Origin of the sequence: Streptomyces sp. NPDC059850 (assembly GCF_042731515.1) — a bacterium.
GTDB lineage: Bacteria > Actinomycetota > Actinomycetes > Streptomycetales > Streptomycetaceae > Streptomyces.
Genome location: NZ_JBHWJI010000058.1, coordinates 6259 through 59711, shown reverse-complemented (window position 1 = coordinate 59711; position 53453 = coordinate 6259). Strand labels below are relative to the sequence as shown.

Genomic DNA, 53453 nt, shown 5'->3' with positions numbered 1-53453 from the left:
ATGTGGGGTGAGGACGCGGCGGCGTTGGAGCGTACGGAGTTCACTCAGCCCGCGATCTTCGCGCTGGAGGTGGCGTTGTATCGGCTGGTGGAGTCGTGGGGGCTGCGGCCGGACTTCGTGGCCGGTCACTCCATCGGGGAGCTGGCCGCCGCCCATGTCGGGGGAGTGCTGAGCCTGGAGGACGCCGCGCGGCTGATCACGGCGCGGGGGCGGCTGATGGGGGCGTTGCCGCCTGGCGGGGCGATGGTGGCGATTCAGGCCACCGAGGAGGAAGTGGCGCCGCTGCTGGAGGGTGAGGTGGGGATCGCGGCGGTCAACGGCCCGTCGTCGGTGGTGGTGTCCGGTGCTGAGGGCACGGTGGCGGTGGTGGTCGAGCGTTTCAAGGACCGTAAGACGCGCCGTCTGTCGGTCTCGCATGCGTTCCATTCACCCTTGATGGATCCGATGGTGGAGGAGTTCCGCAAGGTCGCGGAGAGTGTGGAGTACCGCGAGCCGGTGGTCCGTTTCGTCAAGGATGTGGCGTCGGCGGAGTACTGGGTGCGGCATGTGCGGGAGGCGGTGCGGTTCGCCGATGACGTAAGGGTGCTGCGCGACGAAGGGGTTACGCGGTTCCTGGAGGTCGGGCCGGACGGAGTGCTGACGGCGATGGCGCAGCAGACTGTCGAGGGCACGATGGCGGCCACGCTGCGGCGCGATCGTCCCGAGGTGGAGAGCGTGTTCGCCGGGGTCGGGCAGCTGCATGCGGCGGGTGTGGCTGTGGACTGGGGTGCGGTGTTCGCGGGGCGTGGCGCCCGGCGCGTCGAGTTGCCCACGTATCCGTTCCAGCGCAAGCGGTACTGGCTGGTCGAGCGGCCGACCGCCCTCGCCGGGGCCGATGCGGTCGACCATCCACTCCTGACCTCGATGGTGGAGCTGCCCGAGGACGGAGGGGCCGTGTTCACCGGGCGGTTGTCCCTCGACTCCCACCCCTGGCTCGCCGACCACGACGCCTTCGGCGCGGTGGTGGTGCCCGGGCAGGTGTTCCTGGAACTGGCGCTGTTCGCAGCCGAGCGGACGGGCCGTGGCCGGGTCGAGGAGCTTGATCTCCACGCACCCCTGGTCGTGACCGACACCGAGGACGCCATGACGCTGCGCGTCCTGGTCGGCGAGGCGGGATCCGTCAGTGTGTACGCGCGGCGTGACGGCCGGACTGCCTGGGTGAAGCACGCCACGGGTGTTCTGGCCTCCGGGCCCGACGGACCCTCCTGGACCCGCGACGAGACCACGTACGCCGCCATGCTCGACGCCGCCGCAGAGGCCGCCGGGGTGCACACCGATGGCGAAGCGACCCTCGCCCACGCGTGGCGCGGGGCCTCCGTGCGTATCGATGAGGAAGGACGTCCGGACCTGTCGGTGGAGTCGGCCGGGACACGCGCCCTGTCCGCGGAGGAGGTGCGGGCCCACACCGGAGGACGGGAATCGCTCTTCCACGTGGAGTGGATCGCGCCCCCGACGCCACCCGCAGACCTTGAAACCGGCGCTCACGTGGTCTACGCGTGCCCGCCCGCAGCGGACACCACTCCGGAGGGCTTCCGCGCGCTGACCCATCAGGTGCTGTCCGTCGTCCAGAAGTGGCTGACCGATGATGCGCAGGCGGCGCCCGCGCGGCTCGTGGTCGTCACCCGTGGCGCCACCGATGGCACCGACCTGGGGCATGCGGCGGTGTGGGGGCTGGTGCGCGCGGCGGAAGGGGAGCACCCGGGCCGGTTCGTTCTGGTCGACCTGGATGGAGACGCTGAACTGCCCGAGGAGGCGTTACGCCTCGATGAGCCCGAGATGGCCGTTCGCGGTGGCGAGATCTTGGTGCCCAGGCTGGCTCGTGTCCCCGCGCTGGACGGCGCCCCCTCGTGGAACCCGGACGGCACGGTCCTGATCACCGGTGGTACGAGCGGGCTCGGCGCCCTCACCGCCCGCCACCTGGCCGGTGCGCACGGCGTACGGAGCCTGCTGCTGACCAGCCGCCGGGGCATGGACACGCCGGGCGCGGCCGAACTCGTCGAAGAACTCACCGAGTTGGGCGCGACGGTGGAAGTGGCCGCCTGTGATGTCGCCGACCGGGACGCCGTGGCCACGTTGCTGTCCGGGCGATCCCTGACGGGCGTCGTGCACTCGGCCGGTGTCGTGGACGACGTACTGATCGGGGCGCTGACACCCGAGCGGCTGGACGCGGTGATGCGGCCGAAGGTGGACGCCGCCTGGCATCTGCACGAACTCACCCGCGACCACGGCCTCTCGGCGTTCGTCATCTTCTCGTCCATCGCGGGCACGCTCGGTGGCGCCGGACAGGGCAACTACAGCGCCGCGAACGCCTGGCTGGACGCGCTCGCCCGGTATCGCACCGCCCAGGGGCTGCCCGCGCTGTCCCTGGGCTGGGGGCCGTGGACCCAGGTCGGTGGCATGGCCGACCGGATGGACGAGGCCGAGTTGCAGCGGCTCCGGCGCACCGGAATGCCACCGCTGCTCCCCGAAGAGGGGCTGGCGCTGCTGGACGCGGCGACCGTGCCCGGGCGGCCACCCGTGACACTTCCGGTCCGGTTCGACCTGGCGGTGATGCGCTCACAGGCCGGGACGGGCGCCCTTCCCGCCCTGTTCAGCGGGCTCGTACGCGCCCCGGCCCGCCGCGCGTCGTCCGGCCGGGAGGCGCTGGAGCGGCGGCTGAACGGACTGACCGGAGCGGACCGCGAACAACTCCTGCTGGAGCTGGTACGCGGCCACGTCGCGCGCGTCCTGGGACACGACGGCGTCGATGACGTACCGCCGGACCGCGCGGTGAACGAGCTGGGCCTCACCTCGCTGGGTGCGGTGGAACTCCGTAACGCGCTCAACGCCGAGACCGGTCTCGCGCTGCCGCCGACCCTGGTCTTCGACCACCCGACCCCTCTCGCCGTCGCCGGTCTCCTGCACGACGGACTGCGCCCGGCCGAGGCCGACCGCGCCGCGCCGCTGCTGGCCGAACTGAGCCGACTGGAGGCCGCCCTGACCGCGCTCGCCTCGGACGACGACGCGGCCCACGCCAAGGTCACGGCCCGGCTGGAGGCGGCGTCGCGGCGGGCCCGGGACGCCCGGAGCGGCGTGGTGGTGGATACCGGGCCGGACGGCGCCTCGGCGCCCGCCTCCGACGCTTCCGACGACGAGCTGTTCGAGGCGCTGAACAAGGAACTGGGACTGTCCTGACGGACACCGCGTCTGCTTGTGGACTTTCACGGATGGGTTGATGACGATGTCGAAGGGCTCCAACGAAGACCGGCTGCGGGAGTATCTGCGGCTCGCCACCGGTGAGTTGCAGCAGACCCGGCGCCGTCTGCACGAGGTGGAGGACCGGGAGCGGGAGCCGGTCGCGATCGTGGGGATGGCCTGCCGTTTCCCCGGTGGCGCGGCCACGCCGGAGGGGCTGTGGGAGCTGGTCGCCGACGGCCGTGACGCGGTGGGCGATTTCCCCACCGACCGGGGCTGGAACCTGGACGCGCTGTACGCCCCGGACGGGTCGGGCGAGAACACCAGCTATGTCGACCAGGGCAGTTTCCTCGACGGCGCGGGCGACTTCGACCCGGAGTTCTTCGGGATCAGCCCGCTGGAAGCGCTGGCGATGGACCCGCAGCAGCGGTTGCTGCTGGAGACCTCCTGGGAGGCGGTGGAGCGGGCCGGGATCGATCCGCTGTCGCTGAAGGGCAGCGCGACCGGGGTGTTCGCCGGGCTGGTGTACCACGACTATCCGGCCAGCAGTGTGACGGGCGCGCTGGTGTCCGGCCGGGTGGCCTACACCCTCGGTCTTGAGGGCCCGGCGGTGACGGTCGACACCGCGTGTTCGTCGTCGCTGGTCGCGCTCGACATGGCGGTCAGGGCGCTGCGCGGCGGTGAATGCTCGCTGGCGCTGGCCGGTGGGGTGACGGTCATGTCGACACCGGTCACCTTCGTGGAGTTCAGCCGCCAGCGTGGCCTGTCGGTGGACGGCCGGTGCAAGGCGTTCGCCGCGGCGGCCGACGGCACCGGGTGGGGCGAGGGCGTCGGCGTGCTGGTGCTGGAGCGGCTGTCGGAGGCGCGCCGCAACGGCCACCGGGTGCTGGCGGTCGTACGGGGCAGCGCCGTCAACCAGGACGGCGCCAGCAACGGCCTGACCGCGCCGAACGGCCCGTCCCAGCGCCGGGTCATCCAGCAGGCGCTGACGAACGCGGGCCTGTCGGCGGCCGATGTGGACGCGGTGGAGGCACACGGCACCGGGACGACGCTGGGCGATCCGATCGAGGCGCAGGCGCTGCTCGCCACGTACGGACTGGAGCGTCCGGACGACCGGCCGCTGTGGCTGGGTTCCGTCAAGTCGAACGTCGGACACACGCAGGCGGCAGCGGGCGTGGCCGGTGTGATCAAGATGGTGCAGGCGATGCGGCACGGGGTGTTGCCGAAGACACTGCACGTGGACGAGCCGACGCCGCAGGTGGACTGGTCGGCGGGGAACGTCCGGCTGCTGACCGAGGGCCGCGCGTGGCCGGAGGGCGACGGCCCGCGCCGCGCCGCCGTGTCGTCGTTCGGCGCCAGCGGGACGAACGCCCACGTGGTCCTGGAAGAGGCCCCACCCATCACGACCCCGCCCATCGAAGACATGCCGGAGCCGCAGGAGCCCCCGGTGGCGGTGCCCTGGGTGATCTCGGGTAAGTCCGAGGCCGCCGTGCGCGCGTACGCCGGGCGACTGCGGGACGCGACCGGCGGCCTGCGCCCCACGGATGTGGGGTGGTCGCTGGCGACGTGGCGCGCCCCCTTCGCGTACCGGGCCGCCGTGGTGGGCGCCCGGGCGGAGGAGATCGCGCAAGGCCTCGACGCCGTGGCGCGGGGGCAGGCCCCGGTGGTGGCGGCCCGCTCCGCCACCGGCCCGGTGATGGTGTTCCCGGGGCAGGGGTCGCAGTGGGTGGGGATGGCCACCGAACTGATCGCGGCGTCCGAGGTGTTCGCGGAGCACATGGCCGCGTGTGAAGAGGCCCTGGCGCCCTTCGTGGACTGGTCGCTCCGCGACGCGCTGGGCGACGAGGCCATGCTGCGACGGGTCGATGTGGTCCAGCCCGTGCTGTGGGCGGTGATGGTGTCGCTCGCGGCGCTGTGGCGGCACTACGGCGTGGAGCCCGTCGCCGTGGTGGGCCACTCCCAGGGGGAGATCGCCGCCGCCACCGTGGCCGGAGCGCTGTCGTTGGCGGACGGGGCCCGGGTGGTGGCGCTGCGCAGCAGGGCGCTGCCCGCGCTGTCCGGCCAGGGCGGCATGGTGTCCGTCGCGCTGCCCCGGGAGGAGGTGGAACGGCGCCTCGCGCGCTGGGGCGACCGTACGTCCGTCGCGGCGGTGAACGGCGGCGCCTCCACCGTGGTCTCGGGCGAGGTGGACGCCCTGGAGGAACTGCTCGCCGCGTGTGAGGCGGAGGAGGTGCGGGCGCGGCGGATCCCGGTGGACTACGCCTCGCACTCGGCCCAGGTGGAGCGGATCGAGCAGGAACTGCTGGAGGTGCTGGCGCCGGTCCGGCCCCGCGCCGCGCACATCCCCTTCTACTCCACCGTGACCGGCGACCTCATGGACACCACGGGTCTTGACGCGGGCTACTGGTACCGGAACCTGCGGCAGACCGTGGAGTTCGACCGGGTGATCGGCCTGCTCACCGAGCGGGGCATGGACGTGTTCATCGAGGCCAGCCCGCACCCGGTGCTGGCACCCAGTATGGAACACACCGCGATCGGCACCCTGCGCCGCGACGACGGTGGCCTGGACCGCTTCCTGACCGTCCTGGCCCAGGCCCACACCCACGGCGTGGCCGTCGGCTGGGAGAAGGTGTTCGCCGGATCCGGCGCCCGGCAGGTGGAGTTGCCGACGTACCCCTTCCAGCACCGCCGCTACTGGCTCACCGACCAGGTGGCGGGCGCCGACGCGGCCTCGATGGGACTGGGGCCGCTCGGCCACCCGCTGCTGGGCGCGATGGTCACGCTCGCGGACTCGGACGAGGTGGTGCTCACCGGGCGGCTGTCGACCGGGACCCAGCCCTGGCTGGCCGACCACGTCATCGACGGCTCGGTCCTCTTCCCCGGCACCGGGTTCGTGGAGCTGGCGGTGCGCGCGGGCGACGAGGTCGGCTGCGGCCGGATCGAGGAACTGACCCTCCACGAACCGCTGGTCCTCACCGAGCGCGGCGGAGTGGCCGTACAGGTCGTCTTCGGCACACCGGACGAGGCGGGCCGCCGCGCGGTCACGGTGTACTCCCGTGGCCAGGACGCCATCGACCTGCCCTGGAACCGCCATGCCACCGGTCTGCTGACCGCGGCCACCCCGGCCGGTGGCAGCGGCCTGACCGCCTGGCCGCCACCCGGCGCCGAGCCGCTGGACCTCGATGTCACCACCCTGTACGGGGAGTTGGTCGGCATGGGCCTGGCGTACGGGCCGACCTTCCAGGGACTACGGGCGGCCTGGCGGGCCGGGGACGAGGTGTTCGCCGAGATCGCCCTGCCGGACGACGCCGAGCCGGATGGCTTCGGACTGCACCCGGCCCTGCTCGACGCGGGCCTGCACGCGATCGGCCTCTCCCCGGCGGGCACCGGCGACGCGGCCCTGCTGCCGTTCGCCTGGTCGGGCGTGGAACTGCACGCCTCCGGCGCGGGTGCGCTACGGGTACGTGTCACCCCGCGCCAGCACGGCGTCGTGGCCCTGACGATCGCCGACGCGACCGGCGAACCCGTCGCCACCATCGACTCCCTGGTGCTGCGCCCGCTCACCGCCGTACGGGCCCGTCCCCGCACCGAATCGCTCTACCACGTCGCCCTGGCACCGCTTCCCAGTGGCGGGGACACCTCCACAGAGACCGCCGACCTGGAGGTGCTGCGCGTCGCCGCCGGAGCCGATGTGCGTACGGCGGTCAACCAGGCGCTGGAGGCCCTGCAATCCGCCACCTCCCGTCTGGTGGTGGTCACGCGGGGCGCGGTGCCGGTGACCGGCGAGGACGCCCCCGATCTGGCCGGGGCGGCGGTCTGGGGCCTGGTCCGCAGCGCCCAGACCGAGGACCCCGGCCGGTTCGTCCTGGTCGACCTGGACGAACCGGTGGACGGGGCGGACGACGCCGTCATCGCGTCGGCGTGGGCGACTGGAGAGCCCCGGATCGTGGCACGTGGCAACACCCTCTACGCGCCCCGGCTCGCCCGGCTGACGGACGTGGCAGACACGGACGGCCAGGCGCCGGTGTTCGGCGACGCGGTGCTCATCACCGGCGGGGTAGGGGTGCTGGGCGCACTGGTGGCCCGGCATCTCGTCACCGAGTACGGCGTGCGGCGGCTGCTGCTGACCGGCCGCCGGGGCGCGGACACGCCCGGCGCTGCCGAGCTGGTGGCGGAGCTGACCGGACTCGGGGCCGAGGTGGAGGTCGCCGCGTGTGATGTCGCCGACCGGGCGGCCGTGGCCGCGCTGCTGGCGGGCCGCAAGCTGTCGGGTGTGGTGCACGCGGCGGGTGTGCTGGATGACGGTGTGATCACCTCGCTGACGCCCGAGCGGGTGGACCGGGTGATGCGTCCGAAGGTGGACGCGGCGCTGCATCTGCACGAGCTGACGCGCGACATGGACCTGAGCGCGTTCGTGCTGTTCTCCTCGGCCGCCGGGGTGATCGGCTCGCCGGGCCAGGGCAACTACGCGGCGGCCAACGCGTTCCTGGACGCCCTGGCCGCACACCGCCGCGCCCAGGGCCTGCCCGCCCAGTCCCTGGCGTGGGGCGTGTGGCAGACCAGCTCCGGAATGGCCGGAAGCCTGGGCGACACCGACCGGTCCCGTATGGCCCGCGGTGGCATCCTCCCGCTGTCCCACCGCGAGGGCCTGGCACTTTTCGACGCGGCGGTACGGGCACACTCGGCGCGGGAGGACGCACCCGCCGCGCTCGTCCCCGTGAAACTCGACCTCGCGGCGGTCCGCGCCAGCGGCTCGGTGCCGGAGCTGCTGCGCGGTCTTGTGCCCGTCGTCACCCGGGGCACCGCCCGGACCCGGGCCGACGCGGACGGGCTCCGCCAGCGGCTGGTGGGCCTGACCGAGGACCAGCGGCTGGACACGCTGCAGACCCTGGTCCGTGCCCAGGCCGCCATGACGCTCGGCTACGCCGGACCGCAGGACGTCGACCCGGAGCGGGCGTTCCGCGACCTGGGCGTCGACTCGCTGGCCGCGATGGAACTGCGCAACGCGCTGGGCCAGACCACGGGCCTGCGCCTTCCGGTCACGTTGGTGTTCGACTACCCGACCCCCGCCGTGCTCGCGCGCCATCTGCTGGACGAGTTGTCGGGGACCGTGCACGAGGGCCACGTCACGCCGGTCGCACCCCCGGGCGACGGTGACGATCCGATCGCCATCATCGGCATGGCCTGCCGCTATCCCGGCGGGGTGGCCTCGCCGGAGGACCTGTGGCGGCTGGTGGACGACGGGACGGACGCCATCTCGGCCTTCCCCGACAACCGGGGCTGGAACCTGGAGCGGATCTACGACCCCACGGCCACCCGGCCCCGGACCACCTACGTCGACCAGGGCGGATTCCTGTACGGCGCGGCCGAGTTCGACCCCGCCTTCTTCGGGATCGCGCCGAACGAGGCGATGGTCATGGACCCGCAGCAGCGGTTGCTGCTGGAGACGTCCTGGGAGGTGCTGGAGCGCGCCGGGATCGATCCGACGACGCTCAAGGGCAGCCCGACCGGCGTGTTCGCCGGGATGATGTACCACGATTACAGCCAGAACAGCAGCACGGGCGCCATCGTCTCCGGCCGCGTCGCCTACACCCTCGGCCTGGAGGGCCCGGCCGTCACCGTCGACACCGCGTGCTCGTCCTCCCTGGTCGCGCTGCACCTCGCCGCCCAGGCGCTGCGGTCGGGCGAATGCACCCTCGCCCTCGCGGGCGGTGTCACCGTGATGGCCACGCCGGACAACTTCATCGAGTTCAGCGAGCAGCGCGGCCTGTCCCGGGACGGCCGGTGCCGGTCCTTCGCCGCCGCCGCCGAAGGCTCCGGCTGGGGTGAGGGCGTGGGGATGCTGCTGGTCGAGCGGCTGTCGGACGCCCGCCGCAACGGCCACCCGGTGCTGGCGGTCGTACGGGGCACCGCGACCAACCAGGACGGCGCGAGCAACGGCCTCACCGCCCCCAACGGCCCCTCCCAGCAGCGGGTGATCCGCCAGGCGCTGGCCAACGCGGGCCTGTCGGCGGCCGAGGTGGACGCCGTCGAGGCACATGGCACGGCCACCACGCTGGGCGATCCGATCGAGGCGCAGGCGCTGCTCGCCACGTACGGCCAGGGCCGCGCGGAACCGCTGTGGCTGGGGTCGATCAAGTCGAACATCGGCCACACCCAGGCGGCGGCCGGGGTGGCTGGCGTCATCAAGATGGTGCAGGCGATGCGGCACGGAACCCTGCCGAGGACCCTGCACGTGGACGAGCCGACACCGCAGGTGGACTGGGCGGCGGGCGAGGTCCGGCTGCTGACCGAGGCGCGGGAGTGGCCGCGTGGCGAGCGTCCGCGCCGCGCGGGCGTGTCGTCCTTCGGTATCAGCGGGACGAACGCCCACGCCATCATCGAAGAAGCCCCGGATATCGAGGCCCCGTATATCGCTGAAACGCCGGCGGAGCGGCGGGAGTTGCCGGTCGTCCCGCTGGTGGTGTCGGCCCGGACCCGGGCGGCGCTGGACACCCAGCTCGACCGGATGGCCTCCGTCGGGCAGGACGCGCTGGACGTGGCGTACTCGGCCGCGACGGGCCGGGCCGTGCTGGAGCACCGCGCGGTGCGGATCGGTGCGTCCGAGACCGTCATCGGCTCGGTCACCGAAGGCAGGCTGGCGTTCCTGTTCACCGGGCAGGGCAGTCAGCGGGCGGGGATGGGCCGGGAGCTGTACGACACGTTCCCGGTGTTCGCGGCCGCGTTCGACGAGCTGTGCGACGCGCTCGACATGCCGTTGCGCGAGGTGATGTGGGGCGACGAAGTCGCCCTGCGCCGCACGGAGTTCACCCAGCCCGCCGTCTTCGCACTCGAAGTGGCGCTGTTCCGGCTGCTGGAGTCGTGGGGGATGACACCGGATGTGCTGGCCGGGCATTCCATCGGAGAGGTGGCGGCGGCCCATGTGGCCGGGGTGTTCGATCTCGCGGACGCGGCCCAGCTCATCACGGCGCGCGGACGGCTGATGCAGGCGCTGCCGCCCGGTGGCGCCATGGTGGCCATCGAGGCCACCGAGGAGGAGATCACCCCGCTCCTCGGGGAACAGGTGGCGCTCGCGGCGGTCAACGGCCCGGCCTCCCTGGTCGTCTCCGGTGCCGAGGACGCCGTGACCGCGCTCGCCGAGCGGTTCGGTGACCGCAGGACGACCCGGCTGAAGGTGTCGCACGCGTTCCACTCGCCGCTGATGGACCCGATGCTGGAGGACTTCCGGGAGGTCGCCGAGAGCGTCACCTACCGTGAGCCGGTCATCCGGCTGACGAAGGACATGGCGTCGGCGGAGTACTGGGTGCGCCATGTGCGGGACACCGTGCGGTTCGCCGACGATGTGCGCGTCCTGCGGGACGCAGGGGTGACCCGGTTCCTGGAGGTCGGGCCGGATGCCGTGCTGACGGCGATGGTGCGGCAGAGTGCCGAGGGCACGATGGCGGCGGTGCTGCGCCGCGGCCGCCCCGAGGCGGAAAGCCTGTTCACCGCGGTCGGGCGGCTGTTCACCGCCGGAGTCCGGGTCGACTGGTCGGCCGTCCTCGGCGGGCGCGGGGCGCGCCGCGTCGACCTGCCCACCTACCCCTTCCAGCGGCAGTCGTACTGGCTGGAGTCGGGGCGCGGCCCGGAGGCCTCCGACCACCCGTTGCTGGACGCGGCGGTCGCGCTGGCGGGCACGGACCAGACCGTGCTGACCGGGCGGCTGTCGGCCGGGACACAGCCCTGGCTCGCCGAACACGTCGTCGGCGGCGGGCTGCTCTTCCCCGGTACGGGCTTCGTCGAGCTGGCGGTCCGCGCGGGCGATGAGGTGGGTTGCGGCCGGATCGAGGAACTGACGATCGAGGCGCCACTGGTCCTCGCCGAACGCGGCGCTGTAGCCCTCCAAGTGCTGGTCGGGGCGGATGACGGCTCGGGGCGTCGACCGGTCGAGGTGTACTCACGCGGCGAGGACGAGATCCACCAGCCCTGGGCCCGCCACGCCGCCGGGACTCTTGCACAGGCCACCGGCGAGGGTGCGAAGACCGGGGAGCAGTGGCCGCCGCCCGGGGCGGAGCCCATGGAAGTGGCGGGCCTGTACGAGGCGCTGGCGGACGCGGGAGTGGCGTACGGGCCGGTCTTCCAGGGGCTGAAGGCCGCCTGGCGGCGTGGCGACGAAGTGTTCGCCGAGGTCGTACTGCCCGGCGCGGCGGACCGGTTCGGGCTGCACCCGGCGCTGCTGGACGCGGCCCTGCACACGATCCCGCTGGTGTCGGCCGACGACCGCGTCGTGCTTCCCTTCTCCTGGACGGGCGTGGAACTGCACGCCTCCGGCGCCGATGTGCTCCGCGTACGGGTGACGTCAGCGGGCCAGGACCAGGTCACGCTGGAGGCCGTGGACGGCACGGGACGACCGGTCATCTCCGTGGACTCCCTGACCCTGCGCCCGATGGCGGCACCGTCGCTCGCCCGCGTCGACTCGCTGTTCCAGGTGGAATGGACACCCGTGGCGGCGGCCGTACAGGGTCATGGCGACATCACGGTGTGGCGGCCCGAGGGCGACGATGTCCGGTCCACGCTGCGGTCCGCACTGACCGCGCTCCAATCCTCCGAGACCGGCACCCTGGCGGTCGTCACCCGGGGTGCGGTGTCCGTGGCCGGTGAGGACATCACCGATCTGGCCGGTGCGGCGGTGTGGGGTCTGGTGCGCAGCGCCCAGTCGGAGGACCCGGGGCGGTTCGTCCTGGTCGACGTGGCCGGGGCCGGTGCGGTGGACGACGCGGACATCGCGCTGGCGTTGGCGGCGGGGGAGCCGCAGGTGGCGGTCCGGGACGGCAAGGTCTCCACACCACGGCTGCGCGCCGCCTCGGTGACGGAGTCCGAACCGTCGTCCGTCTTCGGCGACACGGTGCTGATCACGGGCGCGTCGGGCGCGCTGGGCGGGCTGGTGGCGCGCCATCTGGTCACCGGACACGGGGTCCGGCGGCTGCTGCTGACCAGCCGCCGTGGCGTGGCCGCACCGGGCGCGGCGGAGCTGGTGGCGGAGCTGACGGGGCTGGGCGCCGAGGTGGAAGTGGCGGCGTGCGACGTCGCCGACCGTGAGGCGCTGGCCGCGCTGCTGGCCGGGCGTACGCTCACCGGCGTCGTCCACGCGGCGGGTGTGCTGGACGACGGGGTGATCGCGTCGCTCACGCCCGAGCGGGTGGACCGGGTGCTGCGTCCGAAGGTGGACGCGGCGCTGCATCTGCACGAGCTGACGCGCGAGATGGACCTGAGCGCGTTCGTGCTGTTCTCCTCGGCGGCGGGCGCGGTCGGCGCGCCCGGGCAGGGCAACTACGCGGCGGCCAACGCGTTCCTGGACGCCCTGGCCGTACACCGCCGCGCCCAGGGCCTGCCCGCCCAGTCCCTGGCCTGGGGCCTGTGGGCAACGGACGCCGGGATGGCCGGGGAGCTGGCGGACCACGACCGGCAGCGCATCGGCCGTACGGGCCTGCTGGGGCTGTCGCCCGCCGAAGGGCTCAAGCTCTTCGACACGGCCTGCGCACTCGCCGCCCCCGCCCTGGTCCCCGTGAGCCTGGACTCCAAGGCGCTGACCGCGACCGAGGTACCCCCGATGCTGCGCGGCCTGGTACGCGGCTCAGCGCGGCGGGCCGTGTCGGCGCGGCACGACGAGGGAAGGTCGGCCGAACTGCGGCAGCGGCTGGCCGCACTGCCCGCCGACGAACGGTACGACGCACTGCTCACCCTCGTCCGTACCCATGCGGCCGCCGTTCTGGGACACGCGGGCCCGGAGGCCATCGAACCCGAGCGGGCCTTCGGCGACCTCGGATTCGACTCGCTGGGGGCGGTGGAATTCCGCAACGCCGTCAACGCCGCCACCGGGCTGCGGCTGCCACCCACCCTGATCTTCGACTACCCCAACGCCCGGGTGCTGGCCGAACACCTCACCACGGAACTGGCGTCCGACGACGCAGACGGTGGCGCGGGCGCCGACGAGGAGGAGAGGGTCCGCCGTCTGCTCGCCTCGATCCCGCTCACCCGGCTGCACGACGCGGGCCTGATGGACACCCTGCTCGAACTCGCCGGTGCCGCCCCCGCCACGGCCACTCCGGTGGCGGAGCAGACGGACGCGATCGACGCGATGGACACCGAAACCCTCATCAGCATGGCGCTGCAGGACACCGCCCTGGACGACGCGACGCGAGAAGCCTGAGGACACGATGGCCGACACCGACCACCAACTCGTGGCGGCGCTGCGCGCGTCGCTCAAGGAGACCGAGAGCCTGCGCGCCCGCAACCGCGCCCTGCAGGCCGCCTCCCGCGAACCCGTCGCGATCGTGGCGATGAGCTGCCGCTACCCCGGCGCGGCCTCGCCCGAGGAGCTGTGGCGGCTGGTCGCGGACGGGACCGACGCCGTGTCGCGCTTCCCCACCGACCGTGGCTGGGACGAGCAGGGCATCTACGATCCCGAGCCCGGCCGCCCCGGCAAGACGTACAGCCGGGAAGGGGCGTTCCTGTACGACGCGGCCGAGTTCGACGCCGAGTTCTTCGGGATCGCGCCGAACGAGGCGATGGTCATGGACCCGCAGCAGCGGTTGCTGCTGGAGGCGTCCTGGGAGGTGCTGGAGCGGGCGGGCATCGATCCGACGACGCTCAGGGGCAGCCCGACCGGTGTGTTCGCCGGGATGATGTACCACGACTACACCTACAACAGCAGTACGGGCGCGATCGCCTCCGGCCGCGTCGCGTACGCCCTCGGTCTGGAGGGCCCGGCCGTCACCGTGGACACCGCCTGCTCGTCCTCCCTGGTGGCCCTGCACTGGGCGGTCCAGGCGCTGCGGTCGGGGGAGTGCTCGCTCGCGCTCGCGGGCGGCGTCACGGTGATGGCGACGCCCGAGACGTTCATCGAGTTCAGCCACCAGCGCGGGCTGGCGCCCGATGGCCGCTGCAAGTCGTACGCGGCGGCCGCCGATGGCACCGGCTGGGGCGAGGGCGTGGGCATGCTGCTGGTCGAGCGGCTGTCGGACGCGCGCCGCAACGGCCACCCGGTGCTGGCCGTCGTACGGGGGAGCGCCCTCAACCAGGACGGCGCCAGCAACGGTCTGACCGCCCCCAACGGCCCGGCCCAGCAACGTGTGATCAAGCAGGCCCTGGCCCACGCCCGGGTCTCCGCCGATCAGGTCGATCTCATCGAGGGGCACGGCACGGGCACGACGCTCGGCGACCCCATCGAGGCGCAGGCCCTGCTCGCCACGTACGGCCAGGAGCGGGACCGCCCGCTGTGGCTCGGCTCGATCAAGTCGAACATCGGCCACACCCAGGCGGCGGCGGGCGTGGCGGGCATCATCAAGGTCGTCCAGGCGATGCGGCACGGCGTCATGCCGAGGACGCTGCACGTGGACGAGCCGACACCGCAGGTGGACTGGGCGGGCGGCGAGGTCCGGCTGCTGTCCGAGGCGCGGGAGTGGCCGGACGAGGGGCGCCCGCGCCGCGCGGGCGTGTCGTCCTTCGGTATCAGCGGGACGAACGCCCACGTCATCATCGAGGAGGCGCCGCCGTCCGCTGAAGAGGACGCCCCGCCGGTCGTGGGGAGCGCCGGACCCGTCCTGTGGATCCTGTCGGCCAGGAGCCCGGAGGCGCTGCGGGCCCAGGCCGAACACCTCCACTCCCACCTGGGGGAACGCCCGGAACTGGCCCCCACGGACGTGGCCTTCTCGCTGGCAACCGGCCGCGCGGCCCTCGAATACCGCGCGGCGATCGTCGCCGACGACCGTACGACCCTCCTCGCGGGCCTCACCACGCTGGCCCGGGCCACCCCGTCGCCGTCCGTGGTCACCGGCAGGGCCCGCGAGGGCAAGGTGGCGTTCCTGTTCACCGGGCAGGGGAGTCAACGCCTGGGAATGGGGCGGGAGTTGTATGAGGCGTTTCCGGTGTTCGCAGCGGCGTTCGACGCGGTGTGTGAGGTGTCGGGGCTGTCGTTGCGGGAGGTGATGTGGGGTGAGGACGCGGCGGCGTTGGAGCGTACGGAGTTCACTCAGCCCGCGATCTTCGCGCTGGAGGTGGCGTTGTATCGGCTGGTGGAGTCCTGGGGGCTGCGGCCGGACTTCCTGGCCGGTCACTCCATCGGGGAGCTGGCCGCCGCCCATGTCGGGGGCGTGCTGAGACTGGAGGACGCCACGCGGCTGATCACGGCGCGGGGGCGGCTGATGGGGGCGCTGCCGTCGGGCGGGGCCATGGTGGCGATCCAGGCCATGGAGGAGGAAGTGGCGCCGCTGCTGGAGGGTGAGGTGGGGATTGCGGCGGTCAACGGTCCTTCCTCGGTGGTGATTTCGGGCGCCGAGGACGCGGTGGCGGTGGTGTCCGAGCGATTCAAGGACCGTAAGACGCGCCGTCTGTCCGTCTCGCACGCGTTCCATTCACCCCTGATGGATCCGATGGTGGAGGAGTTCCGCAAGGTCGCGGAGGCTGTGGAGTATCGCGAGCCGGTGGTCCGTTTCGTCAAGGATGTGGCGTCGGCGGAGTACTGGGTGCGGCATGTGCGGGAAGCGGTGCGGTTCGCCGATGACGTACGGCAACTGCACGCCGACGGCGTGACCCGGTTCCTGGAGATCGGGCCGGACGGCATCCTCACCGCCATGGCCCGGCAGACCGCGCCGGACGCCACCACGGCCGCCGCTCTGCGCCGCGACCGCTCCGAGGCCGCGACGCTGCTCACGGCGGTCGCGCAGCTGCACACCACGGGCGCCTCCCCTGATTGGACCGCCCTCTTCGCGGGGCGGGGGGCGCACCGCGTCGATCTGCCCACCTATGCCTTTCAGCGAAGCCGGTACTGGCTGTCGGAGCCGGTGGCCGGGACGGTCAGGCGAGACGCGGTGTCCATGGGTCTCAGCGCGCTCGATCACCCGCTGCTGAGCGCCGAAGTGGCGGTGCCGGGCTCCGAGACCGTGGTGTTCACGGGGCGGCTGTCGACGGACACCCAGCCCTGGCTGGCCGACCACGCTGTGCTCGGCACCACGCTGCTGCCCGGGACCGCGTACGTCGAACTGGCACTCCGCGCGGGCGACCAGGTCGGTTGCCGCGTCCTCGAGGAACTGACGCTGCACGCGCCGCTGGCCCTGCCCGAGAGCGGCGGTGTGCGGCTGCGGCTGACGGTCGGCGAACCGGACGGCGCCACCGGCCGCCGCCCCCTCACTCTGCACGCGCAGACCGAGGACACCGAGGCGGAGGCGGACTGGACCCTGCACGCCGAGGGTATGCTGACGCCCGAGGACACCGCCGCCGCGCCGCCGCTCTCCGATCACCTGACGCAGTGGCCACCACCCGAGGCCACGAGGATCGCCACCGACGACGCGTACGAGCGCTTCCGGGACATCGGATTCGTGTACGGCCCGGCGTTCCAGGGACTCAAGGCGGCCTGGCGCCTCGGCGACGAGACCTTCGCCGAAGTGGCGCTCGACGACGCGGCCGGTGCCGGGCGTTTCGTGCTGCATCCGGCGCTGCTCGACTCCGCGCTGCACGCGGTGCTGCTCGGCTCGGGTGACGACGACGCGACGATGCTGCCGTTCGCCTGGAAGGGTGTCCGACTGTACGCCTCCGGCGCCACGGCCGCGCGTGTCCGGCTCACGCCCAAGGGCGAGGGCGCGACGGAACTGCGGATCGCCGACGCCCAGGGGCGGCCGGTGGCGTCCGTGGATTCGCTGATCGCGCGGGAGGTCTCGGCCGAAAGTCTGGCATCAGCGTCCCCGAAGCCTGCCGACTCCCTCTTCCACGTGGCATGGACGCCCGTTCCTGCCATGGCCACCGTCGAAGCCGATGACTGGACGATGGTCGCCGACCTGGCGGAACTCGCCGACTCGGTGCCCGCCACGGTGGCATTGACGCTCCCCGGCGGCACGGGCGACCTCGCCGACGACGTCAGAACGGTCACCGGCGCGGCGCTAGAGGCCCTGCAGACCTGGCTCGCGGACGAACGGTTCGCCGACCGCAGGCTCATGGTGGTCACCCGTGGCGGTGACCTCGCCCACGCGGCCGTGAAGGGCCTGGTCCGTGCCGCCCACGCGGAGGATCCGGAGCGTTTCGCGCTGCTCGACACGGATGGCCACGGCGACCCGGAGGCGATCGGCCGCGCCATCGCCTCCGGCGAACCGGAACTGTGGATCCAGGGCGACGCCATCCTCGTACCCCGCCTGGCCCGCACCCCCGCCGACCCGGAACACACCACCCACTGGGGCCAGTTGGGGACCGTGCTGATCACCGGCGGCACGGGCGGTCTCGGCGCCCTCGTCGCCCGCCATCTGGTCGCCGAGCACGGCGTCCGTGACCTGCTGCTGACCAGCCGTCGCGGCATGGCCGCCGAGGGCGCGGTCGAACTGCGGCAGGAGCTGACCGGCCTCGGTGCGACGGTCGAGATCGCGGCCTGCGACGTGGCGGACCGTGAGGCCCTGAGGGCGCTGCTCGCCGATCGCCCGCTCGGCGCCGTCGTGCACACGGCCGGGGTGCTGGCGGACGGCCTGATCGCCAACCTGACGACGGACAGCCTCGACCAGGTGCTACGTCCCAAGGTGGACGGCGCGCTCAACCTCCACGACCTCACCCGCGACCATGACCTGGGCGCCTTCGTGCTGTTCTCGTCGTCGGCGGGGGTGCTCGGCGCACCCGGCCAGGGCAACTACGCCGCCGCCAACACATTCCTCGACGCGCTCGCCGCACACCGCCACGCCGAGGGGCTGCCCGCGCAGTCCCTCGCCTGGGGTCTGTGGGCGGACACCGGTGGCATGGCGGGCGGTGGCGGCATGGCGAGCGGCCTGAGCGAGGCCGACCTTCGGCGGCTGCGCCGCCAGGGCATGCCCGCGCTGTCGTCGGCCGATGGCCTCGCGCTGTTCGACGCCGCGTCCGCCCGTACCGAACCGGTGCTGGTGCCGATGGGGCTGAACCTGAGGACGCTGCGGAGCGGGACCGGCGGCGAACTCCCCGTGCTGCTGCGCGGCTTGGTCCCGGCCACCTCACGACGTACGGCGGCGGTGGCCGATCCGGCGGCGCTGCGGCGCGAGCTGGTGGCGATGCCCGCCGAGCGGCGGGAGGGAGCGCTGCGCGATCTGGTGCTGAGCCTGGCCGCCGCGGTGCTCGGGCACAGTGGCCCCGAGGCGGTCGATCCCGAGCGTGACTTCCTGGAGTCCGGGTTCGACTCGCTCACCGCGATGGAGCTGCGGACCGCGCTGAACGCCGCCACCGGGCTGAAGCTGCCCGCGATGGCGGTGTTCGACAGCAAGAACCCGGCCCGGCTGGCCCGTCTCGTCGCCGATGAGCTGGCAGGACTCCCCGCCACCGAGCCGCAGCCGCAAGCAGAGACAGAGACAGCGCCGGAGAAAGAGCCGGACGAGACCGCCACCGGCATGTTCCGGCGGGCCGTCCACGCCGGTGACACCTCCGGCGCGCTGGCGCTGATGTCGGCCGTCGCGGCGCTGCGGCCCCGGTTCGCCGCGCCCGGCGACCTCGACCGCGTACCGCAGGCGGTGCGGCTGGCCGACGGTCCGCGCCGTACCCGGCTGATCTGCCTGGCCACGCCCATGGCGGCCGGTGGGGTGCACCAACACGCCCGGCTGGGTGCGGAGTTCCGGGACATCCGCCAGGTATCGGCGCTCCCGCTGCCCGGATTCGTACGGGACGAGCCGCTGCCCGCCTCCGCCGAGGCGCTGTCGCGGGTGCTGGCCGACGCCGTCCTGGCGGTGGCCGAGGGTGAGCCGTTCGCGCTGCTCGGCTACTCCTCCGGCGGCATCATCGGCCACGTTCTCGCCCGGCATCTGGAGGAGGTGGTGGGGGTCCCGCCCGCCGGGCTGATCCTGATCGACACCTTCCGCGTCGACGACGACGCGATGAAGGTCGGGTTCGACCAGCTCATGCTGAACGTGCTGGCGATGGAGTCGGCCTTCGGCCCGTACGACGCGGCGCGGCTGTCGGCGATGCCGCACTACTTCGGGGTGCTGGGGGATTTCGACCCCGTACCGCTGGCCGCGCCGACCCTGTTCGTCCAGGCCACCGAGCCGTTCGTCAAACCGCCCGAGGGCGGCGACCCGGCACAGCTGCGGGCCCGGCCCTGGGACCCGGAGCACACGCTGCGCACCGTGCCGGGCGACCACTTCTCACTCGGGCAGAAACACGCCCCGACGACCGCCCGGGCCATCGACGAGTGGCTGACGACGCTCGACTGACCCGCGACCGACGTACACGCGACCGCTGCTGAGCAGGACCCGAACCGAGGTGGTTTGAGACATGGCGCCCACGCCCACGGCCAAAGGAACCGTCCCCTTCCGGCAGTACCGCACCTGGTACCGCGTCACCGGACAGCCGGGATCGGGCCGCCCGGCGCTCGTCGTCGTCCACGGCGGCCCCGGGTCCACACACGACTATCTGATCCGGCTGGCCTCCTTCGCCGAACACGGCTGGCCCGTGGTGCACTACGACCAGATCGGCAACGGCGGCTCCACTCATCTGCCGGACGCCGACCCCGGTTTCTGGACCCCTCAGCTCTTCCGCGACGAGCTGGACAACCTGCTGCACCGGCTCGGCATCGCCGACAACTACATCCTGTTCGGGCAGTCATGGGGCGGAATGCTGGCCGCCTGGCACGCCTCCACCCGCCCCGCCGGGCTGCGCGGCCTCGTCGTCGCCAACGCCCCCGCCTCCTACCCGCTGTGGCTGTCGGAGATGGACGTGCTGCGCGCCCAGCTGCCGCCCGGTGTGGACGAGACACTGCGGCGCCACGAGGCCGCTGGCACCACCGACAGCGATGAGTACCTGGAGGCCATGCTCGTCTTCTACAGCCGCCACGTGTGCCGCCTCGACCCGTGGCCGGGCGAACTCATGGCCTCGTACCTGGAGGCCGTCACCGACCCGACGGTGTACCGCACCATGAACGGGCCCAACGAGTTCCACGTCATCGGCAGCCTGCGCGACTGGTCGGTGATCGACCACCTGCCCCGCGTCGACGTGCCCACCCTCGTCATCTCGGGCCGCCACGACGAGGCCACCCCGGTCACCGTGCGCCCCTTCCACGACCTCATTCCGAACGCCCGCTGGGAGATCTTCGAACACTCCAGCCACGCCCCGCACCTCGAAGAACCGGAACACTTCACCAAGGTGCTCGGCACATTCCTGGACACGGTCGGCGCGCCCGGCGCGCGGACCACGACGCTGAGCGGAGGCTGAGACGACGGTGGATGCCAAGGTCGAGGAGATCGTCGAGGCGCTGCGCGGCTCGCTCGTCGAGAACGAGCGGCTGCGGCGGGACAACGAGAGCTTGCGCGCCACCGCGCACGCCGCCGCGGAACCCGTCGCGATCATCGGCATGGCCTGCCGTTTCCCCGGCGGTGTCGGCTCCCCGGAGGAGCTGTGGGAGCTGGTCGCCGAGGGCCGCGACGCCATCGGCCCGTTCCCCGCCGACCGTGGCTGGGACGTGAGCGCCCTGTACGACCCGGAGCCCGGAAAGCCCGGCAAGAGCTACGTCCGCCACGGCGGTTTCCTGTACGACGCCGCCGACTTCGACCCCGAGTTCTTCGGCATCAGCCCGCGCGAAGCCCTCACCATGGACCCGCAGCAACGCCTGCTGCTGGAGATCACCTGGGAGGCGCTGGAACGGGCGGGCCTCGACCCGGTGGCGCTGCGCGGCAGCCGCACCGGTGTCTTCGCCGGTGCGATGTACCACGACTACGGCATCACCAGCAGCGACGGCAGCCTGGTGTCCGGACGGGTCGCCTACAGCCTGGGCTTCGAGGGACCGGCGGTCACCGTCGACACCGCCTGCTCGTCGTCGCTGGTGGCATTGCAGTGGGCGGCGCAGGCGCTGCGTACGGGGGAGTGCACACTCGCGCTGGCCGGTGGTGTCAGCGTGATGGCCACGCCCGAGACGTTCATCGAGTTCAGCGAGCAGCGCGGGCTCTCCCCTGATGGCCGCTGCCGCTCGTTCGCCGCCTCCGCCGACGGCACCGGCTGGGGCGAGGGCGCGGGCGTCCTGCTGCTGGAGAAGCTGTCCGACGCCCGCCGCCACGGCCATCCCGTGCTGGCCGTGGTACGCGGCTCGGCGGTCAACCAGGACGGCGCGTCCAACGGCTTCAGCGCCCCCAACGGCCCCTCCCAGCGCCGTGTCATCAAGCAGGCGCTCACGGCGGCCGGGCTGACCCCCGCCGACGTCGACGCCATGGAGGGGCACGGCACCGGGACCGCGCTCGGCGACCCGATCGAGGCGCAGGCGCTGCTCGCCACGTACGGCCAGGACCGCGCGGAACCCCTGTGGCTGGGGTCCATCAAGTCGAACATCGGCCACTCGCAGGCCGCCGCTGGTGTCGCGGGCGTCATCAAGATGGTCGAGGCCATCCGGCACGGCACCCTGCCGAAGACACTGCACATCGACGCGGCGACACCGCAGGTGGACTGGGACGCCGGACACGTACGCCTCCTCACCGAGGCCCGCGCGTGGCCCGACACCGGCCGCCCGCGCCGCGCCGCCGTCTCCTCGTTCGGCGTCAGCGGCACCAACGCCCACGTCATCATCGAGCAGGCGGACACCGACACCCCCGAACCCGCCGAGCGGCCTTCCGCCTCCGGTGTTCCCGTGCCCCTTCCGCTGTCCGCCCGCACTACGGCCGCCCTGCGCGCCCAGGCCCGGCAACTGGCCGACCAGCTGCGGAACAGGCTCGGGCTGGACCCCGTGGACGTGGGATTCTCCCTCGCCACCGGCCGTGCCGCACTCACCCGCCGCGCCGTCCTCATCGGCCACGACCGCGACGAACTCCTCGCCGAACTGACCGCGCTGGCGGACGCCCCCGACGATACGCACCTGGGCGGCGTCGCCCGGCCGACCGGGCTGACCGCCTTCCTGTTCACCGGACAGGGCAGCCAGCGCCTCGGCATGGGCCGGGAGCTGCACACGGCGTTCCCCGTCTTCGCGCGCGCCTTCGACGAGGTGTGCGCCGCGCTGGATCCAGCGGTGCGCGAGGCCATGTGGGGCGACGAGGAGGCGCTGCACCGCACCGAGTTCACCCAGCCCGCCATCTTCGCGCTCGAAGTGGCGCTGTTCCGGCTGCTGGACTCCTGGGGCGTACGGCCCGACTTCGTCACCGGCCACTCGATCGGCGAGCTGTCCGCCGCCCATGTGGCCGGGGTGTTCTCCCTCGCCGACGCGGCCCGGCTCATCACCGCGCGGGCCCGGCTGATGGGCGCGCTGCCGCCCGGTGGCGCGATGGTGGCCGTCGAAGCCACGCCGGACGAGGTGGCCCCGCTGCTCGGGGCGGGTGTCGGCATCGCAGCCGTCAACGGCCCTACGTCGGTGGTCCTTTCCGGTACGGAAGACGCGGTGGTGGCGGCAATCGAACGGCTCGGCGCCCGCAGGACCAACCGTCTCACCGTCTCGCACGCCTTCCACTCGCCGCTGATGGACCCGATGCTGGCTGAGTTCCGCCGCGTCGCCGAGTCCGTCACCTACGCCGAGCCACGCGTCCCCGTCATGGCGGACGGCGAGGTCACCACCGCCGACCACTGGGTGCGGCACGTCCGGGACACGGTCCGGTTCGCCGACGCGGTGGCCCGGCTGGAGGCCGAAGGCGTGACCCGGTACGTGGAGTTGGGGCCCGACGGGGTGCTCACCGCCATGGCCCGGCAGTGCCTCACCACCACCGCCGACACCGCCGTACTCGTCCCGGCGCTGCGCCGCCGCGACCCCGAGCCTGTCGCCGCCCTGACCGCCCTCGGCCAGCTGCACACGGCGGGCCTGCGCGTCGACTGGGCGGGCGTGTTCGGCGGACGGGGCGCCCGGCGCGTCGACCTGCCCACGTACCCCTTCCAGCGCGCCCGCTACTGGCTCGACAAGAGCGGCCACGGCGGTGATGTCACCTCCGCTGGCCTCGAGAGGCCCGACCATCCGCTGCTCGGCGCGATGGTGCGGCTGCCCGGCTCGGACGGTGTGGTGTTCACCGGACGGCTGGCCACCGGAGCCCACCCCTGGCTGTCCGACCACACCGTGCTCGGCTCCGTGCTGCTGCCCGGCACCGCGTACGTGGAACTGGCCGTACGCGCCGGTGACCAGGTGGGATGCGGTCGCGTCGAGGAACTCACCCTCGGCGCGCCGCTGATCCTGCCCGAACACGGCGGCGTCCATCTCCAGGTCGCCGTCGACGCCCCCGACGCGTCCGGCCGCCGCCCGGTGACGGTGTACTCCCGCGCCGACGACGCCCCGCTCGACCGCGAATGGGTGCAGCACGCCGAAGGGATCCTGGCACCGGACGCGGGTGAACCGGCCACCGACCTCGCCGCATGGCCACCGCGCGACGCCGAACCCCTCGCGGTCGAAGGGCTCTACGAACGGCTCGACTACGGGCCCGCGTTCCGTGGGCTGCGTACGGCGTGGCGGCGCGGCGACGATGTGTTCGCCGAGGTCGCCCTCCCGGCGGGTGTCGACGCCGGACGCTTCGGCCTCCATCCCGCCCTGCTCGACTCGGCGTTGCACGCGCTCGACCTGGCGGACGAGGCCGCGACCGTCCTGCCGTTCTCCTGGTCGGACGTCACCCTGCACACCGAAGGCGCCACGGCCGCACGGGCCCGGCTGCGCCTCCGGGGCGAGGACACGGTGTCGCTGGAGCTGGCCGACGCCATGGGACGGCCCGTGGCCTCGGTCGGCGCGCTGACGCTGCGGCCCGTCACGGCGGACGGTCTCGCCCTGGCCTCGGCCCAGGTCACGGACGCTCTCTTCTGCGTCGAGTGGGTCCCGGCCACCGGTGGGCGGTCGTCCGCCGATGATGCCGATGACGCCGAAGTGGTCGTCCACCACTGCCCGCCGACAACCGGCGACACGCCGTCCGCAGTGCGCGCGGCGGTGGGCGGCGCGCTGGAAGCCGTACAGGCGGCGGCCGAACGCGACGCCACGCTCATCGTCGTCACCCACGGCGCGATCGACGGCTCCGACCTCGGCCACGCCGCCGTCCGGGGGCTGGTGCGCGCCGCCGCGAGCGAGAACCCCGGCCGCGTCGTCCTCGTCGACACGGACACCGACATCGATATCCGCGCCCTCCTGGAGACCGGTGAGCCCGAACTGAGCTTCCGTGGCGGCGAGATGCGGGTACCGCGCCTGGCCAGGGTGGCGCACAGCGCGGACGCCCCCACCTGGGACACGGAACGCACCGTCCTGATCACCGGCGGGACCGGCGCCCTCGGCGCCTCCGTAGCCCGCCGCCTCGTCACCCGGCACGGGGTGCGGCGCCTGCTGCTGACCAGCCGTCGTGGACCGGAGGCGCCGGGCGCCGCCGAGCTGGCCGAGGAACTGACCGCACTGGGCGCCGAGGCCGAGGTGGCGGCGTGCGATGTGGCCGATCGCGACGCCCTGGCCACGCTGCTCGACGGCCGTTCCATCGGCGGGGTCGTCCACGCGGCCGGTGTACTGGACGACGGTGTGATCCCCTCGCTGACACCCGGCCGCGTCGACCACGTACTGCGCCCGAAGGCGGACGCGGCATGGCATCTCCACGAACTCACCCGCGACCTGGACCTGACCGCGTTCGTGCTCTTCTCCTCCGTCGCGGGCGTCCTCGGCGCCCCCGGACAGGGCAACTACGCGGCCGCCAACACATTCCTCGACGCCCTCGCACACCACCGCCACGCCCACGGACTTCCCGCGCTGTCACTGGCCTGGGGCCCATGGGCCGGGGACGGCATGGCGGACGGTCTCGCCCAGGCCGGGCTGCGCACCCTGGCGCCGGAAGAGGCTCTGGCACTGCTCGACGCCGCCGCAGCCGGTGGCCCGGACCCCGCGCTGGTGCCCGCCCGGTTCGACCTGGCCGCCTTCGACACGCCCCCGCCCCTGCTGAACGGCCTCGTTCGCGGCGGCCGGTCGCGCCGCGTCGCCGACACCACCGCCTCCGCCACCATCGTGCTGCGGCAGCGCCTGGCCACACTCACCGAGGACGAACGCGCCGACGAACTCCTCGGCCTCGTCCGCTCCCAGGCCGCCACCGTCCTCCGCAGCGCCGGAGCCGAGGCCGTCGACCCCGAACGGGCCTTCCGCGACCTCGGTTTCGACTCCCTCACCGCGATCGAACTGCGCAACCTCCTGGGCGCCGCCACCGGACTCCGGCTGCCCGCCACCCTCGTCTTCGACTACCCGACACCGCGCGAGCTGGCCCGGCACCTGCTGGACGAGCTGTCCGGTGTGGTGGAGGAGGTTTCCGCCGCACAGGTCGTGACGTCGGCGGACGACGAGCCGATCGCCATCGTCGCGATGGCGTGCCGCTATCCGGGCGGGGTGGATTCGCCCGAGGGGCTGTGGCGGCTGGTCGACGGTGGTGTGGACGCGATCTCGGAGTTTCCGGCCGACCGTGGCTGGGGCGTCGAGGACATCTACGACCCCGAGCCCGGCAAACCCGGCAAGACCTATGTGCGCGACGGCGGCTTCCTGCACGACGCGGCGGAGTTCGACGCGGACTTCTTCGGCATCAGCCCCCGCGAGGCCCGCGACATGGACCCGCAGCAGCGGCTGCTGCTCGAAGTGTCGTGGGAGGCGCTGGAGCGCGCCGGGATCGACCCGGGCACGCTGAAGGGCACCCCGACCGGGGTGTTCGCCGGGGTCATGTACCACGACTACTCCGGCGGTACCGGCGGCGGCAGCCTCGTCTCCGGCCGGGTCGCCTACACCCTCGGCCTCGAAGGCCCCGCGGTGACCGTGGACACGGCGTGCTCGTCTTCGCTGGTGGCCCTGCACTGGGCGGCGCAGGCGCTGCGTACCGGCGAATGCACGCTCGCCCTCGTCGGGGGCGCGACCGTCATGGGAACGCCGCAGTCTTTCATCGACTTCAGCGAACAACGCGGTCTGGCCGCCGACGGCCGCTGCAAGTCCTTCTCGTCCTCCACGGACGGCACCGGGTGGGGCGAGGGCGTGGGCATGCTGCTGGTCGAGCGGCTGTCGGACGCCCGCCGCCACGGCCACCCGGTGCTGGCGGTCGTACGGGGCAGCGCCCTCAACCAGGACGGCGCCAGCAACGGCATCTCGGCCCCGAACGGGCCGTCACAACAGCGCGTCATCCGGCAGGCGTTGGCGAACGCGGGCCTGTCGGCCGCCGAAGTGGACGCGGTGGAGGCGCATGGTACGGGTACGAAGCTGGGCGATCCGATCGAGGCGCAGGCGCTGCTGGCGACGTACGGCCAGGACCGCGCTGAGCCGCTGTGGCTGGGGTCGATCAAGTCCAACATGGGCCACACCCAGGCCGCCGCCGGGGTGGCGGGCATCATCAAGATGGTGCAGGCGCTGCGGCACGGTGTACTGCCGAGAACGCTGCACGTCGAGGAGCCGACGCCGCAGGTGGACTGGGCGGCGGGCAACGTCCGGCTGCTGACCGAGGCGCGGGCGTGGCCGCGCGGCGAGCGCCCACGCCGCGCGGGTATCTCGTCCTTCGGCATCAGCGGGACGAACGCCCATGTGATCGTCGAGGAAGCCCCGACGGTCAAGGACCGGCCCGAGGAACGCCGCGAACTCCCGGTGGCGCCCCTCGTCGTCTCGGCGAAGACGTCTGCCGCACTCCACGCCCAGGTGGCGCGGATGCGTGCGTTCGCCGTGGACCGCGATGCGCTGGATGTGGCGTTCTCGGCGGCGACGGGGCGGGCCGCGCTGGAGCACCGTGCGGTGCTGGTCGGGTCGTCGGAGCCGATCAGCGATGTGGCGGCTGGTGGGAGCGGTGGTGGCAAGGTGGCGTTCCTGTTCACCGGGCAGGGGAGTCAGCGCCTCGGCATGGGACGGGAGTTGTATGAGACCTTCCCGGTGTTCACGGCGGCGTTCGACGCGGTGTGTGACGCGTCGGGGCTGCCGCTGAAGGAGGTGATGTGGGGTGACGACGAGGCGGCGTTGCACCGCACGGAGTTCACCCAGCCCGCCATCTTCGCCCTCGAAGTGGCGCTGTATCGGCTCCTTGAGTCCTGGGGGACGCGCCCGGACTTCCTCGTCGGCCATTCGATCGGGGAGCTGGCGGCAGCCCATGTCGGGGGAGTGCTGAGCCTGGAGGACGCCGCGCGGCTGATCACGGCGCGGGGACAGCTGATGGGGGCGCTGCCGCCCGGTGGGGCCATGGTGGCGATCCAGGCCACCGAGGGGGAAGTGGCGCCGCTGCTGAACGGTGAGGTGGGGATCGCGGCCGTCAACGGCCCGTCGTCGGTAGTGATTTCGGGAGCCCAGGACGCGGTGGCGGCGGTGGCCGAGCGCTTCAAGGACCGTAAGACACACCGCTTGTCCGTCTCCCACGCCTTCCACTCACCCTTGATGGACCCGATGCTGGAGGAGTTCCGCAAGGTCGCGGAGAGTGTGGAGTACCGGGCACCCGCCATTCGCCTGACGAAGGACATGGGCTCGGCGGAGTACTGGGTGCGGCATGTGCGGGAGGCGGTGCGGTTCGCCGATGACGTACGGGTGCTGCGCGACGAAGGGGTCACGCGGTTCCTGGAGGTGGGGCCGGACGGTGTGCTGACGGCGATGGCGCAGCAGACCGTCGAGGGCACGATGGCGGCCACGCTGCGCCGCGATCGTCCCGAGGTGGAGAGCGTGTTCGCCGGGGTCGGGCAGCTGTATGCCGCAGGCGTGGCGGTGGACTGGGGTGCGGTGTTCGCGGGGCGCGGTGCCCGGCGCGTCGAGCTGCCCACGTATCCGTTCCAGCGCAAGCGGTACTGGCTGGTCGAGCGGCCGACCGCCCTCGCCGGGGCCGATACGGTCGACCACCCGCTACTGGGCGCGCGGATCGTGCTGCCGGACACCGGAGGGGCCGTGTTCACCGGGCGGTTGTCCCTCGACTCCCACCCCTGGCTCGCCGACCACGATGTGCTGGGCACCCTGCTGCTGCCCGGCACCGGGCTGGTCGAGCTGGCGTTGCAGGCCGCCCAGCAGATGGGGTGCGAGGCCATCGACGAACTGACCCTCGAAGCGCCCCTCGTCGTGCCCGAGAAGGGCGGGGTCTCGGTGCGGGTCGTGGTCTGTGGCCCGGACGCCTCCGACGCGGCGCGCACCATCGAGATCTACTCGTCCCTCGATGACGAGACCTGGACCCGCAATGCCACCGGTGGCATCGTCCCGACCGCTGCCACACCCCCGTCGTCCGATCTGACCGTGTGGCCGCCGGTCGACGCGACGCCGCTCGCGGTGGACGGCGCCTATGAGCGGCTGCTCGCCCGTGGGTACGACTACGGTCCGGCCTTCCAGGGGCTCAAGGCGGCCTGGCGGCGCGGCGACGACGAGGTGTTCGCCGAGGTCGCGCTTCCGGAAGGGGCGGATGCGGCCCGGTTCGGTGTGCATCCGGCGCTGCTGGACGCGGCGATGCACGTCGGCCTGATCGAAGGTGAGGACGTGGCCGGAGGCGAGGAGGCGAGGGCGCCGGAGCTGCCGTTCTCCTGGGGCGGCGTCGCACTCCACCGGGCCGGTGTCCCGGCGCTGCGCGTCCGGCTGTCGCACCGGGACGGGGACGACGGTACGGAGGTGCTGGTCGCCGACGAGACCGGGGCGCCCGTGCTCTCCGTGGCCGCCCTCGTGTCGCGGCCCGTCTCGGCCGGGCAGCTGCGCACGGGCGGTGACCACCGCGAGTCGCTGTTCGCCCTCACCTGGACCAAGGCCACCGCCCGCCCCGCGCCGGACACCCCCGTCGAGGTGTACGAGGTCCCGCGTACGGCGGGGGACACGCCCGAGGCCGTACGCGCCGTCCTGGGCAAGGTGCTGGCGCGGCTCCAGGAGTGGCTGGCCGACCATGGCAAGGACGAGGGCAAGCTCGCGGTCGTCACCCGTCGTGCGGTGCCGGTGGAGGGCGAGGGCATCGACGTGGGCCAGGCGCCCGTCTGGGGTCTGGTCCGGGCGGCCGTGGCGGAGAATCCCGGCCGGTTCCTGCTGCTCGACCTCGATGATGCCGCCACCGTGCCCTCCCCTATCGAGGTGGACGCACCCGAGATGGCCATCCGGGGCGGTGAGCTGCTGGTCCCCGAGTTCGTCCGCGTTCCGGCCGGGGCGGTGGACCAGACACACCGCCCGTGGGATCAGGCGTCCACGGTGCTCATCACGGGCGGGACCAGTGGCCTCGGCGCCCTGGCCGCCCGCCATCTGGTGACCACACACGGCGTCCGGCGGCTCGTCCTGACCAGCCGCCGGGGCGAGAGCGCACCGGGTGCGGCGGAACTGCGCGCCGAATTAACAGCGCTCGGCGCACAGGTGGCGGTCGAGGCGTGCGATGTGGCCGATCGTGCCGCGCTCGCCGGAGTGCTGGACCGGCATCCGGTCGACGCGGTCGTCCACGCGGCCGGTGTCGTGGACAACGGCCTGGTCCGGGACATGACGCCGGAGCGTCTGCACACGGTCCTGCGACCCAAGGTGGACGGGGCCTGGAACCTGCACGAGCTGACGGCCGACCGCGACCTGACGGCGTTCGTCCTGTTCTCCTCGCTCGCCGGGCTCGTGCTGGCCGCAGGGCAGGGAAACTACGCCTCGGCGAACGTGTTCCTGGACGCGCTCGCCCGCCACCGCCACCACGCCGGACTGCCGGTGACCTCGCTGGCGTACGGGCTGTGGGAGGCCGACACCGGCCTCGGCGAGCTGGCCGAGGCAGACCGGAAACGCATGCTGCGCATGGGCCTGCCCGCCCTGCCGCAGGACGAGGGACTGGCGCTGCTGGACGACGCGTTGCGTACGCGGGAGCCCGCGCTCGCGCCGTTCCGCCTGGACATGGCCGCCCTGCGGGCCCGCCCCGCCGACCGGCTTCCGGGGATGCTGCGCGGCCTGGTGCCCACCCCGCGCCACCGCGCCGGGGGCCCGGGCGTGGCGGGCGGCGGGGACGGCGGCGCGGGGCTGCGGCGGAGGCTGGCGGCCCTGACCGACGACGCCGAACGCGAGGGCCTGCTGCTGGAGCTGGTGCGGACGCAGGTGGCGGCCGTGCTCGGCCACGACGGGGCCGACGCCATACGGGCCGACCGGGCGTTCAAGGACCTGGGCTTCGACTCGCTCACCGCCGTGGAGCTGCGCAACGGTCTGCGCGCGGCGACCGGGCTGAAGCTGCCCGCCACCCTCGTCTTCGACCACCCGACACCCGCCGAGGTCGCCGACGAGCTGCGCGAACAGCTCAGCGGCGGCCAAGATCCCGTCGAGACGCCACTTGAGGCCGAACTGACCCGACTGGAGGCCGCGTTGGCGTCAGCGCGTCCGGACGGGGAGGCCTACGGTCGCGTCGCCGACCGGCTGCGCGCGCTGACGGCCGGATGGCTGGAGGCCCACCGGCCGGACGAGGGCGAGGAAACCGACCTCGCCTCGCTCTCGGCCGACGAGCTGTTCGACGTCCTCGATGACGAGCTGGACACGAGGTCCCCGTCGTAGCCGCGCACCAGACCACACCGATGCACCACACCCACGCACCACACCGAAGCGTCACACCGAGCCACACCACCACGCACCACACCGAGGAGAACGCCCCACATGACCACCGAAGCGACCCCGACCGCCCAGCAGGCCGACGAAGCGCTGATCGCGCTCATCTCGCCGCCCTTCCCCGCCGACCCCTTCCCTCTCTACGAGACGCTGCAGTCGGTGAACCGGGTCCACAACGCCGCCGCGCTGGGCGTGTGGGTGATGTCCGGGTACGAGGAGGTCACCGAGTTCCTGCGGCTGCCCGACGTCCAGAGCGGCGCCCGCGCCGCCACCCAGATGCGCGAGGACTGGGCCGACCACCTCTCCCTGCGCATGTACCTGAACTCGATGGTCACCCTCAATCAGCCCGACCACGGCCGTATCCGCGGCCTGGCCGCTCGCGTCTTCACCCCCAACAAGATCAAGAAGATGCAGCCCGCGGTGGAGCGGCTGACCGCCGGGCTCATCGACGGACTCATCGAGCGGTCCGACGGCGGCGAGCCGGTCGACCTCGTCGACCTGCTGGCGGTGCCGTTCCCGGTCGCGGTCATCAGCGACATGCTCGGCCTCCCGTTCGAGGACGGCAAACACCTCTGGAAGCTGGCCGACGACTGGTCACATGTGTTCTCCGGTCTCTACACCGATGAGGACCTGGTGCGGGCCGACGCCTCGGCCGAGGAGCTGGCCGGGTACTTCCGTGAGGTGATCAAGAGCCGCCGCACCAACCCGCGCGAGGATCTGATGTCCTCCCTCGTCCAGGAGGCCACCAACGGCCGCCTCGACGAGGACGAGCTGATGGCGCTCATCCTGTTCCTGTTCACCGCGGGCTTCGCGGCCACCACCAACCTCGTCGCGACCGGAGTGCTCGCGCTCCTCGATCACCCCGATGAGCTGAACCGGTGGCGCGCGGACAAGAGCATCACGCCGTCGGCCGTGGAGGAATTACTGCGCCACACCACCCACACCACCGCGGCGAGCCGGGTCACCACCCGGCCGGTCACCATCGCCGGCGAGAGCATCCCTGAGGGGGTGCTGGTCCTGACCCTGCTCGCCGCCGCCAACCGCGACCCGCGCCGGTTCCCCGACCCGCACCGCCTGGACCTGACCCGCGACAACGGCCCCCACCTGAGCTTCAGCGCCGGGGCCCACTACTGCTTCGGCGGCAGCCTCGCCCGCATCGAGGGCGCCGAACTCTTCCCGAAGCTGATCGACACGTTCCCGAAGATCGAGCAGGCCGGTACGCCCGAACGCCGCGCCGTCATGGGCCTGACCGGCTACACCACGCTCCCGGTGACCCTCGGCCGCTGACGGCCCCTTGGGCCACGTACGTACGGAGTCCCTGCCGCGACCGTCGCCGCAGGGACTCCGTACGTACGCCAGCCCCCTACTCCGGGCTGGACGCGGGCGTGGGCTCGGCCTTGGCAGAAGGCCCGGCCGCCGCCGCACCGGCCGTGGGGATCGCGACGTGGCGCATCAGCAGTACGGCGCCCACGGCACCCACCAGCATCACGGCCCCGGCCACCACGGCGCCGACGTTCATACCGCGCGTGAACGCCTCCCCGGCGACCTGGAGAAGCGGCTCGCTCGCGTCGTCGGGCAGGTGCTTGGCCACCTCCGCCGCGCCGCCGAGCGAGCCCTGCGCGGCGTCGGCGGCCTCGTGCGGAAGGCCGGACGTCGCGTCGGCGACATCGCGGGTGTAGATGGCGGAACCGATGCTGCCCAGGAGCGCCACTCCGAGCGCCCCGCCGAGCTGGTTGCTGGTCTCCGGCAGCGCCGAGGCCGCGCCCACCCGCTCCGGTGGCGCGGCCGAGACGATGAGGTCGGCGGTCAGGGGGATCGCCATGCCCACCCCGGCCGAGATGATCGTCGCGCCCGCCACCGCGAGAGCCAGGCTCGAATCGGCGCGCAGCTGCGTCATGACGGCGAATCCGATCGTGGCGATGACCATGCCGATGCCGATGATGTACCCGGGGCGGATCGACTTGGCCAGCACGGCGGCCACCGATGTCGTCACCGCCACCGCCAACGGCGCGGGCAGTGTCCATAGCCCGGCCTTCAACGGGCTCAGCCCGTAGACCAGTTGGATCCACTGAGTGGAGAACAGCAGAAAGCCGACCATGGCGAACAGGGCCACCAGGTTGACGCCGATGGACGCGCTGAATCCCCGGTCGCGGAAGAGGCTCAGGTCGATCAGCGGATTGGCGGCCGAGCGCTGGCGGAGGAAGAACAGCACACCGATCACGACCCCGGCGGCCGTGATGGCCGCGTACGTCCACGCGAAGCCGTCGTCGGCGAGCTCCTTGATGCCGTAGATGACCGGGAGCACGGTGCCCAGCGACAGCGCGGCGCCGAGCAGGTCGAAGCGGCCGGGGCGCGGGGCACGGTACTCCGGCAGCAGCAGCGGGCCCAGCACCAGGATCACGGCCATGACCGGGATGTTGATGAGGAAGACGGAGCCCCACCAGAACTTCTCCAGCAGCAGCCCCGACACGATCGGCCCCAGCGCGGCGCCGCCGGACAGCCCTGCCGTCCAGATGGCGATGGCGGTACGGCGCTCGGTGGGATCGTGGAAAATGTTGCGGATCAGCGCCAGGGTGGACGGCGCGAGCACGGCCCCGGCGACGCCCAGGACGGCCCGCGCGGCGATCAGCAGCTCGGCGCTGCCCGCGTAGGCGGCGGCCAGGGACGCCGCGCCGAACACCACGGCACCCATCATGAGCAGCAACCGGCGGCCGATGTGGTCGCCGAGGGTGCCCATGGTGATGAGCAGCCCGGCGAGCATGAACGCGTAGATGTCCACGATCCATAACTGCTGCGTGGCGCTCGGTTCCAGGGACGCGCTCAGGAACGGCAGCGCGAAGTACAGGACGGTCATGTCCATCGACATCAGAACGACCGGGACGACGAGGACGGCAAGGCCGATCCAGTCTTTCCGGCTTGCCCGTTGGGGACTCATGGCCTCACTCATGGCCGTGACTATAGATTTGTATAAGTGAAGTGTCTAGGACGCTTGTCCAAGACAGATCTCAGGGCGGTGCGATTAGACTTCTCCGCATGGGACACCGAGAAGACCTGCTGGTCGGGGCGAAGCGCTGCCTGTACGAGAAGGGGTACGCCCGTACCACCGCGCGGGACATCGTCGAGGCGTCCGGCACCAACCTGGCCTCGATCGGCTACCACTACGGCACCAAGGAAGCCCTGCTCAACGCCGCCATCATGGAGGCGCTGGAGGAGTGGGCCCAGGAGCTGAAGCGGGCCGTGGCCGATGTGGGGGACCTGCCCGACGATCCGATCGGGCGGTTCGAGCGGGCCTGGACGCGGGTGATCGAGCTGTTCGAGCGGCACCGCCCGGTGTGGGCCGCCCAGTTCGAGGCGATCTCCCAGATCGAGCATGTGCCCGAGGTCCGCAGCTTCATCGTCGACGCGCAGCAGCAGGCCCAGAAGGGGCTGGTCGAACTCCTCCTGGGCGGTGAGCAGTTGCCCCCGCACACCGAGGCCGCGGTCGGGCAGTTCTACCACGCGCTGCTCAGCGGCGTGATGATGCAGTGGGTCATCGACCCGGAGCACGCCTCGACGGGCGCGTCGCTCGCCGAGGCGCTGCGTACGGTCGTGGAGGACGCCCGCCGCTCAGGAATGACTCTCCCTCAGGAATGACTCTCCCTCAGGGGTGACTCTCGCTCAGGGGTGACACCGCGGCCGCCTCGCGGGCCAGCCGCCCCCGGTCCACCTTGTGGTTGGCGTTCAGCGGGAACTCCGCCACGTGCCGGAACACCTTGGGCACCATCGGCTCCGGCAGCTGCGCGGCCAGTTCGCGGCGCAGTGTCACCGGTGGCACGCGGTCGCCCGTGTAGTAGAGGACGAGTTCCAGGCCGCCGCCGGGCGCCGGGCGGGTCACGGTGGCGGCGTTCTGTACGCCCGCACACCGCCGGACGGCATGGTCGACCTCGGCCAGCTCGACCCGGAAGCCCTGGATCTGCACCTGGGTGTCCAGGCGGCCGAGGTATATCAGCTCGCCGTCGTCCAGCCGCCGCACCCGGTCACCCGTCCGGTACCAGCGGCGGCCGTCGCGCTCCAGGAACCGGCCCTCGTTGTCCTCGGGGTCCAGATAGCCGGGGGTCATCTGCGGCCCGGTGATACATAGTTCGCCCTCCACCGCCGACTCGGTGTCCCCGTCGAGCAGCAGATGGTCATGGCCGGGGTGCACCGTGCCGATCGGCACGACACCGTTCACCGCCCGGTCCGGTGAGGTCTCCGGCGACCAGCGGTGGCCGGTGATGGTGACGGTCAGCTCGGTGGGCCCGTACAGGTTCTCGATCCGCGCGTTCGGCGCGGCGGTCTGCCAGGCGGCGGCGTCCTCGCACAGCAGCGCCTCGCCCGCGAAGAAGGTCCACCGCAGCGTGGGCATCGACCCGGGGGTCAGCCCGCCCATCCGCCGGATGAACGATGTGCCGCTCGGGGTGGAGAACCATACGGTCATCCGCCGCTCGGCGAGGAACGCGGGCAGGTCCCGGTGGGCCGCTGGGGGAATGGCGTGCACCGGCGCCCCACGGCCCCAGGCGCAGAACAGCTCGAACATCGCGCAGTCGAAGTTGAGCCCCACGTTCTGGCAGAACACATCGCCGGGGCCGAAGTCATAGCGCCGGTCCAGCAGGCTGAAGTAGTGGTCGTTGGCCCCGTGGGTCATCGGTACCCCCTTGGGGCGGCCCGTCGACCCCGAGGTGAACAGGATGTACGCGATGTCGGACGGCCGTACCGTCACGGGCGCGTCCAGTGGGGGAGTGGCCTCGTCCTCGTCCAGGACGGGCAGCTCCAGCTCGGTTTCGGCGAGCGCGGCCCGGCCGACCGGATCGGCGATGACCGTCGACACCCCCGCAGCGGTGAGCATGCGGCGGGTGCGCTCGGCGGGGAACCGTGGATGGAGCGGTACGAGGGTGGCGCCCGCGTACAGCGCGGCCAGCATCCCCACGTACGCGGTCAGGCTCTTGTCCGCCAGGACGGCGACGGCGTGCGGCCCCTGCGGGGCCCGGGCCAGCAGCGCCCCCGCCCGGCGCAGCGCCAGTTCGTGCATCGCCTCGTACGTCAGCGTCTCGTCGTCCACGCGGATCGCGGCCCGGCCGGGCGACAGCGCCAAGCCGCGCAGAAATCGTTCGTGCAGACCATGTCCGGGGGCGGGTGTCTCGATCATTGTCCTTCCTCCGGGAGAGAAAAGGGGTGGATAGGGGTGCCGACCCGCGCGCGGCAGGCCTTAAGTTGGCCGTAAAGGCCGGGAATAAATAGGGGAGCGCGCATGTGGGACGAGTCTTTCGGGCAACTGCTCCGCAAAAACCTTCCTTTGCTGGAATCGGGTGATGAACTCACCGCCGATCTGAGCCTGCGTGACTTCGGCCTCGATTCCATGGGAATGGTCGCGCTGCTGTCCTCGCTGGAGGACATGTACGGTGTCCGTTTCGTCGACGACGCGCTCAACGACGACAACTTCGCCACCCCCGCCACGCTGTGGAAGACCGTGGAGGCCATGCGCTGACGCGATCCCCGCCGCTCATGCGATCGCGCTGCGTCGGCGCGGTCGCATGGCCGTCTCCGGCCGCACCGCCACCACCTCGAACGCCTCGGTCATGACGTCCACCCGGCCCCACAGCCCGTCCTGCCCGGTGACATGCACCCGCTCGACGCCCAGCCCCTTGAGCGTGTCGACGACGGACGGCCAGCGCACCGTCCGGGTCACCGCGTCCAGCAGCAGCGTCCGCACCCCCTCGCCCGTCCGCACCAGCGACCCGTCATGGTCGGAGACGACCGGGATCCCGGGGTCGCGGAACGGGACGTTCACGGCGACCTCCGCCTCGATCCGCGCCCGCAGCGCGCCGAAGACGGCCGAGTGCATCGGCGGCCGCATGACGTACAGCGGCAGGCCGCCGACCGCCTTGAGCCGTCGCTGCAGCCAGTCCACCAGCTCCTCGCGCACCGACAGCATGTGGAAGTCGTGGTCGACGTGGCAGGCCACCTCGTTCCACTCGCCGCGCGCGTCCAGCTCGGCCCGGATCTCGTCCAGCTGCTCCGGCGGGACGCGGGCGAACGACTGGGCGACCAGGTCGCCGTGCTCGCGCGCGAAGTACGCGTCCACCACGCGGCCCTGCTCGGCGGTCATCGCCACGGCCTCGGCGAACGGCAGCGCCCCGGCGAACACGGCCGCCGCCGTACCGCCGAAGCTGGCACCGGCGCACGCGACCGGCGCCACGTCGTGCTCGGCGACCGTCCATTCGGCCAGCGCCAGGCAGGAGACCAGGAAGGCGACCCGGGCCGGTTCGGGGAACGCGCCCTGGTCGCCTCGGGCCTCGGCCTCCCGGTACCGGTCGATCAGCGAATAGCCCAGGGCCCGGTCCGCCTCGGCGACCAGCCGCCGCGCCACCGGATGCACCGCGAGGAACCGCGCCGAGTCGGCGAACCGCGTCGGGCCGATTCCAGGAAAGACAATCGCCGACATATTCTCGCTCTCCCTTTTGTCACGCTCGTCGCGTGTGCATTCTAGAAGCTCAAAAGTCGATCTATTGTTTCCGGTCAGTCTTGTTGGCCCCCGGTACCGGCATAACCCCTAACGCCCCCTAGTTCAGGGGTGGGCGGGCGAGAGTTCTTGTGGGCCGTAAAAGGGCCCTGTTAGAAACAGCCTGGCATTTACTGGGAAGGCCCGAATCGGAAGGGTGGCGCATGAGCCCGAATGGAGCGCGTCCCGCCCGGGCGCACGCATCGGTGGACAACCTGCGGACCTATCTGCTGGCCGCCGCCCGGCGGGCCTCCGACCGGCCCGCCGTGATCCAGGCGGCGCCGGACGGCGGTCTGGAGACGGTCACCTACGGCGAGCTGGAGCGGCGTACCGACGCCTGCGCCGACGCGCTCGACGCGCTCGGCCTCGACGTCGGCGACCGCGTCATCCTGGAGTCCGACACCGACGCGGACGCCGTGGCCACGCTCCTCGCCTGCGCCACCCTGGGGCTGCCGTTCACCCCGGTCAGCCCCGAGACCCCGGACGAACGGCTGCTCACGATCATCGACAGCGCCGAGCCCGCCCTGTACCTCCAGTCCGCGCGCGGACAGCGCACCGGCATCCCCGCGACGGTCGGCACCGCGCGGTTCGGAGCGGACGGACTCACCGTGGAGCGGCCGCCCGCGCCACGTGTCCGCCGCCGCCGCGCGGTCACCCCCGGCGACACCGCGTACATCACCTTCACCTCGGGCACGACGGGACGGCCCAAGGGCGTGGTCATGAGCCACCGCGGGGTCATCGCGTTCCTGCGCGGCGCCGAGGCCGCGGAGCTGATCACGGCCGAGGACCGGGTGGCGGGCACCGCGCCGCTGCAATTCGACTTCGCGCTCTTCGACATCGGGTTCGCCCTCAGCCACGGCGCCGCGCTGGTGCCCGTGCCGCGCGACCGGCTGGGCTGGCCGCGCCGCTTCCTGTCGTTCCTCCGCGACACCGGAACGACCCAGGTCGACGCCGTGCCCTCGGCGTGGCGTCCGGTGCTGCGCCACGAGCCCGAACTCCTCGCCGAGCTGGGCGAACACGGCACGCTGCGGCGCATCGCGTTCTCCGGGGAGGACTTCCCTCTGGACGAACTGCGCGCACTCCAGGCGCTGTTGCCGAAAGTGCGCTTCACCAACGGCTATGGCGCCACCGAGACGATGGCCGCGTCCATCACCGAAGTGCCCAACCCGCTGCCGCCCGGCACCGAACGCCTGTCGATCGGCTACGCGGTGGCGGGCGCGGAGATGATGCTCATCGGGCCAGGTGGCCGTCCCGTGGACGAGCCCGGTGTGCTCGGCGAGATCTATCTGCGCACCCCGTCGCTGTTCTCCGGCTACTGGAACGACCCGGAGGCCACCCGCGCCGTCGTCGTACCCGACCCGCTCGACCCCAGGTCGGGGCAGCCGGTGTTCAAGACCGGTGATCTGGCCACCATGGGACCGGACGGTGAACTGTACTTCCACGGCCGCGCCGACTCCCAGGTGCAGATCCGTGGCAACCGCGTCGAGCTGGGTGAAGTGGAGCGCCGTATCGGCGAGTTCACCGGCATCACCGGCGCCGTCGCGATGCTGCTGCCGCGTACCGACGACGACCCGGTGCTGCACGCGTTCGTCACCCGCGCCCCCGAGGGGCCCGCGCCGGACACCAAGGACATCATCGCGTTCTGCCGCGCCGCGCTGCCCGGCTACATGATCCCGCAGGGTCTGCACGTGGTGGACGAGTTCCCGCTGACCGTCAACGGCAAGGTCGACCGCGCCGCCCTGACCGCCCTCGCGGCGACCTGAGCACCTTCACCGCCCTGATCGCCTCCCTGCCTCTTCTTCGTTGCGGAGTATGCACATGACCGAGCAGTCACAGGCCGCGATGCTGGAACTGGTGCTGGCGCAGGCCGCCGCCGTGCTGCGGGCCGCCGACCCCGACGCCTACGGGGACGGGCCCACCGACGTGGCGGCCGACCGCCCGTTCCTGGCGGAGGGCCTGGACTCGCTCGGCCTGGTCCAGCTGCACCGGCGGCTCACCGCCGAACTGGGGGTGGAACTGCCCGTCACCATCGGCTTCGACCACCCGACCCCGGCCGCCCTGGCCCGCCACCTGGTGGCCGTGGTGCATGGCACCGCCACCGGGCCCGCCCCGGACGAAGCGGCGCCCACCGCACCCGCCGTGTCCGACGAGCCGATCGCCATCGTCGGCATCGGCTGCCGCTTCCCCGGCGGGGTGACCTCGCCCGAGGACCTGTGGCGGATCCTGGCCGACGGCACCCATGTGCTCACCGACTTCCCTGCCGACCGGGGCTGGGACCTCGACCGCCTCTACGACCCCGATCCGTCCGCCACCGGCACCAGCTATGTGCGGCGCGGAGGATTCCTGCCGGACGCGGCCGACTTCGACGCCGACTTCTTCCAGATCAACCCCAAAGAGGCGCTGGCCATGGACCCCCAGCAGCGGCTGCTGCTGGAGACCTCCTGGGAGGCGCTGGAGCGCGCGGGCATCGACCCGGGCCGACTGCGCGGCACCCCGTCGGGCGTGTTCATCGGCGTGGAGCCGCACGAGTACGGGCCCCGCACCCACGAGGCCCCGGACGGCCTCGACGGCTATGTCCTGGGCGGCAGCCTGCCCAGCGTGGTGTCCGGCCGCGTCGCCTACACGCTCGGCCTCGAAGGGCCCACGCTCACCGTCGACACCGCCTGCTCCGGCTCGCTCACCGCCCTCCACCTGGCCGTACGGTCCCTCCAGCGCGGCGAGTGCGGGCTGGCGCTGGCGGGCGGTGTCACCGTCATCTCCAGCCCCGGTACGTTCACCACCTTCAGCCGCCAGCGCGGCCTGGCCCAGGACGGGCGCATCAAGGCGTTCGCCGCGGCGGCGGACGGCACGTCGTTCGCCGAGGGCGCGGGCGTGTTCGTCCTGGCCCGCCTTACGGACGCGCTGCGCGACGGCCACCCGGTGCTGGCCGTGATCCGGGGCACCGCCATCAACCAGGACGGCGCCAGCAACGGCCTCGCCGCGCCCAACGGCCTCGCCCAGCAGCGCGTCATCCGCCAGGCGCTCGCCGACGCGGGCCTCGTCCCCGAGGAGGTCGACGCGGTCGAGGCGCACGGCACCGGCACCACGCTCGGCGACCCCATCGAGGGTCAGGCCCTGGTCGCCGCCTACGGGCGCGGACGCTCACCCGACAACCCCCTGTGGCTCGGGTCGGTGAAGTCCAACATCGGGCACACGGGAGCTGCGGCGGGGGCCGCCGGGATCATCAAGATGGTCCAGGCGATGCGGAACCGTACGCTGCCCCGCACCCTGCACGTGGACGCGCCGACCCCGCACGTCGACTGGTCGGAGGGGACCGTACGGCTCCTCACCGAGCCCGTCCCGTGGGAGGGCACGGACACCCCGCGCCGGGCCGGGATCTCCTCGTTCGGCGCGAGCGGAACCAACGCCCACGTCATCATCGAAGAGCCGCCGACCCTCGTAGCGGACGACCCCGAGCCCCCCGCCGCCGACCGGCCCGTCCCCGTCGTCCTGTCCGCCCAGGGGGACGACGCCCTGCGCGCCCAGGCCGCCCGGCTCCTGACCGTCGTGGACGACGCGTCGCCGCTGGACATCGCGTACTCGACCGCCACCACACGCGCCGCGCTGCGCCACCGCGCCACGGTCGTCGCCACCGACCGCGACCAGCTGCGCCGCGCCCTGACCGCCCTCGCCGAGGGCGCCACCGCGCCCGGACTGCACACCGGTACGACGCGGGCCACGGGCCGGACCGCGTTCCTCTTCACCGGCCAGGGCAGCCAGCGCCCCGGCATGGGCCGCCAACTCGTCCGTGCCTTCCCGGTGTTCGCGCGGGCGCTCCAGGCGGCCGCCGACCACCTCGACCTCCATCTCGACGAACCCCTCGGCGAAGTGCTGTTCGCCGAGCCCGGCTCGCCGCAGGCCGAACTCCTCCACCAGACCCGGTACGCGCAGGCCGCCCTCTTCGCCGTCGAGACCGCCCTGTTCCGGCTGCTGGAGTCGTGGGGCGTGGCCCCCGGCCTGGTCGCCGGACACTCCATCGGCGAGATCGCCGCCGCGCACGCCGCCGGGGTGATGTCCCTGGCCGACGCGGCGCTGCTGGTCGGGGCGCGCGGCACGCTGATGCACGAACTGCCCGGCGGTGGCGCGATGGTGGCGGTCCAGGCCGAGGAGGCCGAGGTCGTCCCGTATCTGACCGAACGGGTCGGCCTCGCCGCCGTCAACGGCCCCTCCGCCGTGGTGCTGTCCGGGGAGGCCGACGCCGTCCTCGCCGTCGCCGCCCGCTTCGCCGAGCAGGGGCGCAAGACGCGGCGGCTGCGCGTCTCGCACGCGTTCCACTCACCGCTGATGGACCCCATGCTGGACGACTTCCGCCGGGTCGCCGAAACCCTGACGTACGCGCCACCGCGCATCCCGGTGGTGTCCACGCTGTCCGGCGAGGTCGGCGCCGCGTTCGACGCCGACTACTGGGTGCGCCACGTGCGCGAGCCGGTGCGGTTCGCCGATGGCATGCGGCTGCTGGAGGCCCACGGCGTCACCGCCTACCTGGAGCTGGGCCCCGACGCCGTCCTGTCGGCGATGGGGCGCGACTGCCTCGCCGACGACGGCCCGGACACCGCGTTCGCCGCGCTGCTGCGCGACGGGCACGACGAGGAGCGGCAGGCTGTCACCGCGCTGGGTGCGGCGCACGCCCATGGCGCCGCCGTCGACTGGGACCGCTTCTTCGCGGGCCGTGGCGCCCGCCGCACCGCGCTGCCCACCTACGCGTTCCGGCGCAAGCGGTACTGGCTGGACGCCGGGAGCGGCCCGGACACCATTGGGCATCCGCTGCTGGACACCGCCGTCAGCCTCGCGGGCGTCGACGGGCTGGTCCTGACGGGCCTGCTGTCCACCCGGTCCCAGCCGTGGCTGGCCGACCACGTCATCGCCGGTGTCGTCCTCGTCCCCGGCACCGCCCTGGTCGAGCTGGCCGTACGGGCCGGGGACGAGGCGGGCTGCGGTGTGGTGGAGGAACTCACCCTGGAGACGCCGCTGTCACTGACCGGGGACGCGGCGGCGGAGGTCCAGGTCGTCGTGGGCGCGCCGGACGCGGCGGGCCGCCGTACCGCCGAGATCTACTCGCGCCCCGCGCGCAGCGAGGAGAGCTGGACCCGGCACGCCAGCGGGGTGCTGGCCGAACACGGCGAGGGCGCGGCAGCGGACGGGGCCGGGTTCGCGCAGTGGCCACCGGACGGTGCCGAGCCGATCGACGTCGATGGCCTCTACGAGCGCCAGGCCGCGCAGGGGTACGGCTACGGGCCCGCGTTCCAGGGCGTGCGCGCCGCGTGGCGCCGGGGGGACGAGGTGTTCGCCGAAGTCTCAATGGACGAGGCGGGCGCCGACCGGTTCGGGCTGCACCCGGCGCTGCTGGACGCCAGCCTGCACGCCGCCGAAGGGCCGGAGGACGACGGCCAGGTGCGGCTCCCGTTCGCCTGGCTCGGCTACGAACTCCACGCCGCCGGCGCCACCGCCGTACGTGTCCATCTGCGCCGGACGGCCACGGACGAGGTCGCGGTCGAGCTGGCCGACACCACCGGGGCGCCGGTGGCCACCGTACGGTCCCTCGTCCAGCGGCCGGTGCCGCTGAACGGGGTGCGCTCCGGGGCGCGGGACGGGGCGCTGCTGCGCGTCGAATGGACCGGGATCCAGGCCCCGCAGGAGCCGGACACCACGGCCGCCGGGGAATTCGACCTCGCGTACGTGCCCGCCACTTTCCCCGGCGCCCCCGCCGAGGCGGCGCGCGAGGCCACGCTGTACGGCCTGAAGCTCATCGAGGGCGCGCTGCGCGACGACACCCGGCTGGCGATCGTCACCCGTGAGGCGAAGGGCGACCTGACGCTGGCGCCGCTGTGGGCGCTGGTGCGCTCCGCCCAGGCCGAGAACCCCGGCCGGTTCGTCCTCGTCGGCACCGACCGCGACGTACCCGAACCCGAGATACGCGCCGCCCTGACCACCGGCGAAACCCAACTCGCCCTGCATGACGGCGCGTTGCTCGTACCGCGCCTGGCGCGTACGCCGATGCCGGACACCCCGTGCCCCGTCGCCTGGGACCTGGACGGCACGGTGCTGATCACCGGCGGCACCGGAGGCCTTGGCGGTCTGGTCGCCCGCCACCTCGTCCGCCGGTACGGGGTGAAACACCTGCTGCTCACCGGGCGGCGCGGCCCGGACGGCCCGGGAGCCACCGAACTCGCCGCCGAGCTACAGGCGTTGGGCGCCCACGCCACTGTGGCCGCGTGCGATGTCGCCGACCGCGCGGCCCTGGCCGCCCTGCTGGAGACGATCCCCGACGAGCATCCGCTGACGGCCGTCGTCCACGGCGCCGGAGTCATCGACGACGGGCTCGCCGGATCGCTCACGCCCGAGCAGGTCCGTACCGTCTTCCACGGCAAGGCGGACGGCGCCTGGCATCTGCACGAGCTGACCCGGGACCGCCCGCTGGCCGCGTTCGTGCTGTTCTCCTCCGCGGCCGGGACCCTGGAGTCGGCGGGTCAGGGCAACTACGCCGCCGCCAACGCCTTCCTCGACGCGCTCGCCGAACACCGCGCCGCCCACGGCCTCCCGGCCACCTCCCTGGCGTGGAACCTGTGGGCGGGCGACGCGGGCATGGGCGCCCGCCTCGACGAGGTGACCTTGCGCCGCGCCGCACGCTCCGGGCTCCCCGCGCTCGGCTCCGACGAGAACCTCGCCCTCCTCGACCAGGCCCTCACCTCCGGCGCACCGGCCCTGGTGCCGCTGCGTCTCGACGTGCCCGCGCTGCGGGCCCGCCCCGACGGCATCCCGCCGATGCTGCGCGGCCTGGTCCGCACCCCCGCCCGGCGCACCGCCGCCGCCACGGCCGTGGGCGGCCCCGGTGGCGCGCTGGCCGACCGGCTGGCCGGGAAACCCGACGCCGAACGGGCCCGGATCGTCCTCGACCTGGTGCGCGCTCAGATCGCCGTCGTCCTCGGCCACGACAGCGGCACCGCCATCGACCCCCGCCGCGCCTTCACCGAGCTGGGCTTCGACTCCCTGGCCGCCGTCGAGCTGCGCAACGCGCTCGGCGAGGCCACCGGGCTCCGGCTCACCTCCACGCTGATCTTCGACCACCCGACGCCGGGCGACCTCGCCGACCATGTACTGGAAAAGGTGAGCGGCCTCGACAAGGTGAGCGGCGTCAGCAAGGTGAGCGGCGCCGCGTCCGCCGCCACTCCGGCGCGGACCACCGTACGGGCCTCGGCGGACGAGCCCATCGCGATCGTGGCGATGGCCTGCCGCTACCCCGGTGGCGTCAACTCGCCCGAGGAGCTGTGGCGGCTGGTCGCCGACGGCACCGACGCCATCGCCGCCTTCCCCGAGGACCGGGGCTGGCACACCGAGGAGATCTACCACCCCGAACCCGGCAGACACGGCACCACCTCCACCCGCGAGGGCGGATTCCTCTACGACGCCGCCGAGTTCGACCCCGCCTTCTTCGGCATCAGCCCGAAGGAAGCCCAGGCGATGGACCCGCAGCACCGCCTGCTGCTGGAAACCGCGTGGGAGACCCTGGAGCGCGGCGGCATCGACCCGCTGTCCCTGAAGGGCAGCGCCACCGGAGTGTTCGCCGGGGTCATGTACCACGACTGGGCGCCGCCCTCCGGCTCCGTCCCCGAAGACCTCGCGGGCTTCACCGCGGGCGGTGGCCTCGGCAGCGTCGCGTCCGGCCGCATCGCCTACACCCTCGGCCTCCAGGGCCCGGCCGTCACCATCGACACCGCATGCTCCTCCTCCCTGGTGGCCATGCACTGGGCGATGCAGGCGCTGCGGCAGGGCGAGTGCACGCTCGCGCTGGCCGGTGGCGTCACCGTGATGGCCACGCCCGAGACGTTCATCGGGATGAGCCTGCAAGGCGGGCTCGCCGCCGACGGCCGCTGCAAGGCGTACGGGGCGTCCGCCGACGGCACCGGCTGGGGCGAAGGCGCGGGACTGCTGCTGCTGGAACGGCTGTCGGACGCGCGCCGCGCCGGACACCCGGTGCTCGCCGTGATCCGTGGCTCGGCCGTCAACCAGGACGGCGCGTCCAACGGCCTCTCCGCCCCCAACGGCCCCGCCCAGCAGCGGGTGATCCGGCAGGCGGTGGCGGCTGCGGGGCTGACGCCCGCCGACATCGACGCCGTCGAGGGCCATGGCACCGGCACCACCCTCGGCGACCCGATCGAGGCGCAGGCGCTGATGGCCACGTACGGGCAGGAGCGCGGCGCGGACGGCGCACCGCTGTGGCTCGGGTCGGTCAAGTCCAACCTGGGGCACACCCAGGCCGCCGCCGGAGTCGCGGGCGTCATCAAGATGGTGATGGCGATGCGGCACGGTGTGCTGCCCCGCACCCTCCACGCCGACACCCCCTCCCCGCACATCGACTGGGCCGAGGGCGCCGTCGAACTGCTCACCGAGGCCAGGGAGTGGCAGGTCGGCGGCCGCCCGAGGCGGGCCGCGGTGTCCTCGTTCGGCGTCAGCGGAACCAACGCGCATGTGGTCCTGGAGGAGGCGCCGCCACCCGGCGCGAGGGAACCGCGCGGCGAGCGGCCCCCGGCCGTACCGCTGACCGTGTCGGCGGCGTCCGCCGAGGCGCTGCGCGCCCAGGCCGCCCGCATCGCCACCCAGCTGCGCGACCGACCGGACACCGACGCCCTGGATGTGGCCGCCTCGCTCGCCCGTGGCCGCGCCGCCCTGGAACACCGGGCCGTGATCGTGGACGGCGACCGTGACGGACTCCTCGCCGGGCTCGACGCGGTGGCGGCCGGGAAGACACCCGCCACCGTCGTCCAAGGGGTGCGACGGGGTGATCCGCGCGCCGTGTTCGTCTTCCCCGGGCAGGGCTCGCAGTGGCCCGGCATGGGCGTGGCCCTGCTGGAACACTCCCCGGCCTTCGCGACCCGCCTCGGCGAATGCGCCAAGGCCCTCGAACCGTACGTCGATTGGGATCTGCTCGACGTGCTGCACGGCGCGCCGGGCGCACCGCCCCTGGAGGACGTCGATGTCGTCCAGCCCGCGCTGTGGGCGCTGATGGTGTCGCTGGCCGAGGCGTGGCGCGCCGCCGGTGTCGAACCGGCCGCCGTGGTCGGCCACTCGCAGGGCGAGATCGCCGCCGCGTGCGTGGCCGGTGCGCTGTCGCTGGAGGACGGCGCGCGCGTCGTCGCGCTGCGCAGCCGGATCATCCGCCAGGACCTGGCGGGCCGGGGCGGCATGATGTCGGTGGCCCTGTCCGCCGACCGTACGGCCGGACACCTGGCCGACTTCGGCGGCCGCCTCCAGCTCGCCGTCATCAACGGCCCCGCCTCCGTCGTGGTGTGCGGTGAGCCGCAGGCCCTGGACGAGCTGCGGGACCGGCTGGACGGCGAGGGCGTCCAGACCCGCCGCATCCGCGTGGACTACGCCTCCCACTCGGTGTTCGTGGAGGAGATCCGCGACCGGCTGCTCGCAGAGCTGACCGGCCTGACGCCGCGCACCTCGGCCATTCCGTTCTACTCCACCGTGACGGCGGGGCAGTTGGACACCGAGGGTCTTGACGCCGCGTACTGGTACACCAACCTGCGGCAGACCGTCCGGTTCGAGGAGACGACACGGGCGCTGCTGGCCGACGGCTTCGAGATCTTCGTCGAGGCCAGCCCCCACCCGGGCCTGCTGGCCGGGCTCGGCGAGACCGCCGAATCGGCCGAGGTGGCCGCCACGCTCGTCGGCACCCTGCGCCGCAACGCGGGCGGCCCGCGCGAATTCCTCACCTCGCTGGCCGAGGCGTACGTACGGGGCGCCACCGTCGACTGGGAAACCGCGTTCGCCGGAACCGGCGCCCACCGCGTCGACCTGCCCACCTACCCGTTCCAGCGCAAGCGGTACTGGCTGCCCGCGCCCGAACACACCGGCGACGCGCGCGGCATCGGCCAGCTGCCCGCAGGCCACCCGCTGCTGGGCGCGGCGGTGCCCGTCGCCGGGGCCGGGGGAGTGCTGCTCACCGGACGGCTGGCGCTCTCCGCGCAGCCGTGGCTGGCGGACCACGCGGTCGGCGACACCGTCCTGTTCCCCGGTTCCGGCTTCGTGGAACTGGCCATCCGGGCAGGTGACGAGGTGGGCCGGGGACGCGTGGAGGAGCTGACGATCGAGGCGCCCCTCGTCCTCCCGGCGCGGGGCGGCGTGGCCATCCAGGTCGTCGTCGGCGCCGACCTGCGCACCGTGGCGATCCACTCGCGGCCCGACGACGCCCCCGCCGACACCCTCTGGACCCGCCACGCGCAGGGCACCCTCGCCGACGCCGCACCGGAACCGGCGCCCGACCCCGCGCCCTGGCCACCGCCCGGCGCCGAACCGGTCGACCTGACCGGCTTCTACGAGCCGCCCTCCGCCGAAGGGCCCATGTACGGCCCGGTTTTCCGGGGGATGCGGGCCGCTTGGCGGTCCGGCGACGAGGTGTACGCGGACATCGCGCTGCCCGAACAGGCCGCCACCGAGGCCCCGCGCTACGGGCTGCACCCGGCCGCGCTCGACGCGGCCCTGCACGCCACCGCGCTGCTCGCCACCGACGACGGACGGGTCACGCTCCCGTTCGCCTGGACGCGGATCGACCTGCACGCCTCGGGAGCCGCCGCGCTCCGGCTGCGGATGACCCGGCTGGGCGAGGACGAGGTGGCGCTGCGCCTCACCGACACGGCGGGACGCCCCGTCGCGTCCGTCGACTCGCTCGTCCTGCGCCCGATGGCCACGGCCCACCCTGCGGACACATCTCACGACGCGCTGTACGAACTCGCCTGGGCGCCCGCTGCATTGAGCGGGGCCACCCCGGCGCGGACCGTCGTGCACCGCTGCGCGGGCGGTACGACCGCCGAGGCCGTCCACGCGGCGACCACGGCGGCGCTGGGTGTCCTCCAGCCGTGGCTGGAGGATGACCGGGACGATGACGCCACGCTGGTGGTGGTCACCCGGGGTGCCGTGTCGGTCGGCGGCGAGGACGTCACCGATCTGGCCGGGGCCGCGGTCTGGGGGCTGGTCCGCAGCGCCCAGACGGAGAACCCGGGGCGCGTCGTCCTCCTCGACCTCGACGCCACCGGCCTCGACCCGACCGATGCCGATCTCGGCGCGGCGGTGGCCACCGGCGAAGCACAGCTCGCGATGCGCTCCGGCACCCTGCACCGGCCGCGCCTGACCCGTGCCACTGCCTCCGGTGACCGGCCCGCCACCACCTTCGGTGATGGCACCGTGCTCATCACCGGCGGCACCGGCACCCTCGGCGCTCTGGTCGCCCGCCACCTGGTCACCGCCCACGGCGTCACCGACCTGCTGCTCACCAGCCGCCGGGGCCCCGGCGCACCCGGCGCCGACGGCCTGGCCGCCGACCTCACCGCGCTCGGCGCCCGCGTCGACATCATCGCCTGTGACGCCGCCGACCGCGACGCGCTGGCCGCCGTGCTGGCGGGCCGTACGCTCGCCGGAGTCGTGCACACCGCGGGCGTTCTCGACGACGGGATCATCTCCTCGCTGACACCGGAGAAGATGGCCACGGTGATGCGCCCCAAGGTCGACGCGGCGCTGAACCTCCATGAACTCACCGCGGACCACGACCTGTCGGCGTTCGTGCTGTTCTCGTCCGCCGCGGGCGTGACCGGAGGCGCCGGGCAGGGCAACTACGCCGCCGCCAACACCTTCCTCGACGGCCTCGCCGCCCACCGGCGCGCCCAGGGCCTGCCCGCGCAGTCGCTGGCCTGGGGGCTGTGGGAGGTGGCCAGCGGCATGACCGGCGCACTGGACGCCGCCGACCTGGCGGGCATGCGGCGTGACGGCGTCCTGCCCATCGCCTCCGACGAGGGCATGGCGCTGCTGGACGCCGCCGGGGCGCTCGACCGGGCGTTCCTGGCGCCCGTACGGCTCGACCTGACCGGGCAGCGCCGCGCCGATGTGCCGTATCTGATGCGCGACCTGGTACGCGGCCCGGTCCGCCGCGCCGTCGACCCCGCCGCCACCGCCACCGAACCCGCCGAGAACCTGCGCGACCGGCTCGCCCGCCTCACCCCCGCCCGCCGGGAACAGGCACTGCTGGACGTCGTCCGCACCCAGGCCGCCGCCACCCTCGGCTTCGTCGACGCCGACGAGGTCGACGCCGAACGGTCGTTCCGCGACATGGGCTTCGACTCCCTCGCCGCCGTGCGGTTCCGCAACGCGCTCGGCGAGGCCGTCGGGGAACGCCTGCCCGCGACGCTCGTCTTCGACCACCCGACCGCGCTCGTCCTCACCCGCCATCTGCTGGACGAACTGGGCTTCAGCGACCCGGACACTACACCGGACGGTCCGGAGCCGGGCCCGGACACGGAGGACCGCACCGCGGCGATCCAGAACATGAGCCTGGCCGAACTCCTCCGCACCGCGCAACGATCAGGAGACCCGACATGACCCGGTTGCTCGACGACACCGACCAGCGCGTCTACCCCACCGACGAGGAACTGTTGCACCGCGTGCTCACCCCCTACCGGGCCAAGCGGTGTGAATACCTCACCTCGGCGGCGGTCACGGTGGAGGGCGACCCCCTCGACGGCGGACGGCTCGGCGCCGCCTGCACCTTCCTGATCCCCGAGTCCTGCTACATCGACGACACTGGCCACTTCAACTCGGTCGAGTTCAACATCTGCTTCAACCAGATGGCCTACTACCTGATGGCCAAGTCGGTGAAGGAATCCCTCGTCGCGCCCTTCTCCCGGTGGACACTGGAGCAGTTCTGGACCCGGCAGCTCGCGGACGTGTTCATCACCGACTTCCGGAGCACTTTCCGCACCGCCATGAGCGGCCGTCACTTCCGCGGCGAGATCGAGATCGCCGACATCGCCGAATGGGACGCCAACGATCTGCGCGACGCCCTGGTGATGCTGCGGACCCGCTGCCGCTACTGGGACGAGCAGGGCGGCGAGAGCCATGGCGAGATCGCCGCCGCCATCACCAACCCGCCCGAAAACTGACCCGCCCGGCCCCGCGGAGGAAGCCACCATGAGCAACCCGGAACGGCCAGAGCTTCCCCAGGAAGCCCGGCAGGTCGACATCGCGCACATCTACCGCCGTCTCGCCGACCGTGGCCTCCCGTACGGGCCCGCCTTCCGCGGCCTGCGCGCCGTATGGACGGACGGCGCGGAGGTCCACGCGGAGGCCCGCCTCGACGACGCCGCCTCCGGTGGCGAGGGCGACTACCACCTGCACCCGGCGCTGTTCGACGCCGCGTTGCAGGCCGCCCTCGTACCGGACCTCGACCGCGACGACGCCACCTTCCTGCCCTTCGCGCTGCGCGGCGTGCGGCTCCACAAGGCGGGCGCGCGGCAGGTCGGCGTCCACGCCCGGCCCGGCGAGGGCGGTGTTTCCCTGGCCCTGACCGGCGACGACGGCGAACCCGTCGTCACGGTCAAGACGCTCGTCCGACGCCCGGTCACCGCCGACCAGCTCGACGCCGCCACGCAGCGCACCCAGCTGCTGCGCGTCGCCTGGAAGGCCGTCGAGCAGCCGTCTGCCGCCGCCGACCAGCGGCGCTGGGCGTTCCTCGGCACCGACCACATCGGCGTCACCGGCGCCCTGAAGTCCATCCGCCGCTCGTTCGGCTCCTACCCCTCGCTGGCCGCCCTCGACTCCGCGCTCCGCGACGGCGCGCCCGTACCCGACGTGGTCGTGGTGTCCTGCACGGACCAGGACTCGCCCGTGCGCTCGGCCGCCCAGCGCGCCCTGATGCTCGTTCAGGAGTGGTCGGCCGACCCCCGCCTCTCCGGCGCCCGCCTCGTCCTGGTCAGCAGCGGCGCCCTCGCGACCCGCGCCCAGGAAGACCTGTCCGACCTGCCGGGCGCGGCCGTGTGGGGGCTGCTGCGCAGCGCCCAGTCGGAACACCCCGGCCGCTTCGTCCTCGTCGACGTCGACGACCCCGAGGACTCGGGCCGCGCCCTCCTCGCCGCCGTGGCCTCCGGCGAACCGCAACTCGCCGTGCGCCACGGCGCCCTGTTCCGGCCGCGCCTCGTCCGCTGCCCGCCACCAGCGGGCCGTACGAGCCTCACCGGCACTGTCGTCATCACCGGTGGCACCGGTGCGCTGGGCCGCCTGGTCGCCCGCCACCTGGTCACCCGCCACTCCGTCCGCCACCTCGTGCTGCTCAGCCGCCGAGGCCCGGGCACCCCGGGTGCCGACGAACTGACCGCCGAACTCACCGCGCTCGGCGCCCGCGTCGACGTCATCGCCTGCGACGCCGCCGACCGCCCGGCACTCGAACGCGCCCTGGCGGCCATCCCCGCGCCCTCCGCCGTCATCCACACCGCGGGCGTGCTGTCCGACGCCACGGTCGACACCCTCACCCCGCGCAGGCTCGACGCGGTGCTACGTCCCAAGGCCGACGCCGCGCTCCAGCTGCACGAGCTGATCCGCGACCCGGACTGCGCGTTCGTGGTGTTCTCCTCCGTCGCCGGGCTCACCGGCAACGCGGGGCAGGGCAACTACGCCGCCGCCAACGCCGTCCTCGACGCCCTCGCCCACCACCGCCGCACCCTCGGGCTGCGCGGCACCTCCCTCGCCTGGGGGCTGTGGGAGAGCGAGGGCGGCATGGGCTCCGAGCTGTCCGCCACCGACCTCACCCGCATCAAGCGCTCCGGCTTCGCCCCGCTCGGCCACGACCAGGGCCTGACCCTCTTCGACGCCGCCCTCGCCGGGGACGAGGCCGTGCTCGCGCCCGTACGGCTGAACGAGTCGGCCCTCACCGGATCCCTCGCCGGAAACATCCCACCCGTCCTCGCCGACCTGGCGCCCGCCGCCACGCCCCGGCCCATCGCGACCGACACCCTGCGGGCCCGTATAGCGACCCTGCCCGAAGCCGAACACGACGAGGCGGCCCTGGAGTTCGTCCGTACGGCGGCCGCCACCGTCCTCGGCTACGACAGCCCCGACGACATCGACCCCGACCGGGAGTTCCACACCATCGGCCTGGACTCCATCGGCAACCTCGAACTCAGCCGCCACCTGTCCGCCGCCACCGGACTGCGGCTCCCCGCGACCCTCACCTTCGACCATCCGACCCCCGCAGACCTCGCCACCCATCTGCGGCGCATCGTCCAGGAGAGCGCATCATGAACACCGTTGTTGTCGGCGGAGGCATCATCGGCCTCGCCACCGCCTGGCGGGCCCTGCGCCACGGCGTCACCGTCACCGTGGTCGACCCGGCCCCCGCCACCAAGGCATCCCACGCGTCGGCGGGCATGCTCCCGCCGAGCAGCGAGCAAATCGACGGCGTGACCGACCTGCTGCGGCTGTGCCTGGACTCCCGCGACCTCTGGCCGTCCTTCGCCGCCGAGCTGGAGGAGTTCGCCCCCGCCGGTTTCCGGCGTGACGGCGTCCTGGACGCGGCCTTCGACGAGGACGCCCTCCGCAAGCTCGACCACCAGCAGTCGTTCCGGGAGTCGCTCGGCATCCGCAGCGAACGCCTCACACCCGAGGAGTGCGCCAAGCTCCAGCCCGCCTTCGCCCCCACCCTCGGCGGCCTGCTGGGCCCCGACGACGGCGCCGTCGACCCGCGCACCCTCAACGCGGCGCTGCTCACCGCCATCGAAGCCCTCGGCGGCACCATCATCCGCCGCCGCGCCATCCGGGTCGCGCACCACACCGTCACCCTCGACAACGGCGACGCGGTGCCCTTCGACCGCGTCGTCCTGGCCGCCGGGTGCTGGACCCACCACATCGGGGGCCTCCCCGAGGCCGCCATCCCCGAGATCCGCCCGGTCAAGGGCCAGATCCTCCGTCTGCACTCCGAGCCGCCCCTGCTGGGCGTGACGTCCCGCGCCCTCTCCAAGGGCGCGTCCCTCTACCTGGTGCCCCGGCTGGACGGCGAACTCGTCGTCGGCGCCACCTACGAGGACCGCGGCTACGACGAGACCGTCACCGCCGACGGCGCCAGCGGTCTGCTGGCCCGCGCCGCCGAGGTCATCCCCGGCGTCGGCGCCCTGCGCTTCACCGAGATCAGCGCGGGCCTGCGCCCCGCCTCGCCCGACGCACTCCCCCTCATCGGCCCGACCGCCGTCCCCGACGTCCACCTGGCCACCGGCCACTTCCGCATGGGCGTCCAGCTCACCCCCATCACCGCCGAAGCCATGGCCGCCTACCTCACCGACACCACCCCGCCCGCGTCGGCGGCGCCGTTCACCCCGCTGCGGCTGACAGCCGCGGCCTGATCAGCACACACACGGAGAGGGGCGGGCACCCAGAGGGGTGGGGGGGCCCCGCCGGGCAGGCACGGGTGGGGGGGGGTGGCCGGTGCGGGGGGCGGAGGGTCGCGGGGGGGTGGTCGGTGGCGGGGTGGTG

14 protein-coding genes and 2 pseudogenes are annotated in these 53453 nt (G+C 73.2%); 13 read left to right on the top strand and 3 right to left on the bottom strand.

The annotated features are described in order from the left end of the window. The 6 genes and pseudogenes from ACFV9T_RS34485 to ACFV9T_RS34460 all read left to right on the top strand — a co-directional run. The coding region (locus ACFV9T_RS34485) for an SDR family NAD(P)-dependent oxidoreductase (protein WP_385446451.1) at positions 1 to 3213 on the top strand (3213 nt) is incomplete at its 5' end. 16 nt (positions 3214 to 3229) lie between these two features. Continuing rightward, complete coding sequence (locus ACFV9T_RS34480; RefSeq protein WP_385446450.1) at positions 3230 to 13402, top strand: SDR family NAD(P)-dependent oxidoreductase; 10173 nt, start codon at positions 3230 to 3232, stop codon at positions 13400 to 13402. Positions 13403 to 13433: 31 nt separating this feature from the next. Then, positions 13434 to 19397 (top strand): type I polyketide synthase, encoded by a 5964-nt coding sequence (locus ACFV9T_RS34475; RefSeq protein WP_385446452.1) that lies wholly within the window; start codon positions 13434 to 13436, stop codon positions 19395 to 19397. A gap of 61 nt (positions 19398 to 19458) precedes the next feature. Then, positions 19459 to 20394 (top strand): proline iminopeptidase-family hydrolase, encoded by a 936-nt coding sequence (locus ACFV9T_RS34470; protein ID WP_385446449.1) that lies wholly within the window; start codon positions 19459 to 19461, stop codon positions 20392 to 20394. Between the two features lie 103 nt (positions 20395 to 20497). Continuing rightward, positions 20498 to 30556: pseudogene (locus ACFV9T_RS34465) on the top strand (SDR family NAD(P)-dependent oxidoreductase); the annotation flags it as partial. Positions 30557 to 30655: 99 nt separating this feature from the next. Next, the gene (locus tag ACFV9T_RS34460) at positions 30656 to 31894 is read left to right on the top strand and encodes a cytochrome P450 (protein WP_385446448.1); all 1239 of its coding nucleotides are present in this window, start codon (positions 30656 to 30658) and stop codon (positions 31892 to 31894) included. Between the two features lie 76 nt (positions 31895 to 31970). Here the strand turns inward: ACFV9T_RS34460 and ACFV9T_RS34455 are convergent, their stop codons facing one another. Continuing rightward, positions 31971 to 33554, bottom strand: a complete 1584-nt coding sequence (locus ACFV9T_RS34455) for an MFS transporter (protein ID WP_385446447.1) — start codon at positions 33552 to 33554, stop codon at positions 31971 to 31973. Between the two features lie 86 nt (positions 33555 to 33640). On the opposite strand from ACFV9T_RS34455, the gene ACFV9T_RS34450 reads away from it, so the two are divergent. Beyond that, positions 33641 to 34240, top strand: a complete 600-nt coding sequence (locus ACFV9T_RS34450) for a TetR/AcrR family transcriptional regulator (protein WP_385446446.1) — start codon at positions 33641 to 33643, stop codon at positions 34238 to 34240. Positions 34241 to 34247: 7 nt separating this feature from the next. On the opposite strand, the gene ACFV9T_RS34445 is transcribed toward ACFV9T_RS34450, so the two are convergent. Next, complete coding sequence (locus ACFV9T_RS34445; RefSeq protein ID WP_385446445.1) at positions 34248 to 35771, bottom strand: AMP-binding protein; 1524 nt, start codon at positions 35769 to 35771, stop codon at positions 34248 to 34250. Between the two features lie 102 nt (positions 35772 to 35873). Between ACFV9T_RS34445 and ACFV9T_RS34440 the strand changes: the two genes are divergently transcribed. Beyond that, a complete protein-coding gene (locus ACFV9T_RS34440; RefSeq protein ID WP_385446444.1) occupies positions 35874 to 36110 on the top strand; it encodes an acyl carrier protein in 237 nt (78 codons plus the stop codon). Positions 36111 to 36125: 15 nt separating this feature from the next. Here ACFV9T_RS34440 and ACFV9T_RS34435 read toward each other — a convergent pair whose 3' ends face one another. After that, on the bottom strand, positions 36126 to 37067 hold the full coding sequence (locus ACFV9T_RS34435) for an ACP S-malonyltransferase (protein ID WP_385446443.1): 942 nt from the start codon (positions 37065 to 37067) through the stop codon (positions 36126 to 36128). 221 nt (positions 37068 to 37288) lie between these two features. Between ACFV9T_RS34435 and ACFV9T_RS34430 the strand changes: the two genes are divergently transcribed. The 5 genes and pseudogenes from ACFV9T_RS34430 (at position 37289) to thiO (ending at position 53323) form a co-directional block, all read left to right on the top strand. After that, complete coding sequence (locus tag ACFV9T_RS34430) at positions 37289 to 38887, top strand: AMP-binding protein (RefSeq protein ID WP_385446442.1); 1599 nt, start codon at positions 37289 to 37291, stop codon at positions 38885 to 38887. A gap of 55 nt (positions 38888 to 38942) precedes the next feature. Continuing rightward, positions 38943 to 49535, top strand: a pseudogene (locus ACFV9T_RS34425) (SDR family NAD(P)-dependent oxidoreductase); the annotation flags it as partial. Then, on the top strand, positions 49532 to 50095 hold the full coding sequence (locus ACFV9T_RS34420; protein WP_385446441.1) for an FcoT family thioesterase: 564 nt from the start codon (positions 49532 to 49534) through the stop codon (positions 50093 to 50095). The pseudogene ACFV9T_RS34425 and the gene ACFV9T_RS34420, both read left to right, overlap by 4 nt. A gap of 28 nt (positions 50096 to 50123) precedes the next feature. Continuing rightward, entirely contained in the window at positions 50124 to 52229 is a 2106-nt protein-coding gene (locus ACFV9T_RS34415) for a type I polyketide synthase (protein ID WP_385446440.1), read from the top strand. Further along, positions 52226 to 53323 (top strand): glycine oxidase ThiO, encoded by a 1098-nt coding sequence (thiO, locus tag ACFV9T_RS34410; protein ID WP_385446439.1) that lies wholly within the window; start codon positions 52226 to 52228, stop codon positions 53321 to 53323. The genes ACFV9T_RS34415 and thiO overlap by 4 nt, the downstream gene beginning before the upstream one ends. Positions 53324 to 53453 lie beyond the last annotated feature (130 nt).

Excerpts from the sequence above, each read along its gene's own strand:
- ACFV9T_RS34470 (WP_385446449.1), top strand. The coding sequence starts at position 19,459 with ATGGCGCCCACGCCCACGGCCAAAGGAACCGTCCCCTTCCGGCAGTAC.
- ACFV9T_RS34460 (WP_385446448.1), top strand. The coding sequence starts at position 30,656 with ATGACCACCGAAGCGACCCCGACCGCCCAGCAGGCCGACGAAGCGCTG.
- ACFV9T_RS34455 (WP_385446447.1), bottom strand. The coding sequence starts at position 33,554 with ATGAGTGAGGCCATGAGTCCCCAACGGGCAAGCCGGAAAGACTGGATC.
- ACFV9T_RS34450 (WP_385446446.1), top strand. The coding sequence starts at position 33,641 with ATGGGACACCGAGAAGACCTGCTGGTCGGGGCGAAGCGCTGCCTGTAC.
- ACFV9T_RS34445 (WP_385446445.1), bottom strand. The coding sequence starts at position 35,771 with ATGATCGAGACACCCGCCCCCGGACATGGTCTGCACGAACGATTTCTG.
- ACFV9T_RS34440 (WP_385446444.1), top strand. The coding sequence starts at position 35,874 with ATGTGGGACGAGTCTTTCGGGCAACTGCTCCGCAAAAACCTTCCTTTG.
- ACFV9T_RS34435 (WP_385446443.1), bottom strand. The coding sequence starts at position 37,067 with ATGTCGGCGATTGTCTTTCCTGGAATCGGCCCGACGCGGTTCGCCGAC.
- ACFV9T_RS34430 (WP_385446442.1), top strand. The coding sequence starts at position 37,289 with ATGAGCCCGAATGGAGCGCGTCCCGCCCGGGCGCACGCATCGGTGGAC.
- ACFV9T_RS34420 (WP_385446441.1), top strand. The coding sequence starts at position 49,532 with ATGACCCGGTTGCTCGACGACACCGACCAGCGCGTCTACCCCACCGAC.
- ACFV9T_RS34415 (WP_385446440.1), top strand. The coding sequence starts at position 50,124 with ATGAGCAACCCGGAACGGCCAGAGCTTCCCCAGGAAGCCCGGCAGGTC.
- thiO (WP_385446439.1), top strand. The coding sequence starts at position 52,226 with ATGAACACCGTTGTTGTCGGCGGAGGCATCATCGGCCTCGCCACCGCC.